Genomic DNA, 57535 nt, shown 5'->3' with positions numbered 1-57535 from the left:
TGTCCGGGCAACGCGAAGGGGCGGTGCGCCCGTTCGCCGGACGCGCCACCCCTGCCGCACGACGCCTGCTGTCAGCTCTTCGTGGCCTGCTGGGTCGGAGCCCCGCTGGGCGCCGCGCCGCCAGCGCCGGGTCCGCCCTGACCGCCGCCGCAACCGCCGCCGCCCTGACCGCCGCCCTGACCGCCGCCGGGGCCGCCCTGGCCGCCGGCGCCCGGACCGCCGCTCGGCATCCCGGTGGGGGTTCCGGTCGGCTTGACGGTGGAGTTGCCCGTGGGCGCGCCGGAGGGAGCACCGCTCGGCATCCCGGAGGCGTTGCCGGTCGGCATGCCGGTCGGCGCCTGACAGGACTGCGACTGGCCGGAGTTGCCGCTGCCGGAGGACGACGACGAGTCGCCCGAGCCGCACGCGGTCAGCAGCAGCGGAGACACGGCGAGCAGGGCGACCGCGGGGACGAGACGTACACGCTTCATGAGAGACAGCTCCATAAAGGATGAGGGAGTCCTGAGGCGTGGCACTCAACCAACGGTGCTTAGGGCGCACTTGGGCCCGCCCTGTGCCCGGCCTGTGACTCGGGTAAAGGGCGGCTCAAGAAATCGCGCTGACCTGCTGGTTTCCGGACGGTCGCGGTCTACTCGCTGGTACGCGTCCGTGACAGAACGGGGTCCCGGCGGATACGTCAGCCGAGCCGGACCCGGGCCAACTGCCGTGACTGGGCGACCAGTCGGTCGGCGCTGTCCCAGACCTCGGCGTCCTCCTCCAGGAAGCCGCCGGCCAGGTTGCGGGTGGTGACGGAGACACGCAACGGGCCCGGGGCGGGGCGGTGGCGGACGTGGACGGTGAGTTCGACCGTGGGGACCCAGCCCTTGAGGCCGATCTCGAAGGCGGTGGGCGGCAGCGCGTCGACCGCCAGGAGCAGGGCGAGGGGGTCGGCGTCACGGCCGTCGGCGAGGCCGAACCAGGAGCGCATCTCGCCCTTGCCCGAGGGGGCGCCGAGGGCCCAGCCCAGGGTCGACGGGTCCAGCTTCAGCATCAGGCGTTCGGTGATGGCGGAGCTGCCGTCGACCGGGGCGGGACCACCCGACGGCAGTCGGATGCTTGATGCAGTCTCGGGCCCGAAGCACTGGTCCATGGGCGGGATGGCCGGCGGGGTCGCCGTGGTGCGGACGTCGTCGGGGAGGGCGGCGAGGTCGCCGTAGGAGGCGAGGACGCGGATGCGTTCGACCTCGTTGCCGTCGTCGTCGTACTGGAAGAGCGAGGCCTGGCCGGTGGAGAGGGTGCGGCCGGTGCGGACGGTGTCCGTGCGGATCACGGCCGGGCCCGGCTGGGACGCGGTCAGGTAGTGCGCGGAGATGGTGAACGGGTCCGGATGCGGCAGCGTGTCCGCGAGGGCCCGGCCGAGGACGGCCAGCAGATAGCCGCCGTTGACGGCGCTGATGATGGTCCAGCCGGCCGAGAGGTCGATGTCGTAGACCCCGGGCGCGCGCCGGGTGACCGCGGTGTCCCGGTCGAACTCGCTGTCGCCGATCACGGCCCGCGTGGAAGCTGCTTCTGACATGACTGAACAGTACAAGAAGTGATTACTAAGCGGTAGCTTTTGTGATCCACGCACCAGCGGGCCAACCGTAAGGGATCCGTCCGCCGGGTGAGGTTCCGGCAATTTCTAGGTAAGTGTCCGGACACGTCCGTAACCCGGAGCCCGGAATTCCCCTCTATGGGGTCATGAGCCTCACCGGGACTCCGTTCCTCTACACGACCATCGTCCTGTCCGTGGTCGCCCTCATACTCCCGCTCGTGCTGTGGTCGAGGATGCGCGGGCCCCAGGCCGTGCGCACCGCGGCCCGGGTCCTGATGCTGCTGTTCGCGCAGGCCACCGCGGTGACGCTGATCTTCGTGCTGGTCAACAACCAGAACGACCTGTACGACAACTGGGCCGACCTGCTCGGCACCGGCAACCACGTCCAGCAGGCCGCCAATCTCGGCCAGGACGGTACCGGCGGCATAGCTCTGAAACGGCTGCCCAAGGTGAGGCAGAGCTTCACGGCGTCCGAGGGGCCGGCCATGCGCGCGGCCGGCGGGGTCCGGGTCACCCAGCTCAAGGGCCGGGTCTCGGGCGTCAACGCCGAGGTCTACGTCTGGCTGCCGCCCCAGTACGACGAACCGGAGTACCGCTACCACCGGTTCCCGGTCGTGGAGCTGCTGCCGGGCTATCCCGGCTCGGCCAAGGCCTGGTTCGGTTCGCTGAAGGTGCACGAGCAGTTGCTGCCGCTGATGCGGAGCGGCAGGGTCGCGCCCTTCATCCTCGTCGCCCCGCGCACCAACCTGCTGGCCGGCGTGGACACCGGCTGCGCCAACATCCCGGGCACCGTGAACGCCGACAGCTGGCTCAGCATCGACGTGCCGAAGATGGTGACCGACAACTTCCGCGCCGCCGCGGCCCCGGCGAACTGGGCGGTCGCCGGGTACTCGGCGGGCGCGCACTGCGCGGTCAAGCTGGCCGTGGCCCACCCGGACCGCTACCGGGCCGCGATCAGCCTGTCGGGCTACAACGACCCGATCGGCGAACGCAATTCACTCGCCGCGCAGAGCGTGACCCTGCGCGAGCGGAACAATCCCTACCTGCTGCTCCGGAAGGCGGCCGCCCCGCCCCGGATCGCCCTCTACGTCTCCGGCGAGTCCGGCGACGGCTACCAGGCCGGAGTGGCGCTCGAACAGATCGCCAAGGCGCCGACCACCGTGCATGTGGTGTTCCTGCCGCGCAGCGCGGGCGGTCACAACATGGCGCTGTGGCGGCCCCAGGTCCCGGCCGTCTTCGAGTGGCTGACGGTCGACATGGGCCAGAGCCACGTCAGGGCCGGTACTACTCCTCGCGAACCGTCGTCCGGCGGTTCCACGCACGCGGCGCTCGCCAGTGGAACCGCATCGCGAGCAGGCGCAGCACGAAAGCGGTGACGACCGCGAGCCCGCTGGTGAACGGGGTCAGCGCGTCGTAACGGATGCACACCGCCACCATGGTCGCCCCGACGATCGCCGGGACGGCGTACAGGTCGCGGTCCCAGCGCAGCAGCGAGGGAACCTCGTTGGCGAGCACGTCCCGGAGCACACCGCCGCCGACCGCGGTGGCGAGCCCCAGGGCGACCGAGGCGGTCAGGTTGAGGCCGTAGGAGTACGCCTTCGTGGTGCCGGTCACGCAGAACAGGCCGAGGCCTGCCGCGTCGAAGACCAGCACCGACGACTGGATGCGCTCGACGTGCGGATGCAGGAAGAACACCACGAGCGCCGTGAGCAGGGGGGTGATGAAGTACCCCAGGTCCGTGAAGGCGGCCGGGGGCACCGCCCCGATGATCACGTCCCGGAAGATCCCTCCGCCCAGCGCGGTGACCTCGGCGAGCACGGCGATGCCGAAGACGTCGAAGTTCTTGCGGACGGCCAGCAGCGCGCCGGAGATCGCGAACACGAAGATGCCGATGACATCGAGCGTGTGCTGGACGGAGGGAGTGAAGAGTTGCTGGAGCTGCACCCTGACATTGTGACCTGTCAGGGTGCATGAACCTTACAAAGCCAGGCTCACAGGGCGGGTTTCCCTGGGGTGAACAGCCAGGTCCGGAAGAGGTCGTCGAGCTGCTGCCCGGAGACCTTCTCCGCGAGCCGGATGAAGTCGGCGGTGTCGGCGTTGCCGTACCGGTGCAGCTTCGTCCAGGCGGGCAGCAGCTTGAAGAACGCGGTGTCCCCGATCCGCTCGCGCAGCATCTGGAGGGTCATCGCGCCGCGCTGGTAGACGGCGGAGGCGAACATGGTGTCGCGCTGCGGGTCGGCGACGACGGTCCCCCAGAAGGGGTTGTCCGCGGCGCGGGAGTTGTAGCCGGCCAGGAAGGAGTCGTGGGCCGAGCGGGTGCCCTGGTGCTCCGCCCACAGCCACTGGGCGTAGGTGGCGAAGCCCTCGTTGAGCCAGATGTCCTTCCACTGCGCCACGCTCACCGAGTCGCCGAACCACTGGTGGGCCAGCTCGTGCACGATCGTCGTCTCGTTGCGCACCGCCGAGTAGGCCGGCTTGCTCTGCACCTCCAGCGAGAACCCGGCCTCCGGCATGTCGTCGACGATGGCGCCGGTCTCCTCGAAGGGGTACGGCCCGAAGAGCTGCGACCAGTAGTCGGTGGCGGCGGCGGTCACGGCGTACACGTCGACGCTGTTGCTGTTCGCGAGGACCGGGTCGATGGCGACGTAGATCGGGATGCCGGAGGGCGTCTTCCCCGTCCGCACGTCGAACTTCCCGATGGTGGCGGTGGCGAGGTAGGTCGCCATGGGCCGGCTCTCGCGCCAGTGCGTGTACGTCGAGGCGCCCTTGTCGTACGTCGAGACCAGCCGGCCGTTGGAGACGCCGGTCAGGCCCTTCGGGGCCTTGATCCGGATGTCGTAGGTGGCCTTGTCGGAGGGGTGGTCGCTGGACGGGAACCAGGTGGAGGCGGCGTTGGGCTCGCAGGCGACGAAGACGCCGTCGGCGGTCTTCATCCAGCCGTAGTCGGAGCCGAAGACGATGGGGCCGCTGAGGGCTTCGGGGACGCCGCCGTAGGTGACGGAGACGGTGAAGTCGCGGCCCTTGGACAGCGGGGTCCTCGGCGTGATGGTGATCTCGTCGCCGGCGCGCGCGAACTGGGCGCGTCTGCCGTTCACTTCGACCCGTGTGACCTCCAGCTTCTGGAGGTCGAGATCGAGGGAGGAGAGGTTCTGGGTGGCGTGCGCGGTGAGCGTCGTACGGCCGTCGAGACGGTCGGTGTCCGGGTTGTACGCCACGTCGAGGTCGTAGTGGCGGGCGTCGAAGCCGCCGTTGCCCAGCTCGGGGAAGTAGGGGTCGCCGATGCCGGGGGCGCCCTGGGTGGGGGCGGGGGAGGCGGCTATGACAAGGAAAGAGGCCGCCGCTGTCGCGAGGGCCCCTAAACGTGCCGAACGGGAGAGTTTCATGAGTCGTCCCTCTCGAGCGTGTGCCGATGATCGGACACGGACGACTCTGCATACTCTCGTACGGTCATGTGCATGACTTTGCCAACTTGTCATGCGTCACCGGCCGGTTGACTCCTGGCGCTCATGAAAGTACCGGCAGGGGTGGCCCCTGCCGGTACTTCCGCGTCGCACTTCGACAAGCGATCAGTTCTGCTTGTCGGTCGGCTCCTCGTTCTCGGCCTCGGCCGACTCCTGGCCCTCGGCCTCCGCGGGCTCCTGACCCTCGGCCTCGGCCTGCGCCGACTCCTGGCCCTCGGCTTCGGCCGGCTCCTGGCCCTCAGCCTCGGCCTCGGCCGACTCCTGGTCCTCAGCCTCGGCCGACTCCGCGCTCTCGGCCTCCGCAGGCTCCTGACCCTCGGCCTCGGCCGGCTCCGCGCTCTCGGCCTCCGCCGGAGCCGCGGCTTCGGCGACCTCCGCCGCCACCGCCGCAGACGTCTCCGCGGACTCCGCGAGCACCTCGGCCGCGACCAGCTCGGCCGCCTCCTTGGCGACCGTCAGCAGAACGGTGTCCTGCGGAGCCTGGTCGGCGAAGCTCTCCGGGTGGTGGCAGGCGACCTGCTGACCCGGCTTCAGCTCGACGAGCTTCGGCTCGGTCGTCTTGCAGATCTCCGTCGCCTTCCAGCACCGGGTGTGGAAGCGGCAGCCGCTCGGCGGCGAGATCGGCGAGGGCACGTCACCCTGGAGCAGGATGCGGTCGCTCTTGGCGTTCTTGCGCCGCGGGTCCGGGATCGGCACCGCCGACATGAGCGCCTTGGTGTACGGGTGCATCGGCGCCTTGTACAGCGACTCGCGGTCGGCCAGCTCCACGATCTTGCCGAGGTACATCACCGCGATCCGGTCCGAGACGTGCCGGACGACCGAGAGGTCGTGCGCGATGATCACGTACGTCAGGCCGAGCTCCTGCTGGAGGTCGTCCAGCAGGTTGACGACCTGCGCCTGGATCGACACGTCCAGCGCCGAGACCGGCTCGTCCGCCACGACCAGCTTCGGCTTCAGGGCGAGCGCGCGGGCGATGCCGATGCGCTGGCGCTGACCGCCGGAGAACTCGTGCGGGTAGCGGTTGTAGTGCTCGGGGTTGAGGCCCACGACCGACAGCAGCCGCTGGACCTCCGCCTTGATGCCGCCCGGGGGCGTGACGCCCTGCAGCTTGAAGGGGGCGCCGACGATCGTGCCGATGGTGTGGCGCGGGTTCAGCGAGGAGTACGGGTCCTGGAAGATCATCTGAACGTCGCGGCGCAGCGGACGCATGCCGCCCACCCCGAGGTGCGTGATGTCCTTGCCCTCGAACTCGACCTTGCCGCCGGTCGGCTCAAGCAGCCGGGTGATCAGCCGGCCCATCGTCGACTTGCCGCAGCCCGACTCGCCCACCACGCCCAGCGTCTCACCGGCCCTGACCTCGAAGTCGAGGCCGTCGACCGCGTGCACGGCGCCGACCTGCCGCTGGAGCAGGCCCTTCTTGATCGGGAAGTGCTTCTGGAGCCCGGTCACCTTCAGCAGGGTCTCGCCGGGGGCGGCGTCCTTGGTGAGGGTGGCACCTTCGCTCTGCGCAGGGATGGTCACCGCTTTGTCCTCGCTCACAGCTTCGGCGCAATCTCTTCGGTCCAGATCCGCTCCCGCTGCTCCTGCGTCATGTGGCAGGCGGCCCAGTGCTGACTGCCGACCTCGGTCAGCTCGGGGCGGACCGTGCGGGTGACGTTGTCCTTCGGGACGTCGGCGTACGGGCAGCGCGGGTTGAAGGCGCAGCCGGACGGGACGTTGATCAGGGAGGGCGGGGAGCCCTTGACCGGGATCAGGCGCTCCTGCTGCTCGCGGTCGAGCCGCGGCATCGAGCCGAGCAGGCCCCAGGTGTAGGGGTGGCGGGGCTCGTAGAACACCTTCTCGGCCGGGCCCCGCTCGATGCAGCGGCCGCCGTACATCACCAGGATGTCGTCGGCGAGCTCGGCGACGACGCCCAGGTCGTGGGTGATGATGATGACCGCGGAACCGAACTCCGTCTGCAGGTCCCGGATCAGGTCGAGGATCTGCGCCTGGACGGTCACGTCCAGGGCCGTCGTCGGCTCGTCCGCGATGAGCAGCTCGGGGTTGTTCACCAGCGACATCGCGATCATCGCGCGCTGGCGCATACCGCCGGAGAACTCGTGCGGGTAGCTGTCGACGCGCTTGTCCGGCTGCGGGATGCCCACCCGGTCGAGCATCTCGACCGCGCGCTTCTTCGCGGCCTTCTTGGTGACGTCGTGGTGGATCCGGTACGCCTCCACGATCTGCTGGCCGATCGTGTAGTACGGGTGCAGCGCGGACAGCGGGTCCTGGAAGATCATCGCCATGTCCCGGCCGCGCAGCTTGCGCACCTGGTCGGGGTCGGCGGAGAGCAGCTCGGTGCCGTCCAGCCAGATCTCGCCGGAGATCTGCGCCTTGCGCTTGCCGTACTGGCCGGCGGTGTGCAGGCCCATGATGCCGAGCGAGGTCACCGACTTGCCGGAGCCGGACTCGCCCACGATGCCGAGGGTCTTGCCCTTCTCCAGCGTGAAGCTGAGCCCGTCCACGGACTTGACCAGACCGTCGTCGGTCGGGAAGTGCACCTTCAGGTCGCGCACTTCCAGGAAGGACGTCGGGGCGGGGGACGTGCTCGTGGGTTCACCCACGGCCGCTCCGCTCTTGCTCAGTTCCGTCATGAGAGCCTCACTCGGGGGTCGATCACGGCGTACAGGATGTCCACCACGAGGTTGGCGATCAGCACCGCGAGAGAAGTGATCAGGGTGACGCCCAGGATGATGGGCAGGTCCTGGTTCTTGATGGCGGTCAGCACCGCCTGGCCGAGGCCGGGCAAGCTGAACGTCGTCTCGGTCAGGATGGCGCCGCCGATGAGAGCACCGAGGTCCATACCGAGCATGGTCAGGATCGGCGTCATCGTGGAGCGCATGGCGTGCTTGCCGATGACGACCTGTTCCGTGAGGCCCTTCGCGCGTGCCGTGCGGATGTAGTCCTCGCCGAGGATCTCCAGCATGGTGGCGCGGGTGATGCGGGCGTACATGGCGGCGTAGAGGAAGGCAAGGGTGACCCAGGGCAGGATCATGCCGCCGAGCCAGCCGGAGAAGCTCTGGTCCAGGGGCACGTACTGGCCGTTGATCCAGTTCAGTCCGTAACTGAAGACCGCCAGCGAGAGCAGACCTGTGAAGTAGATGGGCAGGGACACACCGCCGAGCGCGACCACCATGGCCGTCCGGTCCCAGATGGTGCCCCGCTTGAGCGCGGAGAGCACACCCGCCGCGACGCCGAAGACCAGCCACAGCACGGCGGCACCGAGGGCGAGACCCAGGGTCACCGGGAAGCGGTCGGTCAGCACCGGCCAGACGGCCTGCTCGCTGCGGAAGGAGTAGCCGAAGCAAGGCGCGGCACAGTGGGTGACATCACCGCCGGCCGCGTAGGTGCGGCCCACGAAAATGCCCTTGAAGAAGTGCCAGACCTGCACGAAGATCGGGTCGCTCAGACCCAGCTTCTCCCGCACCGCCGCGACGGCGTGAGGGTCGGCCTGCTTGCCCACGAAGCTCGTGGCGATGTCGACGCCCGCCCACTTGGGGACGAGGAAGAAGATGCAGAAGACCACCAGGATGATGACCACCAGCATCACTGCGGCGGCGAACAGCCGCCTGATGAGGTAAGCGAGCACAGCTAACGGCCCGCCGCGGGACCGCGGGCCGCCGGAGGTCTTCCGGTGGCCCGCGGTCCCGCCGCGCCGGCCTTCACCTGCCTTTCGTGCCGTGCGGCGGGTGTGCCGGGATTACTTCGTGGACTTCAGACCGATGTTGACGAAGTCGTAGTAGCCGCTGTACGCGTTCGTCGTGTAGACGTTGGCGATACGCGAGGAGCGCCAGTTCAGGAGCCGCTCGAAGGTGAAGGGCAGGTAGTACGCACCGTCGCTGACCTTGTGGTTGATCTCGGTGGCGATCTGCGTCTTCTTCGCGTCGTCCAGCGTGGTGGTGTACTTGTCGAACAGCCCGTCGATCGACTTGTCCTTGATCATGCCGAAGTTGTTGTTACCGCTCTGCAGGATGTAGTTGCTGCTCCACAGCGGGATGCCGTAGCCCTGGACGGTCGGGAAGTCCGGACCCCAGCCCATGATGATGATGCCGAGCTTCTTCTTCGCGACATTCGAGGGGGAGCCGATGATGCCGGAGCTCTGCGCACCGTCGTACTGGTAGATGTCGGCCTGGATGCCGACCTTCTTCAGCGCCTCCTGCAGGGACGTGGCCGTGGCCACCTCCTGCTGCTTGTTGTTGCGGACGGCGATGGTGGTCTTGAAGCCGTTCGGCTGACCGCAGGCCTTCAGCGACTGCTTGGCCAGGTCGTCGTTGCCGTTCTTGTTGGCACCGGCGATCTTGTACGGGTCGTACTTCTGACCCTCGCCACCGGCGATCGACGGCGGGAGCATGTTGGTGCCGATGTCACCACCGGCGATCGGGCCACCGCGCGCGGTCTGCAGCGACACGTGGTCGGCCGCGTAGATGACGGCCTTGCGGCAGTCGATGTTGTCGAACGGCTTGACGTTCTGCGGGAAGACCGCGTAACGGATGAAGCCGGAGACGGGGTTGTCCAGGTTGCCCTTGTGCTGCTTCAGGGCGATGGTGCGGCCCTGCGGGCCCAGGCCCGTCTGGCCGGCGTCGATGTCGTAGTCGCCGTTGATCAGGCGCTGGTCCATGTCGGACTGGTTGGACGAGATCGTCAGCGAGATCTTGTCCGGGTACGCCTTGCGCACCGGGTCCGACGACGCCTTCCAGCTGGTGTTGCGGACCAGCACCAGCTTCTTGCCGGGGCTGTACGACTCGAACTTGTACGGACCCGAGGAGAAGGGGTGCAGCGTGTACTTCGCCTTGGTGTCCTTGTCCTGGCGGACCGGGGACGCCGTGACCATGGCGAGGACCTGCTTGAAGTCCGAGTTCGGCTTGGGCAGGTGGAAGACGATCGTCTTGGCGTCGGGCGTGGAGATCGCCTTCAGGCCGAGCTTGTCCTTCGAGGTGTCCTTGTACGGACCCTTGTAGGTGCCCTTGGGGTCGAGCATCTGCTGGAGGTAGATCGGACCGCCGGACAGCACGTCCTGCGCCCAGACCCGCTCGATGCCGTACTTGATGTCCTGGGAGGTGATGGCCTTGCCATCCTCCCAGGTGCTCCCGTCCCGCAGGTGGAAGGTGTACGTCTTGCCGTCGGCCGAGACCTGGCCCTCGTCGGTGGCGAGGTCGGGCGTGAGCTCGGCGCCCGCGGCGCCCGGCTCGGTCTTGTAGGTGAGCAGCTGACGGCTGTAGTAACGCGAGAAGTCCCACATGAAGCCGTAGTAACCGCGCGTGGTGTCCCAGAAGTCGGCGTCCTGAGCGGAGACGAACTTCAGCTCGCCGCCCTTCTTGACCAGCGAGGCCTGGGCGACCTTGTTGTTCGCCGCGTCGAAGCCGGCGGCGCCGTTCTTCGAACCGCCGTCGTCGCTGCCGCTGCCGCCGCACGCCGCCAAGGCCAGCATGCCGGCGACCGCGGCAGCAGCGGCCAGCGCCTGCTTACGCCGCCCTGTGGTGCGTTGGGTAGTCACGATCTCGGATCCTCCGGATTTGATGAGAGACCCCGTGTAGATGGCACGGGACGCTTAGGTAAGGCGGTTCAGCGGGAGCCCTTCGGGTCCAGCGCGTCCCGCACGCCGTCGCCGAAGAGGTTGAAGGCCAGAACGGTGATGAAGATCGCCACGCCGGGGACGACCATGTACATGGGGTCCGAGTCGTAGTAGTCGATCGCGGTGGAGAGCATCTGCCCCCAGGAGGACGTGGGCGGCTTGACGCCCACACCCAGGAAGCTGAGTGCCGCCTCGGTGAGGATGTTGGTGGGGATCATCATCGTCGTGTAGACGATGATCGGCGCGACCAGGTTGGGCAGCAGTTCTTTGAACAGGATGTAGAAGCGCCCGGCGCCCAGCGATCGGGCGGCCTCGACGTACTCGCGCTCACGCATCGAGAGGGTCTGTCCGCGCACCACGCGTCCGATGTACGGCCAGCCGAAGAAGCCGATGACCAGGATCATCACGAACACACGCACGCTGGACCCGCTCAGGCCCAGCATCTCGTTCGGCATCACGGAGACCAGCGCGATGATGAAGAGCAGCTGCGGGAAGGCCAGCAGACCGTCCATGACGCGGCTGATCGCCGAGTCGACCCAGCCGCCGAAGAAGCCGGCCAGGATGCCGAGGACGGTGCCGAGCACGACGGCGACGATCGCGGACAGGAAGCCGACAAGGAGCGAGATCCGGGAGCCGTAGAGGATCCGCGCGAAGATGTCGCGGCCGTTGACGGGCTCGACGCCCAGCAGGTGGTCGCCGCTGATGCCGCCCAACGACCCCTTGGGGGTGCCGAACAGAGGGTCGATCAGGCCCTCGTGGAAGGTGTCCGGATCCTGCCCGATCAGGTTGGCGATCACTGGGGCGAGAACGGCGACCAGGATGAGGAGGAGCACGACGACGCCGCCCGAGAGGGCGAGTTTGTCGCGCTTGAGGCGCTCCCAGGCGATCCGGCCCAGGGAGCGCCCCTGCACGGCCTTGTCGCCGGCGGTGACAACCGCCGCTTCTTCGGCCGCGCTCGGGGCCGCTTCCGCGGTCGGCTCGTGCAATGGTGCCGTCATCTGGCAGGGACCCCTCTCAACCGGCTGTAGCCGGCTTGCACTTGCCGCTGGTAGCGGCATGATCGCTCTCTCCTGGTCAGGGATGAACACCCCTTGGAGCGCGAGTCTTCAATGCTGCGGCGACCGGTTACCAGAGTTGGCGGTGAATGGATGCGCAACCGTGATACGAGCATGAAGTTTCGTTATCCGAACGACGGGTAACACCTGTCGGACAGGGGCAAGCCTGACAAGAGGTCATATCATCGGGTCAAATCCCCTGGTCTACACGCGGAGACCCGGCCGCGGGCGCACTTCCGCGCCCAGGATCGCCGAGTGTCGCGTGACCCAGATCACAGCATGCGGCGAGCCTGCTCCCGTCCCAAAAAAAGACAACAGAGGCATTCGACACGGCCGCGGCCTGCGGAAGTTCCCCAGGAGCGGTGCTCTCAGTAGCCGCCGGGGGCCGGCGGATAGCCGTACCCCGCGGCCGGTGCCGGTGGCAGGGCCGCGTGGGCCTCGCGGTTGTAGAACGGCTGGGCGGTCGCCCGCATCCACAGCACCACCGGGTCGTACTCGTCGGTCATGGCGACCGTCGACACCGGCAGCCCGTCCGGCACCGCCCCGATGGACTGCTGCATCATCGCCCGCACCGAGTCCACGGCCGGCGGCGACGTGTCGTACACGTCGAGCCCGATCGCGAGATACGGCGCCCCGAGCGCCGGCTGCACCCAGGCGCGCCGCAGTGAGCGGACCGCGGCCGTACGGTGGGCGTTCTGCGACAGGAGCGCATAGAACTGCGGGATCTCGATGGCCGGTTCGGCGAGCCGCAGCGGTCCCGCGGGCTGGCGGTCCAGGCCGGTGGCGATCCGGCGCAGATCCAGCCAGGGGATGCCTACACCACCGCCCGGGGCGTGCGGGTTGAGCCACAGCCCGAAGTGGTCGGGATAGAGCGTGCGGGCCACGTCGAGGCCGTCGACCACCTCGTACGAACGGTTCCAGCCGCTCGCCGACAGTTCCTGGGCCGAGGTCACGCAGGGGGCGTAACCGTGGCCGTCGACCTCCATGTTCCCGTACTGGGCGTCGGGGGAGCCGCCCTGGCCGTGCCAGAGCAGCATCCAGATCTGGCCTGAGGAGGGCGTGGCGAGGGCGCGGAGGAGTGCCTCGTAGGCGTCGTAGCGCCCGGGGGTTACCTGGCGCAGCATGTGCTCGACCTGTCCGGTCGCCGCGGTGCCGCTGGCGCTCACGTGTTACCGCCCCTTCATTGAGTTGCCCCGCGTTGGAGGTCGCCCCGCGTTTGGAGACAGCTTAAGCGCCGAGGGGGTGGAGGCCGATGGTCCGTCGGCGGCTGGGCCCGGCCGGTGGCCGGTCGCGCCGCGCGGCGGAGCCGCAGCTCGGCACCGCCCCGCGCCCCTGGTCGGCTGCCCTCAGGGCGTCCCTAGTGGCCGTACTGGTAGAAGGGCCGGACGTTCTCCCGCATCCAGTGGCCCACCGGGTCGTCCGCCACGTCGAGCAGGACCAGGTTCACCGGCCACTTCACCGGGACCCGGCCGAGGGCCCTGCCCAGCGCCTCCAGGGGCAGCGCCCTGATGTCCCCCTCCCACTGGGAGAGTTCGACGCCCACGAACATGACGGGGTCCGCCGTCTCGACCACGGCCAGGCAGCGGCGGGCCGTGGCGACCACGCCGGTCTCCGCGAACTCGGCGGAGGCCGCGGCCAGGAAGTCCATCGGGTCGTCCTGCCAGTCGGGTTCGAAGAGCCGGACCCGGCCGCCCGAGGCGGGGCCGTCCAGTTCGCTGCGGCCGGAACGGCACAGCTCGGCGACCGCCTCCGGCGGCAGCGGGACACCCACCACTCCCCCGGGGTTCACGGCGATGCCGACCTGCGGGGGCAGACCGCGGGCGAACTCGACGGCCGGGGCGATCGTGTACGACAGATGGGAGCCGACCACCTGGCGGAACTGCTCCTCGGAGCTGAAGACCGGGACGTACACCCGGCCCTCGATCTCCGTGGTGGGCAGATCCAGCGGGCCGCTGTGCGGGCCGCCGCCCTCCGGCAACGGGATCCACAGGAAACTGCGGCCCAGTACCTCGATGAGCCGGCCCGCGGCCGCGGGGACGCCGAGGGAGGCCGACAGGACCTCCTCCAGCTCGTTGCCGGGCCAACCGCCGTGCGGGTGGGGGTGCGCCTGTGCCGGGAAGTCCGCGGGGACGTCCGCCGGATAGTCCATCTGCCTACCGCCTGCTGGAAACCGCTGCTGCTGAGTCCGAAAAGGCTAGCGGGTGGCTGTGACAATGCCTCACCCCGTGACCCGCCCGGCTTCCCGGAAGGCCTCACCCGGCGAGCTTCTCCGCCTCCCGGAAGGCGATCCGGCACAGCACGTCCGCCGCGTCCCGGTCGAGGAGCACCGCCGAGCCGACGCCCTGGGGCAGGCCGCCCTTCTCCACCGCGCGCACCAGGCGGGCGGCGGCGTGACGGTGGCGCAGGAACGCGTACCGGGAGACGCCCCGGCCGCGCTCGCGCTGCCCGTCCAGTGCCGTGCCGGGGGTGACGTCCAGGAGCAGCAGGTGCAGGGTGCCGCCGCGGCGGCGGGCCGCGCGGGCCAGCCAGTCGCGCACCCAGGCCTGGGTGCCGCAGTCGTGCACCACCACGGCCTCGCCGGTGCGCAGCGCGCGGCGCAGTCCGGCGTAGTGCGCGAGGCGGACCAGCGGGCGGTAGAGGGCGTACGGCAGGAGGCGGGCCAGGCGGCCGTCCCAGCGGTCGCGGGTGTCCTGGGAGTCGATCCGGATGCCCTGGACGGTGCGGTGCATCAGGGTGGACTTGCCGCTGCCCGGCAGCCCGGTGACCACGACCAGGTCACGGGGGCCGAAGAGCAGGCCGTGCGGGCTGCGGCCGGCACGCTCGCGCAGGTCACGGACGACCGGTGCCACGGGCGTCCCCCCGCGCGAGCGCAGCCGAGCGTGGGGGAGCTCCCCGCACCGCTCGCGGGCCGGGGCCGCCGGCTGCCCGGGCAGGGCGATACCCGTCGTCGTCGCGTATGCCGTGGTCCTTGTCACCGTGATCGTCCTCCCTGGGGGTTCAGGAAAGGTTCTCCCCACTTAACGTAAAGAGAAGGTAATGCACGGTGTCTCGCGGTTCCGTCCCCTTCCGGCCACAGGCCTGTTACAAAGCTCCGCCCGGCATGCAATGATGTGCCCGCCAACTGCATACCGGCCGTTTGAATCCGCGCGGGAGAGTCCCCAGCAGCCTTCGCTGGGGCGCCGAAGGAGCAAGTCCCTCCCTTGAATCTCTCAGGCCCCGTTACCGCGCGGGCGAGGCACATCTGAAAAGCGGGCCGCCGTGTCGGTGGCCCCACCCAAGGTGCAAGCCGTGACCACCGATGTGGTCAGGGCGAACCTCTCAGGTTCCGATGACAGATGGGGAGGACAGACCTCGCCTGTCATGCCCTGGGATCTTTGGGAGACGACCGACCGATGAGCAGTTCCGATTCCGCTGGACTCCGCCGTACCGCGCTCGATGCCCTGCATCGCTCGCTCGGCGCCACCATGACCGACTTCGCCGGCTGGGACATGCCGCTGCGCTACGGATCCGAGCGCGACGAGCACGTCGCCGTGCGGACCAGGGCCGGGCTCTTCGACCTCTCCCACATGGGCGAGATCGCCGTGACCGGCCCCCAGGCGGCCGCTCTGCTGAACCACGCCCTGGTCGGCAACATCGCCTCCGTCGGCGTCGGGCGCGCCCGCTACACCATGATCTGCCGGGCCGACGGCGGCATCCTCGACGACCTGATCGTCTACCGGCTGGCCGAGACCGAGTACCTCGTCGTGGCCAACGCCTCGAACGCCCAGGTGGTCCTCGACGCGCTGACGGAGCGTGCCGCCGGCTTCGACGCCGAGGTACGGGACGACCGGGACGCGTACGCGCTGATCGCCGTCCAGGGACCGGAGTCGCCCGGGATCCTGAAGTCGCTGACCGACGCCGACCTGGACGGCCTGAAGTACTACGCCGGGCTGCCCGGCACCGTCGCCGGGGTTCCGGCACTGATCGCCCGCACCGGCTACACCGGCGAGGACGGCTTCGAGCTGTTCGTGAAGCCCGAGCACGCGGTGCAGGTGTGGCAGGCGCTGACCGAGGCGGGCTCCCCGGTGGGCCTGGTGCCCTGCGGGCTGTCCTGCCGGGACACCCTGCGCCTGGAGGCCGGCATGCCGCTCTACGGGCACGAGCTGACCACCTCGCTGACCCCCTTCGACGCCGGCCTCGGCCGGGTGGTGAAGTTCGAGAAGGACGGCGACTTCGTGGGGCGCGAGGCGCTCCGGGAGGCCGCCGACCGTGCCGCGGCCGAGCCGCCGCGGGTGCTGGTCGGCCTGGTCGCCGAGGGCCGCCGGGTGCCGCGCGCCGGATACCCGGTGGTCGCGGACGGCGCGGTGATCGGCGAGGTCACCTCCGGTGCCCCCTCCCCCACGCTGGGCAGGCCGATCGCCATGGCGTACGTCGACGCGGCGCACGCGGCGCCGGGCACCGCGGGTGTCGGCGTGGACATCCGGGGCAGCCACGAACCGTACGAGGTCGTGGCCCTGCCGTTCTACAAGCGCCAGAAGTAGACCCCGAAGCAGACCCAGAAGGAGACACTGAGCCGGGCGGCGCGTGACCCTGCGCACATTTCCGCTGCTCACGCGTGTTTCCAGCAGTCCTCTTTCACCACCACTCCCCCGCGTACAGGAGAATTCAGGCCATGAGCAACCCCCAGCAGCTGCGTTACAGCAAGGAGCACGAGTGGCTGTCGGCCGCCGCGGACGGCGTGGCGACGGTCGGCATCACGGAGCACGCGGCCAACGCGCTCGGTGACGTCGTCTTCGTCCAGCTCCCGGCCGTCGGCGACACCGTGACCGCGGGCGAGTCCTGCGGCGAGCTGGAGTCGACCAAGTCGGTCTCCGACCTCTACTCGCCGGTCACCGGCGAGATCACCGAGGTCAACGAGGACGTCGTGGACGACCCGTCCCTGGTGAACTCGGCCCCCTTCGAGGGCGGCTGGCTGTTCAAGGTGCGTTTCGCGGACGAGCCGGCCGACCTGCTCTCCGCCGACGAGTACACCGCCTTCACCGCCGGCTGAGGAGTCGTAGAAACAGATGTCCGTTCTGAACACGCCCCTGCACGAGCTCGACCCCGAGGTCGCGGCGGCGGTCGACGCCGAGCTGGCGCGCCAGCAGTCCACCCTGGAGATGATCGCCTCGGAGAACTTCGCTCCGGTCGCGGTCATGGAGGCGCAGGGCTCGGTACTCACCAACAAGTACGCCGAGGGCTACCCGGGCCGCCGCTACTACGGCGGCTGCGAGCACGTCGACGTCACCGAGCAGATCGCCATCGACCGGGTGAAGGAGCTGTTCGGCGCCGAGTACGCCAACGTGCAGCCGCACTCCGGTGCCTCCGCCAACCAGGCGGCCCTGTTCGCGCTGGCCCAGCCCGGCGACACCATCCTGGGTCTGGACCTGGCGCACGGCGGCCACCTGACCCACGGCATGCGGCTGAACTTCTCCGGCAAGCAGTTCGATGTCGTCGCCTACCACGTCGACGACGCCGGTCTCGTCGACATGGCCGAGGTGGAGCGGCTCGCCAAGGAGCACCGGCCGAAGGTGATCATCGCCGGCTGGTCGGCGTACCCGCGCCAGCTGGACTTCGCCGAGTTCCGGCGGATCGCCGACGAGGTCGAGGCGTACCTGTGGGTCGACATGGCCCACTTCGCCGGCCTGGTCGCGGCGGGCCTGCACGAGAACCCGGTGCCGTACGCCGACGTGGTCACCTCCACCACCCACAAGACCCTCGGCGGTCCCCGCGGCGGGATCATCCTCGCCCGCCAGGCCTTCGCGAAGAAGCTGAACTCGTCCGTCTTCCCGGGCTTCCAGGGCGGTCCCCTGGAGCACGTGATCGCGGCGAAGGCGGTCTCCTTCAAGGTCGCCGCCTCGGAGGACTTCAAGGAGCGCCAGCGTCGTACGGTGGAGGGTGCGCGCATCCTCGCCGAGCGGCTGACGGCGGCGGACGCCCGCGAGGCCGGGGTGAACGTCCTGTCCGGAGGTACGGACGTCCACCTGATCCTGGTCGACCTGCGCGCGTCCGAGCTGGACGGGCAGCAGGCCGAGGACCGTCTCCACGAGGTCGGCATCACGGTCAACCGCAACGCCGTCCCGAACGACCCGCGGCCGCCGATGGTGACCTCGGGTCTGCGGATCGGCACGCCGGCGCTGGCCACCCGGGGCTTCACGGCCGAGGACTTCGCCGAGGTCGCGGACGTGATCGCCGAGACGCTGAAGCCGTCCTACGACGCGGCGGCCCTCAAGGCCCGGGTCCGGGCCCTGACCGACAAGCACCCGCTGTACCCCGGTCTCGACAAGTAGTTCCCTGGTGGGGGCACCCGATGGCGTGTGCCCCCACCCTGTTCGGAGGAGTTCCCGTGGCCATCTCGGTCTTCGACCTGTTCTCGATCGGCATCGGCCCGTCGAGCTCCCACACCGTCGGTCCGATGCGCGCGGCCCGTATGTTCGCACGACGCCTGCGCAACGAAGGGCTGCTGGACTCCGTCACCTCCATACGCGCCGAGCTGTACGGGTCGCTCGGTGCGACCGGCCACGGCCACGGCACCCCGAAGGCGGTGCTGCTCGGTCTGGAGGGCGCCTCGCCGCGCACGGTCGACGTGGAGGGCGCGGACGACCGGGTCGAGGCGATCAAGGCCACGAAGCGCCTGTCGCTCCTCGGCGAGCACGAGATCGCGTTCTCCTTCGACGCCGACCTGAAGCTGCACCGCCGGAAGACCCTCCCGTACCACGCGAACGGCATGACCCTCTGGGCGCACGACGCGTCCGGGGCGGAGCTGCTGTCCAAGACGTACTACTCGGTCGGCGGCGGGTTCGTCGTCGACGAGGAGGCGGTCGGCGCGGACCGCATCAAGCTGGACGACACGGTCCTGAAGTACCCCTTCCGCACGGGCGACGAACTGCTGCGCCTGACGAAGGAGACGGGTCTGTCGATCTCCGCGCTGATGCTGGAGAACGAGCGGGCCTGGCGGACCGAGGAGGAGATCCGCGAGGGTCTGCTGGACATCTGGCGGGTGATGCAGGCGTGCGTCGCGCGCGGGATGTCGCGGGAGGGGATCCTGCCGGGCGGTCTGCGGGTCCGCCGCCGTGCCGCCGTCACCGCGCGCCAACTGCGTGCCGAGGGCGACCCGTTGGCGCACGCGATGGAGTGGATCACGCTCTACGCGATGGCCGTGAACGAGGAGAACGCGGCGGGCGGCCGGGTGGTCACCGCCCCCACGAACGGTGCGGCGGGCATCATCCCGGCCGTCCTGCACTACTACATCAACTTCGTCCCGGGCGCCGACGAGGACGGCGTGGTCCGCTTCCTCCTCGCCGCCGGCGCGATCGGCATGCTCTTCAAGGAGAACGCCTCCATCTCCGGCGCCGAGGTCGGCTGCCAGGGCGAGGTCGGCTCCGCCTGCTCGATGGCCGCGGGCGCCCTCGCCGAGGTGCTGGGCGGATCCCCCGAGCAGGTCGAGAACGCGGCCGAGATCGGCATGGAACACAACCTCGGCCTCACCTGCGACCCGGTCGGCGGCCTGGTCCAGATCCCCTGCATCGAGCGCAACGGCATGGCCGCGGTCAAGGCGGTCACCGCGGCCCGCATGGCCATGCGCGGCGACGGCTCCCACAAGGTGTCCCTGGACAAGGTCATCAAGACCATGAAGGACACGGGCGCCGACATGAGCGTCAAGTACAAGGAGACGGCCCGGGGCGGGCTGGCGGTGAACATCATCGAGTGCTGAGGGGACGGCCCCGGTGGCCGGGTGATCTCCCTGCCGGTCGGTCCTACTGCCCGGCCGAGCCGGGTTCTCCGCCGAGGGACTCCTGGTAGACGTCCGCGTGGGTGGGCGAGTCCTTGATCAGGTCGTCGCAGAAGGCGGCGACGTCGTCGCCGACGAGTTCCAGGACTCCCTGCCCGGACGCGACGCCCTCTTCGAAGAAGTCGACGATCCCTGGGAGCAGGGTCCCGCCGGACAAGGCGACCGGTCCGACCTTGAAGAGGTACTTCTGCATCTCCCGGTAGACGATCTGATAGTCCGCCGGGAGCGCCTTGACCCGCGCCGTGTGCGCTCGCCACTGCTTCTTGCCTTCGATGATGTCCTGGATGCTCACGTCAGCCTCCCAGCCGGCCCAGTTTCCTGGCGACGTTCCTGTTCAACTGCTCGCGCCACCGGTCGCGATAGCTCCGAGCCCCTTCTCCGCCGGCCAGCGCCGCGCAGAAGCCCGCGACGTCGTCGCCCAGCACCTCGTGAACGCCCTGTCCGTCCGCCGCCGTCTCCTCGAGCAGCCCCAGGGCACCGTCGAGGATCGGCATCAGGTTGCGGCCCGTGAAGTTCCCGTAGGGGAAGAGGTGGGCCTTGATCTGTTCCCACGCCGCCCGGTGGCCGGCCGGCAATGCCCCGGCCCGGGCTTCGAACGCCTTCCATTCCCGGGTGAGGTCGCTGCCGGTCATGGTCTCCCAGAAGTTCATCGCCCGCCCTCCTTGAGCTGGTCGATCCGCGCGGAGAGGTACTCCCATTTCAGCCAGAACCTCGCGAGTTCTTCGCGCCCCGCGTCGTTGAGCGCATAGAACTTGCGTGGCGGCCCCAACCCGGACGGCCGTTTCGTGACCCGCACGAGCCCGTTCTTCTCCAGTCGCAGCAGGATGGTGTAGACCGTGCCCTCGACGACGTCGGCGAAGCCGAGTTCATTGAGCCGGCGCGTGATGGCGTACCCGTAGGTCTCCTCCCTGCCGACGATCTCCAGCACGCAGCCCTCGAGCGTGCCCTTCAACATCTCCGTCAGATCGTCCACCACGGGGCCCCTCTGCGCTCCTCCCGGTACTGCGTAGTACCGAGTTCCGCTACACGGTATCACCGAGTAGCTCAGCGAGCAGCGCGTGGAGGACACCGGCCCATCCACGTTCCCCCTGGGGCTACCGCACAGTAACCGCCTGCTTCTACGCTGCCGCCAACTCACCATCAAATCGAGGGAGTTGGGTCATGCGGGTTCTCAGACGGCTGGCGGCGGTCGCCGCCGCCGGGGCGCTGTTCCTGGTGGTTCCCGGCACCGCGCACGCGGACACGGGTTCGACGAAGTTCTCCGGAACCACCGCCATCGGCACGCACAACGCGTACGAGAAGGACAAGTACACCTACTGGGCGCAGGCGCTGGACTCCGGGGCCTCGCTGCTGGAGCTGGACGTGTACGCGGACAGCATCACCAAGCGGTGGCGGGTCAGCCACAGCAACCCGTTCGGCAACGACAACAACTGCGAACACGCCGACACGCCGAGCGAGTTGTACAGCCAGAGCCGGAACCAGGACCTGGGCAGCTGCCTCGACAACATGGCCGCCTGGGAGCAACTGCACCCGGACCACGCACCCATCGTGGTCAAGGTCGAGCTGAAGGTCGGGTTCAACAACAACGTGGGCCTCGGACCCGACGAGTTCGACACGCTCGTCTCCCAGAAGCTCGGCAGCAGCGTGTACAAGCCCGCCGACCTGCTCGGCTCCTCCTACCCCACGCTCGACGCCGCCGCCAAGGCCGACGCGTGGCCCAGCCGGGACGCGCTCAAGGGCAAGTTCATCTTCGAGCTGATCCCGGGCACGGTGGAGCAGGCCAACCCGTTCGACCACTACTGGACGGACGAGGAGTACGGCGACCATCTCCGGGACCTGTACGCCGCCGGGCAGATCTCCGCGGCCCAGGCCTTCCCGGCCGTGCTGGGCGCCGCGAACGGGGACCCGCGCACCAGCCGGTACGACGCCGGCATCCGGCCCTGGTTCGTGTTCTTCGACGGCGACGCCGCGACCTACGTCAACAACGGCTACAACACGTCGTTCTACTCCACGAACCACTACATCCTGATCATGACGGACGCCTCCAACGTCTCACCGGCGATCTCCTCGACCAGCCCGACCGACGCGGAGGTCGCCGCACGGCTCGCGCTGCTCGCGGCCGACCACGCCGGCATCATCACCTCGGACTGGTCGACGAAGTCGGCGGCCGTGCTCGGCCAGGTGGCCACCCGGAGCTGACAAATCACGCGCCCACGCGGATCGCGGGTGCCGATCCGGGGAATGGGGAATACGGAATGCACACTTGCAATTCCTGCCCCCCTCCGGTCTCTCCCCGCTCCCCCCTCTCCCCCATCGGCACCCAGGGAGTCCCCCCACATGCTGCACGGAATCGACGTGAGCGCGTACCAGTCCTCCGCCTACGACACGGACGGCCTCTCCTTCGTCTTCATCAAGGCGACGGAGGGGCGTTCGTACGTCAATCCCAAGCTCGCCGCCCAGACCAAGACCGGCCGCGACGCCGGACTGGTCGTCGGCTACTACCACTTCCTCTGGCCGGGCAACATCACCGCCCAGGCCGAGTACTTCGTCAAGCACGCCCCCGAGAAGGCGGGCGAGATCCTCGCCGTCGACTGGGAGACCACCGGCGACGGCACCCACGCGAGCAACGCCGAGAAGGATCGTTTCATCCGATCAGTACAGGAACTGCGGCCGAGCCACCGGGTGGTGCTGTACACCAACCGCAACTTCTGGCTGACCGTCGACACCACCTCGTTCGCCGGCGACGGCCTCTGGATCGCCGACTACGTCAGCGCCGGCCACCCGCGCATCGAGGCCAAGTGGCGTTTCCACCAGTACACCAGCGACCCGCACGACAAGAACGTGGCGGACTTCGCCAGCAAGGCGGCCCTCACCTCCTGGGCGAAGAAGGGCGATTGAGCGCGACCCGAGGACTGGTCCCGACCGTCGCCCGACGCGGCGCGGGCGACGGGACCGGGCTCCCCGGATCGGTCCCGCCGGCGGCCGTCCCCGTGGCCCCGCCCGTGCCGGGAGCGTCCCCCGGTCTCGCTCGCGCACGTGACGGTTCCCCCGAGCCCACGGGGAGTACGGGTGGCACCGGGCCGCCGGTTACCGCGCCCCGGCCGCCGGGCGCGGCCTGCCGTGTCCTGGACAGAACCTGCCGGCGCCCACGTCTACGCCATATGGCGCACAGCGCGCCGCTCCCGGCCCGGGTGCGGGAAACCCCGGGCCCCACTCCGCTGGCCTAGCCCCGGAAGTTGTCCGGCCGCTCCGGGGACGCCTCCGCCAGGGCCTTCCGTACGCCCTCGACGCCGTCCCGGAGGCCGTACACCGGGGTGCCCGGCTGCTGGCGCCACGACTCGTCGATGCCGCCGTTGTCGACCGTGTCGAAGCCGAGTTCGTCGATCAGGGCGCGCACGACCCGCTTGGCCGCCTCGTCGTCGCCGGAGACCGGGACGGCCTGGCGGTCGGGGTCGCCGGCGGGGCGGTGGCGGTCCAGGATGTCCTGGGCGAAGGTGCCGTTGAAGGCCTTGACCACGGGGTGCCCGATCTGCCGCTCGGTCCAGCGGCTCTCCGTGAGGCCCCGGTCCTCGATCTCGTCGATTCGGCCGTCCCGCTCCCGCGGGTAGTAGTTGCCGGTGTCGATCACGGCGACGTTCGACGCCGCGCCGTCCAGCAGGCCCGCCGGCAGGTTCGGGACCGCCTTCACCGGGACCGTGACGACCACGACCTCGGCGCCGCGCGCGGCCTCCTCGGCCGGTACGGCGGTCGCTCCCGTCTCCTCGGCGAGTTCGCGGAGTGTCTCGGGACCGCGCGAGTTCGCCACGGACACGTCGTGACCGAGGGCGGTGAGCCGCCGGGTGAGGTTGCCGCCGATGTTGCCCGCGCCGATGATGCCGATCTTCATGACACGCCTTTCGAGATTCGATGCACACGCATGCATGCACTGCCGTCGAGCGACAACCTCGGTCACGCGTGACCTATTCCACAGCTGCGCCGACCGGGTGAGGCGCCGGCTCGGGCCCTCAGAGCCGTACGACGATCTTGCCCAGGTGGGTGTTGGACTCCATCAGGCGGTGCGCGTCCCGGATGCGGTCCAGGCCGTCCAGCACCTCACCGACGACCGGTCGGAAGCCGCCGTCGGCCAGGCCCGCGTTGAGGAAGGCGGTGGAGCGTCGACGGCCCTCCGGGGTGGAGGTGAGGGTCTGGTTGGCGTACGTGTGGATCGTGAAGGGCCAGTTCCAGGGGATCTCGGCGGGCCGCCGGTCCAGCCAGCCGTAGACCACCATGGAGCCGCCCGGCGCCAGTCCCTCCGCCAGCGGACGGAAGCCGGGCCCGCCGATCGCGTCGAACATCACCTCCGCTCCCCTGCCGCCGGTGAGCCGCCTGACCTCATCGGCCACGGCCTCCGCCGTCGACTCCGCCGTGACGATCACCTCCGCCGCTCCCAGTTCCAGCAACCGCTTCCGCTTGGCCTCGGTGCGGGTGGTGGCGATCGGAGTCGCGCCGATGCGCCGGGCGACCTGGATCGCGGCGGTGCCGACCCCGCTGGACGCCCCGGTGATCAGTACGTGGTCGCCGGGCCGCAGCCCCCCGGTCTCCAGCAGTCCGCCGTACGCCGTCGTGTACGTCAGCCAGGCCGCGGCGCCGGTGACCGGGTCCACGGCGGCGGGACGCGGTACGACCGAGGCCGCGGGCAGCACCACCCGTTCCGCGTAGACGCCCTGCGTGCTCATCTCGATGCCGGGACCGGTCGTCACCGGGTCGCCGACGGCGAGTTCGGTGACGCCCTCGCCGACCGCTTCGACGACCCCGGCGGCCTCGTAACCGAGCCGGGAGGCGGGCAGGGACGGCTGGTAGTAGTAAGTCCCCGCCCGGAACAGGGCTTCCGCGCGGTTGAGGCCCAACGCCTCGACGCGTACGGCGACCTGGCCGGGGCCGGGGTCCGGGACGGGTACGTCCTCGACGGTCAGGACGTCGGGTCCGCCGAGTTCGTGGAAGAGCACGGTACGTGCGGTGTTCGCCATGTGATCGACGCTAGGCGGCTCCCATGAGACGAACCATGTCCCGCCGACTCGCTTTCCTGTCCGTCCGTCTCGTCCGGTGCCCGTACGGCTACCGTTCGGACATGGACGTACTGAGCGACGCGGTCGCCGCGATGCGCACCGGACGGCCGCACTCCTCCCGCCGGGACAAACACGCGCCCTGGGGGATGCGGTTCGCGGCCTCGGAGGGCGCCGGGTTCCATGTGGTGCTGCGCGGGTCGGCCTGGCTCCTCCCGGCGACGGGCCGGCCGGTGGCGATGGGACCGGGGGACGTGGTGTTCCTGGCCCACGGCCACGGACACGCGCTGGCCAGCGGACCGGACGCCCCGCTGGAGGACGTGCGGCCCGGCCCGGACGGCCGCTGGCCCGAACCACCGGTCCCCGCGCGGGAATCGGAACCGGACACGGTCCTGCTGTGCGGTGCCTACCTGCTGGACCGCTCCCGCCCCCACCGGCTGCTGTCCGAGCTGCCGGAGGTGATCCACCTGCCCGCCCGGGTGGGCACCCACCGCTCGCTGCGGGCCGCGGTGGAACTGCTCGGTATGGAACTGGAGGACCGGCAGCCGGGCGCGGACGCGATCGTCACCTCGCTGCTCGACACCCTGCTGCTCTACATCCTGCGGGCCTGGTGGCTGCGGGAGCGCGGCGCCGGCCACGACCGGGGCTGGTCCGCCGCGCTGGCCGACCCCGCGGTCTCGGCGGCGCTGCGCGCCATCCACAGCGAGCCGGCGCGCTCCTGGACGGTCGCGGAGCTGGGCGCGCGGGGCGGCCTCTCCCGCGCGGCCTTCGCGCGCCGCTTCACCTCTCTGGTGGGTGAGCCGCCGTCGGCCTATCTGACCTGGTGGCGGATGACCATGGCGGGCCGCCTGCTGCGCGAGGACTCTCTCCCGCTCCGGCAGGTGGCCGAGCGCACCGGCTACACCTCGGAGTTCGCCTTCGCCAAGGCCTTCAAGCGGGAGTACGGCGTGGCACCGGGCCAGTACCGCAGGTCCGCCGGCCGACCCGCGAACGGATCCACCGCGTCCGCCGACTCCGCCCGGCCCACCGCCTAGCCCGCGAACGGATCCGTCGGCCCCGACCGCAGTGTCAGGGCCCGGCACCCGCCGGACCGCCCGCGTCGAGTCCCAAGGCGGGGAACGGCCCCCGGGTATGAGAAAAGGGGGCCCGGGTTCCGGGCCCCCCGCACTCTTCGCTCCCGGCGCCTACTTGCTCAGGTGGGCCCAGAACTCGTCGAACGACAGCACCTTGTCGCCGTTCAGATCGCGGCTGTTGATGATCGCCTGGGCGACCGTCTCGGTGACGTTCCAGTCGCCCCCCTGCGCGAGGGCGGACTTGAACTCGACGGCGGTGATGAAACCGTCACCGTCCGCATCGATCCGCTGGAAGTGAATGCGCGCCTCTTCGATGTCCGCCACCGATCCGCCCCTTTTGTTCGTATTGCCTGTGCCGTGTCGGCGTACTGTCGCAGGTCAGATTAACGGTCCAGGCGAGCCCGCAGAGCCGCGGCCGTCCAGGCGAACTCCTCCGCGTAGACGGTGAGGGGCTGTCCCTTCAGCACACAGAGCAGTTCGCGGTAGCGGGCGAGCCGGTCGTCGAAGACGGTGTCCAGCCGTTTCAGCACGGCGGCCGGGTCGGCGTCGCCGAGCAGCCCGCGCAGCACCTCGTCGGCCTCCGGCGCCTCGGGCGCGACGCCCCGCCGACGCGCCTCACCCACCAGGTCGATGAGCCGTTTCACGAACCACAGGGAGGTCCCGGCGGGCACACTGGGCCCCCGGTCGGCCGCGTTGAACTCGGTCGCCCTGCGCATCTGGGCCCGGAAGTCCGGGTCCTGGACCATCTCGGCCAGTTCCACCCAGGCGTCGACCTGCTCGGGCGTCGGGTCCTCCGGCAGCTCCGCCACGGTGGCGAGCATCCGCTTGCGGATCTCCGGATCGACGGTGTCCAGCCCGTGCGGCGTCTCCTCGACGAACTCCTCCAGGATTCGCCGCCGCTCGGCCGCCGAAAGCCGTGCCAGTTCGGGGGGTCTGGGGGGTGTCCCCCCAGAGCGCACAGCATCAGGGTCGTCTCCTCCGCACTCGAACCGCGTCGCGCCACCGTCGACAGCACCGCCCGGGTCACCTTCAGCGACCGGATCTGCGCGTCCAGCGCCGCCACGTGCGCCGCCGCGACCTCCGCCACGGTCTGCTCACCGGAGAGCACCGCACGCACATGCGCCAGGCCGAGACCCAGTTCGCGCAGGGTGCGGATCAGCTCCAGCCGGGCGAAGGACTCGGTGTCGTACAGCCGGTAGCCGCCGGACGAGCGGCCCACCGGGGTGAGCACGCCCTCGTCCGACCAGTAGCGGATGGTGCGTACGGTCAGCCCGGTGGCGCGCGCCAGTTCGCCGATGGTGAAAAGTCCGGTGCCGTTGTCGATCACGTCTGCGAGTGTGGGCCTTCCAGTGGGTGGAGACTCAAGGAGCGGGCACGGCCATGGAGACCTTGCGGGACATTCTCGACGCGGCGGCCCGTGGTGTCTTCCCGCCGCCCGACGGCCGTACGACCGTCGTCCCGCAGCCGTCCGACCGGGACGCGGGGGTCCTCTCCTTCACCGCGCACTCGGTGGTCTTCACCGACGAGGACCCGGAGTGGGTGTACGACACCCTGCGCGCGATCCCGAGCGACCCGCTGTGCGCGACCATGAACGCGCGCTTCCTCACCGCCCTGATGGACCGCACGGGCCGCGAGCAGGAGACCATCGACGCGCTGCTGGTCGCCGCCCCGCTGCCGGGCCGGCCGGACCTCCCGCTGACCGAGCTCACCGGCCCCGACCACTCCCGGGTCGCCTACGCCCGCGCCCGCCGCGAAGAGGTCCGCGCCTGGGCGGCCGAGGGCGGGGTGGTCGTCCTGGGCCGGGGGGTCGCCGGACGCCTGGAGGTCTCGGTGGAGGTGGACGAGGGGATACGGCGCCGGGGGCTGGGCCGGGCCCTGGTGACCGCGGCCCGGCAGCTGGCCGGGGAGCCCCTGTGGGCGCAGGTCGCCCCGGGGAACGCCCGCAGCGTACGGGCGTTCCAGGCGGCCGGCTATCTGCCGGTCGGCGCCGAGGCACTGCTGCTCAGGGCGTGAGCCCCCGCCGGCCCGGGGCGGTCAGCGGAAGATGCCGGTGTGGCCGAGGGAGTAGCGGCCCGGCTGCGGATAGACGGCGAGGCCGTGCGGGCCGCTGCCGACGTGGATGCGGGCCAGTTCGGTGCCGGTGCTGGTGTCGATGGCGTACACCTCGGAGTTGTAGCGGCCGGACAGCCAAAGGATCTTGCCGTCCGCCGACACGCCGCCCATGTCCGGGCTGCCGCCGCCCGGCAGCCGCCACTTCTTCGTCAGCCGGTTCTGGGTGAAGTCGAAGACGGAGATGGTGCCCTCGCCTCGGTTGGAGACGTACATCTCGCGGGAGTCCCGGCTGACGTAGAGCCCGTGGGCGCCCTTGCCGGTGGCCAGGAAGGTGGGCTTGGTGAAGCGGTCGCCGTCCAGGATCCAGAGCCCGTCGGCCATCATGTCGGCGATGTAGAACAGCTTGCCGTCGGGCGAGACCTTGACGTCCTGCGGCATGGCGCCGTGGAACGGGAGTTTCTCCTGGCGGAGCACCTCCATCCGCTCGGTGTCCACCTTGAGCACCTCGCCGCTGAACTCGCAGGAGACGATGAAGTAGCGGCCGTCCAGGGAGAAGTCGGCGTGGTTGACGCCGTAGCAGCTGACCGGGACGGTCTTGACGGTCTTCATGGTGTGCGCGTCCCGGAACACCAGCTGCCGGTCCGCGGAGGCCATCACGATCGCGTACCTGCCGTTGGGCGTGAAGTACAGGTTGTACGGGTCGTGCACGGCGACCGGCTGCCCGGCCCGGCCGGTTTTCGGGTCGATGGGGGTGAGGCTGTTGCCCAGGTCGTTGTTGACCCACAGGGTCTTCAGGTCCCAGGACGGCACGACGTGCTGGGGCTGGCGCCCCACCCGGATGGTCTCGGTCACCCGGTAGGTCTTCGGGTCGATGACGGAGACCGTGTCGGAGTTGGTGTTGGGGACGTAGATCCGGGACGGGAAGTCCCTGACGACGGGCGAGAGGTTGCCGGGGCGGTCGGCGGCGTACACGTCGTTCGGGTCGAGGACCGGGGGCATGCCCGGCAGCACGTCGACGACCGGCTCCGCCTTCTTCGCCTGCGGCTGCGCGGGAGCGGTGGTGCGGGCGGCCGGTGCATCGGCGTCGGATCCGCCGCCGCACGCGGACAGCAGCGCGAGGGCGGCGAGGGCGGCCAGGGCGGCGGGCAGCCGGGCGGCTTTCGTGGTTCGCATCAGCTCAGCAGCTCCGTGGTGGTGACCGCGTGCAGTCCGCGGCGGTCGAGTTCTTGGAGTACGGCGGGGAGGGCGGTGACCGTGTCCTGATAACCGAAGTGCATGCTCACCACCGAGCCGCCCGTGACCTCCGCGAGCACCTTGCGGGTGACGGCGGCCGCGCCCGGCCGGGTGTAGTCGAGCGAGTCGACGTCGTACGACAGCACGTGCGGGTAGCCGGCCTCGGTGGCGAGCCGGGCGACGAGCGGCGAGGCGGTGGGCGCCCTGGACGGACGGAACCAGCTGCCGATCGACCCGGTGAGCCGTCGGAGGCGGTCCGCGCAGTCGGTGATCTCCGCGCGGGCGCCGGCCTCGGCCATGGCGTTGACGGAGATGTGCCGCTGGGTGTGGTTGCCGAGGTCGTGGCCGCCGTCGAGGATGCGACGGGCCATGGCGGGATACGCGTCGAGCCAGCTGCCCACGGCCAGGACCGTGAGACGGGCGCCGTGTTGCTCGGCGGTGGTGAGGAGCCGGGTGGCGAGGGCGGGGTCGCCCTGACCGTGGAAGGTGAGCGCGACGGAGGTGCTCGCGCGGGGGCCGTGGGTGATCTGGAGCGGCTGTCCGGGGAAGGCGCGGGGGGCGGGGGCGGCGGGGGCGGCCGAGGTGGGCGTGGCCGAGGCGAGGTTGGCGGCAGGGTGCGGGGGTGGTGCGTCTGCAGCGGTGTCGCCGCAACCGGTGGCGAGCGTGCCTCCGGCGATGAGGCCGGCGCCCGCACGGAGGACGTCGCGTCGGTTGGAGGTGGTCACCCGCCCCATTTAAGGGGGACTGGGTAAGAAAATGGGTGATTGACCTGATAGGGGGCTAGTCAGGCGAGCCTCTCAGCGATCGGCCACCCGCATCTCGAACCACGTCGTCTTTCCTCGCGGCAGCAGATCGACGCCCCACCGGTCCGCCAGCTTGTCCACCAGGAACAGGCCCCGCCCGCTGATGTCCATGTCCTGAACCGGCATCAGGCACGGCAGACCCCGCGAGGGATCCCGTACCTCGACCCGGATCCATCCCGGGCGGCGGCGCATCCGCAGGCCGAACACGCGGGCACCGGTGTGCCGTACGGCGTTGCCCACGAGTTCGGAGACGAGTAAGACCGCATCCTCCGTCATCTTCGGACTGAGCCGCCACTGACGCAGGACGACGACCTGGGCGAGCCGGCGGGCGGTCGCCGCGGACTCGGGGCGGGACGGGAGCGGAACCTCGGCTTCCGTAGGATTGCCGAAGATTTCGATCGCCTTGAGTGCCCGCTCGTCCTCGACCGCAGGCGACCACCGCGCCGCGGCCGCACGGCTGTGTCCCCGCGGCTGTTCGATGCCCTCCAGCCCCGCCATGCCCCCATCATGGCCGCCCGGCGCGCCCTCCGGGGCCGTTCCGGAGGAATACGCCCCCGCGAAGCTCCCGCCCGACACCGGTCGAGCGGCATATGCCATCGGCATTTTGGAGCCTCTGACAGCCTGCCCGACCTGCGGCGACGGCTCATCTCCGGGCAATCGACAGACTCCCTCGACAAGGCAGACTTAAGGGTGCCTTAAGGCTCCCATAAACCGCCCCATCGAGGGACCCCGGAATCAGACACCACGTCAATTGCAAGTGGTTCGGGGCTTTTACCACCGGGCGAAGATCACAGGAACTTCGCCTTGCCCGGCCCCTCCTCCACGAAGCTGCGCATACCGCGCTCCCGGTCCTCGGTCGCGAACAGGCCTGCGAACCAGTTCCGTTCGACGGCGAGGCCCGTCTCCAGGTCGGTCTCGACACCGGTGTCGATCGCCTCCTTGGCCGCCCGGAGCGCGATCGCGGGCCCCTGGGCGAGCCGGGCCGCCCAGGCATGCGCCTCGGTGTAGACGTCGGCGGCGGGTACGACCCGGTCGACCAGGCCGATGGCGAGGGCCTCGTCCGCCTTGACCATGCGGCCCGTGAAGATCAGGTCCTTGGCCTTGGAGGGCCCGACCAGGCGGGGCAGCCGCTGGGTGCCGCCGGCCCCCGGGATCAGCCCGAGCAGGATCTCCGGCTGCCCGAGCTTGGCGTTGTCGGCGGCGATCCGGTAGTCGGCGCAGAGGGCGAGCTCGCAACCACCGCCGAGGGCGTACCCGGTGACGGCGGCGACGACCGGCTTGGGAATCCGGGCGACGGCGGTGAAGGAGTCCTGCAGATCCCGGGAGCGCAGAATCATGGCCGCGTGGTCCATGTTCTGCATTTCCTTGATGTCGGCCCCGGCCGCGAAGACCTTCTCGCCGCCGTAGATCACGACGGCGCGAACGTCCTCGCGGCGGGTGGCCTCCTCCGCCAGTTCCTTGAGCCGGTCCTGGACGGCGACGTCCAGGGCGTTCATCGGGGGCCGGTCCAGACGCAGAGTGCCGACACCTTCGGCGACTTCGAGGGTTACAGTCATGCCCCGCAGGTTAGCGGGCGTTCACGCGTACCTGCGGGCCGGTGGGGGCTGGTCGCGCAGTTCCCCGCGCCCCTTCAGGGGCGTTCGACTCACGCGGTCCATTCCTTCCACGACATGTTCCAGCCGTTGAGGCCGTTGTCGGGAGACACGGTCTCGTCGTGCGAGTTCTTCACCGTCACCACGTCGCCGATGATCGAGTGGTCGAAGAACCAGGCGGCCGGCACCCCCCGGTCACCCCCGCCCCGGATGTCGCGCAGCCCCACGCACCCGTGGCTGGCGTTGTAGTTGCCGAAGGCGTCCCCGCCCCAGTAGTTGCCGTGGATGAACGTGCCGGACGTGGTCAGCCGCATCGCGTCCGGCACGTCCTTGATGTCGTACTCGCCGCCGTAGCCGACCGTCTCGCCGTTCATCCGGGTCACCCGCAGCTTCTCGCTGATGACCATCTGGCCGTTCCACGTGTCGTAGCCGGGCTTGCCGGTCGTGACGGCGAGCGTCTTCACGACCTTGCCGTCCTGCATGACCTTCATCGTGTGCTTCTTGGCGTCGACGACGGACACCTGGTTGCGGCCGATCGTGAACTTCACGGTCTTGGCCTGCTGCCCGTAGACCCCGTCGCGGCCCTCGACGCCGTTGAGGTCGAGGGTGACGGAGACCTTCGTGCCGGACTTCCAGTAGTTCTCGGGACGGAAGTCGAGGCGGTCGTTGCCGAACCAGTGGCCCTGGACGTCGACCGCCGGCTCGGTCTTGACGGTGATCGCCTTCTCGACGGCGGCCGGATCGGTGATGCCCCGGGTGAACCGTATGGAGAACGGCATCCCGACGCCGACCGTCGAGCCGTCCTCCGGTGTGAAGTAACCGGTGAACGTGTTCTTCGGGGTGAGCGTGGTGAACGTGGAGTCCTCGGCCGACTCACGCCCCTCGGTGTCCTCGGCGACCGCGTGCACCGTGTACTTGGTGGAGTTGGCGAGGTGGCCGGCCGGCGTCCAGCTGGCACCGCCCGCCGCGATCGTGCCGTCGATCTTGTTGCCCTTGGAGTCCTTGACCTCCACGTCGGTCAGCTTGCCCTTGGCCGCGCTGACCTTGAGCTGCCCGCTGGTGTCCACGTCGGTCGCCCCGGACTTGGGGCTGATGCTGACGGTGGCGACGGACTGCTTGCTCGCCTGCGTCGTGGAGTCCTTCGCCTTGCCGTCCCCGCTGCCCTTGTCGGCGGAACCGCCGCCCCCGCACGCGGTGACTGCCATGAGCAGAACACCGGCCGCGACGGCCAGACCCTTCCTCCGGGCCTGGACCGCCGCCCCCGATATCGGCCGTACGTTCAAAGTCGTTCTCCCCTCCCAGGGCCTGGTCAGGCCCACCCCAGCGCGTTCCGCCCGCGCATTGGCGCATATTAACCGGACGGTTTTGAGCTTGGTGTTGGGCGAATGTCACCGTTGCGTCGCAACTTCTTTCCCCTCGCACGGCGGCTTCCGCCCGCACCGAACCGCTCCCCCCACCCGGTCACTTGACCGCGCCGCCCGCCTTCCACTCCTTCCAGCCCATGTTCCACCCTCCGAGGCCATTGTCGGGAGTGACCATTTTGTCGTTGCTGTGGACGACTTCGACCACGTCCCCGATCAGGGTGCGGTCGTAGAACCAGCCGGCGGGCGTGTCCGAGCTGCCGCCCTTCACGTCGCGCAGGCCCACGCAGCCGTGGCTGACGTTGACGTGTCCGGGGGCGTCCGGCGCCCAGTAGTTGCCGTGCAGGAAGGTGCCGGAGTCGGTGAGTTTGAGGGCGTGCGGGACGTCGGGGATGTCGTACTCGCCGCCGAAGCCGACCGTGCGGCTGTTCATGCGGGTCACCTCGTGCATCTCCATCACCACCATCTTCCCGTTGTAGGTGGTGTGGTCGGGTGCGCCCGCGGTGATCGGGACGGTGGCGAGCAGGTCGCCGTCGCGGCGGACCTCCATCGTGTGTTTGGCCGCGTCGACGAGGGAGACCTGGCTGCGGCCGACCGTGAAGGTGAACGTCTTGTACTGGAGGCCGTAGACCCCACGGGCCCCTTCGACGTCGCGGAGTTCGAGGCCGACGGTGACGACCGTGCCCGGCTGCCAGTAGTGCGCGGGGCGGAAGTCGAGACGGTTCTTGCCGAACCAGTGCGGGCGGATCTCGACCGCGGGCCTGGCGCTGACCCGGACGGCGCGCTCGACGGCGGCCCGGTTCTCGATGTCGCGGCTGAAGGCGAGGGAGACGATCATGCCGGTGCCGACGGTGGCTCGGTTCTCGGGGGTGACGTATCCGATGAAGCGTTCGTCGGGGACCAGCGTGGTGAAGGTGGTGTGGCGGGCCGAGCGGCGGCCGTGGCCGTCCAGGGCGACCGCGTCGACCGTGTACTTGGCGGCGAGCGCGAGTTTCGGGTCGTCGGGCCGCCAGGTCGTGCCGTCCGCGGCGATGTGCCCGGGGACCGGGGAGTCCTGGGCGTCCTGGGACTTGACGACGCTGACGGATTCCAGGCGGCCGCCGGGCACCCGTACCGTCAGCCGTTCGCCGGGGCGTACGGCCTTGGTGCCGTCGTCCGGGGAGATGCGGATGACGTCCTCGGGGGCCGGGGGTGCGCCGCCGAGGACGTGGTCGATGCCGAGCCCCTCCGTGTCGTCCGAGGAGCAGCCGGCGGCTCCCGCCAGCAGCCCCGCCCATGTCAGTACCGCGGCCAACGCGGCCCCCGCGCGCCGTGCGCGCCGTTGTGGATGCCTCACGTGGGACTCAACGACCGGGCCCGCCCCGGGGAAACGTGAGTGCGACGCCGGCACTGGGCAGAACAGAGGGAAGGACGACGAGCTGGGGAGCCGCCGCGCCCGCGGGAGAGCCGCCGCGGGCGTGTCCGTAGCGAGCCGCCGACCGTGCCCGGGACCGGGAGTCCGGGCACGGTCGGCTGCCCGGACGCGGGTGGGGTGCGCCCCGGGGGTCGGCGAGCCGCGGGACGACAAAGGGGCCGACAGGTGACGAGCGCAGCCGAGCAGCAGGGGGCACGGGCGCGGGCCCCGAAGGCGGAGGCCCCCGTGGTGAACGGGACGGCCCTGCCCGTCCCGGCCGCCTGGCCGGGGTCGTCGACTCCGCTGGGCGCCCGGTTCCGGGTCGGCCCGGACGGGGTGGCCGGCACCAACTTCGCCCTGTGGGCCGCCGGGGCCGAGGCGGTCCGGCTCTGCCTCTTCGACGAGCAGGGCCGGGAGACGAGGATCCCGCTGACCGAACTGACGCACGAGATCTGGCACGGGTTCGTGCCGGGCGTGCTGCCGGGGCAGCGGTACGGCTACCGGGTCGACGGCCGCTGGGACCCGTGGACCGGCGCCCGCTGGAACCCGGCGAAGCTGCTGCTCGACCCGTACGCGCGCGCGGTGGACGGCGAGTTCGGCCTGCCGCCCGAGGTGTACGGGCATGTCCGGGACTGGCCCGACCAGCAGGTCGCCGACACCGTCCGGGACGACCGGGACTCGGCGCCGTACGTCCCGAAGGGCGTGGTCGTCCACGATGACGACGACTGGTCCGACGACCACCGCCCGAAGACCCCGTGGGCGGACTCCGTCATCTACGAGCTGCATGTGCGCGGCTTCACCAGACTGCACCCCGGGATACCCGAGGAGCTCCGCGGCACCTACGCGGGGCTGGCCCACCCGGCCGCCGTCGAGCACCTCGTGAACCTCGGTGTGACGGCCGTGGAGCTGCTCCCCGTGCACCAGTTCGCGCACGAGGACCACCTGTTGAAGCGGGGCCTGAAGAACTACTGGGGCTACAACTCCATCGGGTACTTCGCCCCGCACGCCGCCTATGCCGCCTCCGGCAGGACGGGACAGCAGGTCGGCGAGTTCAAGCGGATGGTGCGCGCGCTGCACGCGGCCGGGATCGAGGTCATCCTCGACGTCGTCTACAACCACACGGCCGAGGCCGGGGAGCTGGGCCCGACGCTGTCCCTGAAGGGCATCGACAACCGGGGCTACTACCGGCTCCAGGACGACGCCCGGCACTTCGCCGACTACACCGGCTGCGGCAACACCCTGCACGTGGTCCGGCCGCATGTGCTGCGGCTGATCACGGACTCGCTGCGGTACTGGGTGACCGAGATGGGGGTGGACGGCTTCCGTTTCGACCTCGCCGCCGCGCTGGCCCGCTCGATGCACGACGTCGACATGCTCTCCCCCTTTCTCGCGGTGATCGCCCAGGATCCGGTGCTGCGCCGGGTGAAGCTGATCGCCGAGCCGTGGGACGTGGGCTCCGGCGGCTACCAGGTGGGCGCCTTCCCGCCGCTGTGGACGGAGTGGAACGACCGCTACCGGGACGCCGTCCGGGACTTCTGGCGCGGTGCCCTCCCGGACGTCCGCGACCTCGGCTACCGCCTCTCCGGCTCCAGCGACCTCTACGCCTGGGGCGGCCGGCGCCCCTACGCCTCGGTCAACTTCATCACCGCGCACGACGGGTACACCCTGCGCGACCTGGTGTCGTACCAGGCGAAGCACAACGAGGCCAACGGTGAGAACAACCGCGACGGCACCGGCGACAACCGCTCCTGGAACTGCGGGGCGGAGGGCGAGACGGCCGACGAGGGGGTACGGGCGCTGCGCGGGCGGCAGTTGCGGAACCTGCTGACGACGCTGCTGCTGTCGACGGGGGTTCCGATGCTGGTCGCCGGCGACGAACTGGGCCGCACCCAGCGCGGCAACAACAACGCCTACTGCCAGGACAACGAAATCAGCTGGCTGGACTGGGGGTTGCTGGACGACCCGGCCTGGCGGCCGCTGTTCGACCTCACCTCCCGGCTGATCCGGCTGCGCCACCGTCACCCGGTGCTGCGCCGGCGCGCCTTCTTCTCGGGCCGCGCCCACTCGGCGGACGGGCTGCGCGACCTGGCGTGGTTCACGGCGCACGGCGAGGAGATGACCGAGGGCGACTGGTACGCGCCCGCCGCCACCCTCGGCATGTATCTCTCCGGGCGGGACATCCCCGGCCGCGACGAGCGCGGGGCGCCGGTCCTGGACGACAGCTTCCTGACCGTCCTGCACGCCGGCGACCGGCCGGCGGAGTTCCTGCTGCCGGGTCCGCCGTGGGCGGAACGCTACGAGGTGCTCGTCGACACCTCGCGGGAGGAGCAGAGTGCGGCACCGGGCACGGTGCACGAGGCCGGCACGGTCATCACGGTGCCCGCGCGCACGGTGCTGCTGCTGAGGGTGGTGGGCTGACGCGGGCCGGCGACCGGCCCGGCTGCGGCACCTCCGGGACCTGGCTAGCCGAGGATCCCCCGCTGGTAGGCCGTCGCGACCGCCGCCGCGCGGTCGTTGACGCCCAGCTTGGCGTAGAGGTGGGTGAGATGGGTCTTCACCGTGGCCTCGCTGATGAAGAGTTCGCGGGCTATCTCACGGTTCGAGGTGCCCCTGGCGACCAGGGCCAGGACCTCGCGCTCGCGGGCGGAGAGCGGTTCGTTGCCGGGGGCGCCCGGAGTGCGGACGGCGGAGACCAGGCGGGAGGCGACGGCCGGGGAGAGCACGGTACGGCCCTGGGCGGCGGCGCGGACGGCGGTGAAGAGCTCCTCGCGCGGGGCGTCCTTCAGCAGATAGCCGGTGGCGCCGGCCTCGATCGCGGGGAGGGTGTCGGAGTCGGTGTCGTAGGTGGTGAGGACCAGGACCTTGGCGCGGGCGCCCCGCCGGGTCAGTTCGCGGATGGCGTCCACGCCGGAGCCGCCGGGCATCCGCAGGTCCATGAGGATCACGTCCGGGTCCAGGGCGGCGGCCCGGTCGACCGCCTCCGCTCCGTTCCCGGCCTCGCCGAGCACGGTGAAGCCGGGGGCGGACTCGAACATGCCGCGCAGGCCGTCGCGGACCACGGGGTGGTCGTCGACGACGAGGAGCGAGATCGGGGGCTCAGTTGTCATGGCGGACCAACGGTACGCGCGCCGACAGCGCGGTGCCGAGCCCCGGTTCGGACTCCACGGTCAGGGAGCCGGCGATGCGTTCGGCGCGGGCGCGCATGCCGTCGAGGCCGAAGCCGCCGGCCCGGCTACGGGCGGGCACGGCGAGCAGGTCGAAGCCGGTGCCGTCGTCGCGGATGTCGAGGATGACCTCCTCGCCCAGGTAGGAGAGGGTGACGCCGACCCGGGAGGCGTGCGCGTGCCGGGCGGCGTTGGACAGGGCCTCCTGGACGATGCGCAGCAGGGTGGCCGCGACCTCCTCGTGCAGTTGCTCGGCGGTGCCGGTGAGGGTGAACTCGGCGCGTATGGACGTGCGTTCCCCCCATTCGGCGACCGTCTTCTTCAGCGCCTCGGGCAGTCCGTCGTTCTCCAGGGCCACCGGGGCCAGGTTGTGCACGGAGCGGCGGGCCTCGCCCAGGCTGTGCCGGGCCAGCGCGAGGGCGCGGCTCACGTGCTCCTCGGCCACCTTCGGATCGGGGGTGTTGGTGACGACCTGGAGCTGGGCGATGATCCCGGTCAGACCCTGGGCGATGGTGTCGTGGATCTCTGCGGCGAGCCGGCGCCGCTCGTCGGCGACCCCGGCCTCCCGTGCCTGGACGAGGAGCTGGGCGTGCAGGGCCGCGTTCTCGTCCAGGGCCTGGCGCAGGGCGGCGATGGTCTCGGTGCGCTCACGGGATCGCTCGGCCTCTTGCTCGGTGAGGTGCGCGATCGCCATCTGGAGGCCGGAGTTGACGGGCACCAGCACGGCGAAGAGGACCCACTGGAGCACGCTCCGGAACGGCATGCCGCCCGCCTGCGCACCCGCCACGGTGACCGCGCTCGCCAGCAGCCCGAGCCGCCGCCACCGGCGCGGCAGCAGTTCGTCGGCGTCCATGTAGCCGGTGGCGGCGTAGAACGCGAAGAACGGGTTGAGCCAGGCGAGCGCGAAGGCGAGGGCCCAGCGGGCGACGTAGTACAGGGTCCCGGCCGGGGAGGGCGTACGACCGCGGTCGGGGCGGCGGAACCGGACGCCGTGCCACCACAGTTGGAGCACGAGCGCGGCGCCGACCAGCGACCAGGCGGTGAGCCACCTGGCCGCGGCGGTGTGCGGGTCGGCGGAGGCGACGCCGAGGACGACACTGATGCCGAGCAGTCCGTAGGGCCCCCAGGTGTGCAGTTGCTCCCAGCGCCGGTCGATCTGGCTGTCCTCCGCGGTCATGTCCCCAGTCTGCACGGCCGGCCACCTACTCCCAGCGGAACCAGCGCGCCGCCACGGCCGTCAGCAGCACCGCCCAGACGGCGAGCACGCCGAGGTGGTCCCAGCCCGGCCAGTGTCCGGCGGCGGCCTGGTCCAGGGCGCGGGCCGCCGCACCGAACGGGGTCAGCTGGACCACCCGGGCCAGTGTGTGCGGCATCTCCCGCACCGGGAGCCACACGCCCGCGCAGAACATCATCGGGAAGAACACCGCCGAGCCGATCGCGCCCGCGATCTTCGTGGTGCGGGACAGCGCGGAGACGACGGAGCCGAGGGCGAGGGCGGCCACGGTCGTGAGCAGCAGCGCCAGCAGGTACCCGCCCGGCTGCTTCGGCAGCTCTACGTCGAAGGCGAGCCGGCCGACGACGAGCGCGAGCAGTGCCGAACCCAGCGCTACGGTGCCCTGCACGACCATCTGCGCGGACAGCAGCGCGGAGGGCTGTACGGGGGTGAGCCGCATCCGGCGCAGGATGCCCCGCTCCCGGTGGCCGGTCAGGACCTGGGGCAGCGACTGCACCCCGGACATGATCAGGGCGATCAGTACGGCGATGGGTACGTAGGCGTCGACCGGCCGCAGCCCGCCCAGGGACTTGTCGGCGTCCCGGAACGAGGGGATCGAGCCGAGGATCACCAGGAGCAGGGTCGGGAACAGGAAGATCCAGAAGACGGCGCCGGGTTCGCGGCGGAACAACCGGAACTCGGTGCGCAGGACGGCGGTGTTCATACCGCTTCCTCCTTCGTCAGGTCCAGGAACGCGTCGTCGAGGGTCGCGTCCACGACCCGGAGCTGGTGGGCGGTGACGCGGTGCCGGGCGAGCAGGGTGATGACCGCGTTCACGGTCTCGTCGGTGCCGGAGAGGGTGACCCGGCCGTCCTTGTGGGCGATCGAGGCGAGGGCCGGGAGCGCGGCCAGGTCGTGGTCGTCCAGCGGAGCGGACGGGGTGAAGCTGATGACGGTGGCCCCGGCGGACCGGCGGATCAGCCCGGCGGGGGTGTCCAGGGCGGCCACCCGCCCCTTGTCGATCACCGCGATCCGGTCGCACAGCCGCTGTGCCTCCTCCATGAAATGCGTGACGAGGAGGACGGTGACGCCACGGTCCCGCACGTCCTCGATCAGCTCCCAGGTGTCCCGCCGGGCCCGCGGATCGAGCCCGGTGGTCAGTTCGTCGAGGACCACGACCCGGGGGTTCCCGATCAACGCCAGCGCGATGAAGAGGCGTTGCCGCTGCCCGCCGGAGAGCTTGCCGAACCGGGTGGTGAGCTTGTCGGTGAGCGCGAGCCGCTCGGCGAGCGGGGCCCAGTCGAGCGGGTCCGGATAGAAGGAGGCGTACAGCTCCAGGGCCTCGCGGACGGTGAGCTTGGGCTGCAGCTCGCTCTGCTGGAGCTGGGCGCCGAGGACGCGGGCGACCTTCTCGTGCTCGGCGACGGGGTCGAGCCCGGTGACCCGGACGCGCCCGCCGTCGGGCACCCGCAGTCCCTCCACGCACTCCACGGTGGTGGTCTTGCCGGCGCCGTTCGGACCGAGGATCCCGAAGATCTCCCCTTCCTCGACGGCGAGACTCACCCCGTCCACGACGGCCCGGCCGCCGTACGACTTGCGTAGGTCTGTCACTTCGATGACGGATGGCATGCTCCGAGGGTCCCGTCCGGGCCCGGTCCGCCGCATCGCCCGCCCCGCTGGAAGCGGCATCAACCGATCGGCTGATGCGGCGGATCCGGTCGTACGACCCCCGGATCCTCCGACGCTCCCCCCGGCTCTCGGCCTGGCTCGGACCGGGGACCCCCAGGTCGTAGGACCAGCGGCGGATTCCGGTCCGGCCAAAACTCGGTAGGCGTTGTCAGTGCCGATCCGTAGGCTCGCTCCTGATGCCTCCGACACGTGCAACCACCAAGGACCGGTCCGCCGTCCGTACCCTGCTGCGGCTGTGGCCGTACGTACGGCCGGTGCGGGCGCGGCTGTCCGTCGCCGCCTTCGTGGCCGTGATCGCCTCCTGTACGGGACTCGTCATCCCGCTCGTCCTCAAGTGGATGGTGGACGGCCCGGTGGCCGAGCGGGACCCCGGCGGGGTCTGGCTCGGCGCGTTGTACCTCCTGCTGCTCGGGATCGCCGAAGCGCTGCTCTTCGGGCTGCGGCGCTGGCTGGTGGCCAGACCTCTCTCGCGCGTCGAGGCGGGCATGCGGGCGGACCTCTACGGCCATCTGCAGCGCCTGCCGGTCGCCTTCCACGACCGCTGGGCCTCCGGTCAGCTGCTCTCCCGGGCCACCACCGACCTGATGCTGCTGCGCATGTTCCTCGCCTTTCCGCTGACCTTCCTGCTGGTCAACGGGGTCACCATCCTCGTCGGCGTGGTCATCATGCTGCTCCAGGACTGGACGCTGGGCCTGGTCATCCTCGTCCCCACCATCCCCGTGATGGTGACGTGCGCGGTCTTCGAGAAGCGGTACGCGGCGGTGGCACGGCTCGCCCAGGACCAGGTGGGCGACCTGACGACGGTGGTCGAGGAGAGCGTGCTCGGCGTCCGCATCATCAAGGGGTTCGGCCGCCACCGCAGCCAGGCGCGGGCGTTCCGCGACCTGGTGTGGACGCTGCGGGGCACGGAGCTGCGCAAGGCGCGGATGCTGGCGGCGATCTGGGGCGTCATCGTGACCCTCCCGGAGCTGGCCATCGGGGCGGCCCTGCTGTGGGGGTCGGTCCAGGTCGCGGAGGGCGAGCTGAGCGCGGGCACGCTGGTGGCGTTCCTGTCGACGGCCCTGGCGCTGCGCTGGCCGGTGGAGTCGATCGGCTTCCTGCTGGCGATGAGCCAGGAAGCGGCCACGGCCACGGAACGGTACTTCGAGGTGCGGGACGCGGTGCGGGAGGACGCCGACTCGTCGTCGGCCGCGGGTGCGTGGGGGCCGAGCGCGCAGTTCCCCGCGCCCCTGACGGGGCGCCTCGGCGCAGCGCCCCAAAGGGGCGCAGGGAACGGCGCGACAAGCCCCCACCGGCCCGCGGCCGACGACGGCCCCCTCCCCTCGGCCCCCGAACCCGACGGCATCCGGTTCGAGAACGTGCGGTTCCGTTACCCGGACGCCTCCCCCGACTCACCCCCCACCCTCGCCCACATCGACCTCCACATCCGCCCCGGCGAGTCCATGGCCCTCGTCGGTGCCACCGGCAGCGGGAAGACCACCCTCACCGCTCTGGTCCCCCGCCTGCACGAGACGACCTCCGGACGGATCACCCTCGACGGCCGGGACATCACCACCATGCCCCGCGAGGAACTCCGCGCCCTGGTCGCCGTGGCCTTCGAGGAGCCCACCCTCTTCTCCGCCTCGGTCGGCGAGAACGTGCTGATGGGAGCCGAGGACGGCGCCGGCGAACCGGAGCTGGACCGGGCCCTGGCCGTCGCCCAGGCGGACTTCGCGCACGCCCTCCCGCACGGCACCGCGACCCAGGTCGGCGAGCAGGGCCTCAGCCTCTCCGGCGGCCAGCGCCAGCGCCTCGCGCTGGCGCGCGCGGTCGTCGGCCGGCCCCGCTTCCTGGTACTGGACGACCCGCTCTCCGCCCTGGACGTGCACACGGAGGCCGCCGTGGAGGCCGCGCTGCGCGACGTACTCGCCGACACCACCGCCCTGATCGTCGCCCACCGCCCCTCCACCGTCCTGCTCGCCGACCGCGTCGCCCTGCTCTCCGAGGGCCGTGTCACCGCCGTCGGCACCCACCACGAACTGCTCCGCAGCAACGCCGAGTACGCCCGCCTGATGTCCGGGGAGGATCACCGCCGATGACCGCCGCCACCTCCCTGCCCGTCCCCGACGAGGACGACGAACTCCCCCGCCCGAAACCGGCCGACGCCTCAGACGCCGCCGACGCCACAGGCACCGGCTCCGGCACCGGCACCGGCTCCGGCTCCGGGGACCCCTTCGACCGGGACGTCCTGCCCGTCCCGCCCGGCGCCACGGCCACCCTGCTGCGCTCGCTGCTCGCACCGATGAGGGCGCGGGTCGCCGTGACCACGCTCCTGCTGCTGTTCCAGCAGGCGGCCGCGCAGGCGGGCCCGCTGCTGGTGGCCTACGCCATCGACCGTGCCGTACCGGCGTTCCGCCACCACGACCACGGCCCGCTGATCGCGGTGGCGGTCGGCTACGGCCTGAGCGCCCTGCTCTCCGGCGGCCTCCAGTACGCCTTCATCGAGGTCTCCGCGCGCGTGAACCAGGACGTCCTCCTCGACCTGCGCGGCCGTATCTTCCGCCACGCGCAGGCCCTGAGCATCGACTTCCACGAGCGGTACACGTCGGGCCGGCTGATCTCCCGCTCCACCACGGACGTCGAGTCGCTGCGCGAGCTGCTCAGCGAGGGCCTCCAGGAGCTGGTCACGGTCATCCTCTCCTTCGTCTACATCTCGGCCATGCTGCTCTGGCTGGACCTGGGCCTGGGCGCGGTGGCCGTGGCCTCGTTCGTGCCGCTGTACCTGCTGGTGCGGCTGTACCAGCGGCGGGCGGTACGGGTGTACAAGGCGCGGTCCACGGCCATCGCGACGGTGATCGTGAAGTTCGTGGAGACGATGAACGGCATCCGCCCGGTGCGCGCGTTCCGCCGGGAGGCCGCCAACGACGCCGAGTTCGCCGTGCTCAACCGCCGCCACGAACGCACCAACGGCGACGCGCTCCTCGAAATGGCGCGGTACGTGGTCGGCTCCCGGCTGGTCGCCAACACCTCGGTCGCGGTGATCGTGCTGTGGGGCGCCTACCGGGTGGCGTCCGGCTCCCTGGAGCTGGGCGTCCTGGCCGCGGCCGTCCTGTACCTGCGCCGGCTGTACGACCCGATCGACCGGCTCGGCATGTTCCTCAACTCCTACCAGTCGGCGGCCGCCTCGCTGGAGAAGATCGCGGGGCTGCTGGCCCAGACCCCGTCCGTGCCGGAGCCCTCGGTGCCCAGGGAGCTGCCTCCGCCGGCGAGTGAACTGCCCGGCCGCGAGGTCGTCTTCGACGGCGTCCGCTTCGCCTACCGCACCGGCGGCGAGGTGCTGCCCCGTTTCGGCCTCACCCTTCCGGCCGGCCAGACGGTCGCGGTGGTCGGCTCCACCGGCGCCGGCAAGTCGACCCTCGCCAAGCTGCTCGCCCGCTTCTACGACCCGACCGACGGACGGGTCCTCCTGGACGGCGTGGACCTGCGCGAACTGACCGTGCCCGAACTGCGGCGCGGGGTCGTGATGGTCACCCAGGAGGCGTTCCTGTTCTCCGGCACGGTCGCCGAGAACATCGCCATCGGCCGGCCGGACGCCACCCGGGAGGAGATCGAGCAGGCGGCCAAGGCGATCGGCGCGCACGAGTTCATCGCGGCCCTGCCCGACGGTTACGACACGGACGTCCGCAAGCGCGGCGGGCGCATCTCGGCGGGGCAGCGCCAACTGGTGGCCTTCGCACGCGCCTTGCTCGCCGACCCGGCGGTGCTGATCCTCGACGAAGCGACCAGTTCCCTGGACATCCCCGGCGAACGGGCCGTGCAACGGGCCATGTCGACGGTGCTGAAGGGCCGTACGGCGGTGGTGATCGCGCACCGGCTGTCCACCGTGGAGATCGCCGACCGGGTACTGGTGATGGAGCACGGCCGGATCGTCGAGGACGGCCGACCGGCCGAACTCATCGCGGGCACCGGCCGGTTCGCGGACCTGCACCGGGCGTGGCGGGAGAGTCTGGCCTAGCGAGGAGAACGGGGGTCGCGGGGTGATCGACGCGTACGAGGATCCGGGCACGCCCGACACACGCGGTGGCTGGTACTACCTGTGGTGGCTGGTGCACCGCCAGCCGGGCCGCTCGCTGGCCGGGGCGCTGCTGGGCAGTGCCTGGCTGACGCTGATGGCCGGAACGCCGTACCTGATGGCCCGGGCCGTGGACGACGGCCTGGTGCCGGGGCACCTGTGGGTGCTGGCCGGGTGGACGGCCGCGATCTTCGTCCTCGGGGCGGTCAACGCGTGGATCAGCATCATGCGCCACCGCACGATGACCCGGGTGCGCATGGACGCGTACTTCCGGACGATCAAGGTGGTCGTCGGCCACGCGGTACGGCTCGGTGCCGCACTGCCCCGGCGGACGGGAGCCGGTGAGGTCGTCACGATCGGCGTCGGTGACGTGCACACCATCGCCCAGGCGCTGACCGTCGTCGGTCCCGGGGTGGGCGCGGTCGTGGTGTACGCGGTGGTGGCCGGCCTGCTGGTGCCCATCTCGCCCCTGCTGACGGGCGTGGTCCTGCTCGGAGTGCCGGTGGTGGCGCTGCTCGCGGGCCCGCTGACCCGGCGGCTCCAGGGCCGGGAGACCGAGTACCGGGAACGCCAGGGCGTCCTCACGGCCCGCATCGGGGACCTCGCGGGCGGCCTCCGCGTCCTCAACGGCCTCGGCGGCAAGGGCCTGTTCGCGGACGCCTTCCGCAAGGACTCACAGCACCTGCGCGTGCAGGGCTACCGGGTGGGCGCGGTCGCCAGCTGGGTCCAGGCGCTGGGCGTCGGCCTGCCCACGGTGTACCTGGCGGTGGTGACCTGGATCGCGGCCCGGATGGCCGCCCGCGGGGAGATCACGGTGGGCCAGCTGGTGTCGGTGTACGGCTATGTCGCGGTCCTGGTGGGCCCGGTGGCGTTCTTCCTGGACATGGGCTACCAGCTCAGCCGGGGCGTGGTGGCCGCCCGCCGGGTGGTGGGCCTGCTGCACCTGGCCCCGGAGCCGGATGAGGGCACGGAGCAGGCCCCGCCCGGCCCGACGGTCCTGCACGACCCGGAGTCGGGGGTACGGGTGCGCCCGGGCCGGCTGACGGCACTGGTGGGCGCGAGCGCTGCGGAGACGGGCGCGGTGGTGGACCGTCTGGGCCGGTACATCCCGTCGGACGTGACGTGGGGAGGGGTACGTCTGGACGCCGTGCCCCTGCCGGAGGTACGGACGCGCATCCTGGTGGCCGACAACGATGCCCACTTCTTCGCCGACAGCCTGCGCAACGCCCTGCAGGACACGCCCGGAAGGGGCGCGGGGAACTGCGCGACAGGCCCCCACTCACCCGCACCCGCCGCTGAACCCTCGGACACATCCCCTGACGCGCGAACCGCCGAAGCCCTCCACGCGGCCGCGGCGAACGACATCGTCCAGGCCCTCCCGAACGGCCTCGACTCGGAGATCCACGCCCAGGCCCGCAACCTCTCCGGCGGCCAACGCCAACGCATCCGCCTGGCCCGCGCCCTCCTCACCGATCCCGAGATCCTCCTCGCCGTGGAACCCACCTCCGCCCTGGACGCGCACACCGAGGCCCTCGTGGCGGAGCGCCTGCGCACCGCCCGCGCCGGCCGCACCACCCTCCTCACCACCACCTCCCCCCTGATGCTGGCCCGCGCCGACGAGGTGGTCTTCCTGGTCGACGGCGAGGTCGCGGCGACCGGCACCCACGAGGGCCTGCTGGAGTACGAGCCCGGCTACCGCGCCCTGGTGGCGCGGGACGCGAAGGAGGAAGAGGAGGCCGTGCGGTGACGACGAGCCAACTGCCCGTCGCCGCACGGGCGGACGTGCGGCGGGCCGTGCTCCGCCTGGTGCGGGCCGACCGCGGGGCCTTCTCGGCCGCCCTGCTGCTGAACGCGCTCGCCGCCGGCACCGGCCTGGCCGGCCCATGGCTGGTCGGCCGGATCGTGGACGCGGTCCGGGCCGGCCGCGGTGTCGGCGCCGTGGACCGCCTCGCCCTGTGGATCCTGCTCTGCTCGCTCGCCCAGCTGCTGCTCGCCCGCTCCGCCCGTTACCTCGGCCACCGGTTCGGGGAGCGGACCCTGGCCCGGGTCCGCGAGGAGTTCGTGGACCGGGCGCTGGCCCTGCCCGCGTCGGTCGTGGAGCGGGCCGGCACCGGGGACCTGACCGCGCGCGGCACCTCCGACGTGAGCACCGTCGGCACCACGCTGCGCGACGTCGGGCCCGAACTGCTGGTCTGCTCGGTGCAGGCGCTGTTCGTGATGGCCGCGGTCTTCGCGCTGGATCCGATGCTGGGCGCGTTCGGGGTGCTCGGGCTGACCCCGATCTGGTTCGCCCTGCGCTGGTATCTGCGCCGGGCCCGGGACGGCTATCTCGGGGAGGGCGCGACGACCTCCGGGGTCGCGGAGATCGTCACGGCGACGGTGGCGGGCGCGCGCACGGTGGAGGCGTTCCGGCTCCAGGAACGCCGGATCGCGGCGAGCCGGGACGCCCTGGAGGCCAACCGGAAGACCCGCTTCTACACACTGCGTCTGCGGACCGTGTTCTTCCCCGCGGTCGAGGTGTCGTACACCCTGCCGGTGGCCGGGGTGCTGCTGGTGGGCGGACTGCTCCATGCCGGGGTCGGCGTGGTGGTGTCGGCGGCGCTGTATCTGAGGCAGTTCACGGAGCCGCTGGACCAGATCCTGATGCGGGTGGAGCAACTCCAGTCCAGCAGCGCCTCGTTCGCCCGGGTGGAGGGGCTGGCGCAGGCTCCACGGACCGAGGCGGCCGGCGGGTCGCCGGCTCCGGCGGACGACCGGATCGATGTGCGCGGGGTGCGGTACGCCTATGAGCGCGGCGGCGAGGTGCTGCGCGGGGTGGATCTCACGGTGCGGCCCGGGGAGCGGCTGGCGGTGGTCGGACCGTCCGGCGCCGGGAAGACGACGCTGAGCCGGCTGCTGGCGGGCGTCGACGCGCCCGGGTCGGGCACCGTGACCGTGGGCGGGGTGCCGATCGCCGGGCTGGCACCGGAGCTGCTGCGCCGCCAGGTCGTCCTGGTCACCCAGGAACACCATGTCTTCCTCGGCACGGTCCGGGACAACCTGCTGATCGCCGAACCGTCCGCGGGCGACACGGATTTGTGGACGGCGCTGACGGCCGTCGGCGCCGACGGCTGGGTCCGCGGCCTCCCCGGCGGCCTCGACACCGTGCTCGGCGCGGGCGGTCGGGCCACGGACGGCTCCCAGGCGCAGCAACTCGCGCTCGCCCGCGTGGTGCTGGCGGACCCGCACACGCTGATCCTGGACGAGGCGACGGCGCTGCTGGACCCGGCGACCGCCCGGCACGCCGAGCGCGCCCTGGCCGCCGTCCTCGAGGGCCGGACGGTCATCGCCATCGCCCACCGGCTGCACACCGCGCACGACGCCGACCGGGTGGCCGTGATGGAGGACGGCCTGCTCACCGAACTCGGCACCCACGAGGAGCTGGTGGCCGCGGGCGGGGCGTACGCGGCGCTCTGGGCGACCTGGCACGGCGACAAGGTGCCCTGACGCCGGCCCGCCCGCCGAACGATCCGCATACCGAACATGAACATCCGGTCAACGAACGATTTCCGGCCAAATTCCTGACGCGGTCCTGACAGATCGCGTTTTCTGGTGCCACTCTTCCCACGGCCGACTCACAGCAACCCCACAGAATCACCCTGTCGCTGCCGGGTCCGGCACTGCACGCGTACGTGGTTCCGCGTTCCGCCTGTTCCGCATGTTCTGCCCGGACGGCCCACCCGCCCTCCGGATCTCCCCTGGCCGTGTGACCCGCGGCCACGCAGAAGGAGTCAGTGTTGAGAAGCAGTTCCTCTCGCAGACGCACCCCCCACCGCACCGCAGTAGTGGCCCTCGCGGGCGTCACCGCCCTGATCGCCGCCGCCGTCCAGTCGGGCGCCGCCAGCGCCACCCCGGCCGCACCGCAGGCCGGCGGGATCAACCCCGCGCACGCCGCCGTCAAGCTCTCGCCCTCGCAGCGCGCGGAGCTGCTGCGTGACGCGACCGCCGAGAAGGCCGCCACCGCCAGGTCGATAGGCCTCGGCGCGCAGGAGAAGCTGGTCGTCAAGGACGTCGTGAAGGACGCCGACGGCACCGTCCACACCCGCTACGAGCGCACCTACGCGGGCCTCCCGGTCCTCGGCGGCGACCTGGTCGTCGACACCGCCAAGTCGGGCGCCACCGAGCGTGTCATCAAGGCGAACAACCACACGCTCAAGGTCGCCGACCTCACCCCGGCGGTCAGCGCGGCGAGCGCCGAGAAGCAGGCCGTCTCCCGCGCCAGGACCCTCGGTTCCACCAAGTCGGCGGCGGACGGCGCCCGCAAGGTCATCTGGGCCGGCTCCGGCACCCCCGTCCTCGCCTACGAGACGGTCGTCGGCGGCTTCCAGGACGACGGCACCCCCAACCAGCTGCACGTCATCACCGACGCCGCCACCGGCAAGAAGCTCTTCGAGTACCAGGGCATCGAGAACGTCACCGGCACCGGCAACACCCAGTACAGCGGGACGGTGTCGCTGTCGACGACCCAGTCGGGCTCGACGTACAACCTGACCGACGGCGACCGCGGCGGCCACAAGACGTACAACCTGAACCACGGCACCTCGGGCACCGGCACGCTGTTCTCGCAGTCGAGCAACACCTGGGGCAACGGCACCACGTCGAACGCCGCCACCGCGGGCGCCGACGCGCACTACGGGGCCGCCGAGACGTGGGACTTCTACAAGAACACCTTCGGCCGCAGCGGCATCAAGAACAACGGTGTCGGCGCCTACTCCCGCGTCCACTACGGCAACTCGTACGTGAACGCGTTCTGGGACGACGGCTGCTTCTGCATGACCTACGGCGACGGCTCCGGCAACGCGGACCCGCTGACCGCCCTCGACGTGGCCGGCCACGAGATGAGCCACGGTGTCACCTCCAACACCGCGGGCCTCAACTACAGCGGCGAGTCCGGCGGCCTGAACGAGGCCACCTCGGACATCTTCGGCACCGGCGTGGAGTTCTACGCGGCCAACTCCTCCGACGTCGGCGACTACCTCATCGGCGAGAAGATCGACATCAACGGTGACGGCACCCCGCTGCGCTACATGGACAAGCCGAGCAAGGACGGCGGTTCGGCCGACTACTGGTCCTCGTCGGTCGGCGGACTCGACGTGCACTACTCGTCCGGCGTGGCGAACCACTTCTTCTACCTGCTGAGCGAGGGCAGCGGCGCCAAGGTCATCAACGGCGTCAGCTACAACTCGCCCACGAAGGACGGCCTTCCGGTCACCGGCATCGGCCGGGACAAGGCGCTCCAGATCTGGTACCGGGCGCTCACCACCAAGTTCACCTCGACCACCAACTACGCGGCCGCCCGCACCGGCACGCTCGCGGCGGCCGGTGAGCTGTACGGCACCACGAGCACCGAGTACAAGGCGGTGCAGGACGCCTGGGCGGCCGTGGCGGTCGGCTCGCGCTCCGGCGGCGGTGGCGGTACGGGCACCTCGTACGAGAGCACCACACCCGTGTCGATTCCGGACAACGGGCCGGCGGTCACCTCGTCGATCACGGTCTCCGGCCGGACCGGGAACGCGCCGACCAACCTCCAGGTGACGCCGAATATCAGCCACACCTGGCGCGGCGACCTGGTGATCGACCTCGTCGGTCCGTCCGGGACGTCGTACCGCCTGAAGGCCTTCAGCTCGTCCGACTCCGCGGACAACGTGACGGACACCTACACGGTGAACGCCTCGTCGGAATCGGCCAATGGGACCTGGAAGCTGAAGGTCCAGGACCAGGCCGCACAGGACGTCGGCACGATCAACAGCTGGAAGCTGACCTTCCCGTAAACCGCAGGACACGGGCGTGAGCGACGGGCGCCGTCCGGGGGTTCGACTCCCCTCGGGCGGCGCCCGTTTTACATGTTCGCAATGTTCACCCAACACCTGCTTTTCGGCCAACATCACTTCAGGGTCCTGACATGTACGCGACCTTGATGTCACTCTTCCTTCACCCGTCGCACAGCACAGCAACTTCACAACCCCACAGCCGGGCCGGTAACCCCACATCGCCCCGGACTCCCCACATTCTGAAGGAGCTTGAGTGAGCCCCCTCTACGCGCGTCACAAGCGCACCACTCTGGCCATCGCCACCGCTGTCGCCGCCGGCGCCCTGCTCACCACGGGTATGACCGCGAACGCCACAGCCGCCGACAAGCAGCCGCTGGCCGCCGCCCCCACCCTGCTCTCCAACTCCGCCCGCACCGCCCTCATCCAGAAGGCACAGGCGGACGTCACCGAGACCGCGCAGCAGATAGGCCTCGGCGCCAAGGAGAAGCTGGTCGTCAAGGACGTCGTGAAGGACGCCGACGGCACCGTCCACACGCGCTACGAGCGCACCTACGCGGGCCTCCCGGTCCTCGGCGGCGACCTGGTCGTGCACACCTCCAAGGCCGGCACGACCGAGGGCGTCACCAAGGCGACGAAGACGGCCATCAAGGTGGCCTCCCTCAAGCCGCAGATCAGCACCGCCAAGGCGGAGAAGTCGGCGCTCACCGTCGCCAAGTCGCTGGGCTCCAGCAAGTCGGCGGCGGACGGCGCCCGCAAGGTCATCTGGGCCGGCTCCGGCACCCCCGTCCTCGCCTACGAGACGGTCGTCGGCGGCTTCCAGGACGACGGCACCCCCAACCAGCTGCACGTCATCACCGACGCCGCCACCGGCAAGAAGCTCTTCGAGTACCAGGGCATCGAGAACGCCACCGGCACCGGCAAGACGCTGTACTCGGGCACCGTCAGCCTCGACACCACCCTGTCGGGCTCGACGTACAACCTGACCGACGCCACGCGCGGCAGCCACAAGACGTACAACCTGAAGCACGGCACGTCCGGCACCGGCACGCTGTTCACCGACGCGGACAACGTCTGGGGCACCGGCACCGCCTCCAGCTCCACCACCGACCAGACCGCCGCCGCGGACGCCGCCTACGGCGCCCAGGAGACGTGGGACTTCTACAAGAACACCTTCGGCCGCAGCGGCATCAAGAACAACGGCGTCGGCGCCTACTCCCGCGTGCACTACGGCAGCTCGTACGTCAACGCGTTCTGGGACGACAGCTGCTTCTGCATGACCTACGGCGACGGCTCGGGCAACACCCACCCGCTGACCTCGCTGGACGTGGCCGGCCACGAGATGAGCCACGGCGTCACCGCCAACACCGCGGGCCTGAACTACTCGGGCGAGTCCGGCGGCCTGAACGAGGCGACCTCGGACATCTTCGGCACGGGTGTGGAGTTCTACGCCAACAACTCGTCCGACGTGGGTGACTACCTCATCGGCGAGAAGATCAACATCAACGGCGACGGCACCCCGCTGCGCTACATGGACCAGCCCAGCAAGGACGGCGGCTCTGCCAACTACTGGTCCTCCTCGGTCGGCAACCTCGACGTGCACTACTCGTCGGGTGTCGCCAACCACTTCTTCTACCTGCTGTCCGAGGGCAGCGGCGCGAAGACGATCAACGGCGTCAGCTACAACTCGCCGACGTACAACGGCTCCACGGTCACCGGCATCGGCCGGGCCAAGGCGCTGCAGATCTGGTACAAGGCGCTGACCACGTACTTCACGTCGACCACCAACTACAAGTCGGCGCGCACCGGGACCCTCTCGGCGGCGGCCGCCCTGTACGGCTCCGGCTCCACCGAGTACAACGCGGTGGCGGCGGCCTGGACGGCCGTCAACGTGACCTGACAGCAGCGGTACGGGCGGACCCCGGGACGAAGGCGTCCCCGGGGTCCGCCCTACGCTCTCTCCCATGTCCTTCACGTACGAGGCGGTCGGCGCGACCCGCGAGGACCTCGCCGCCTGCCCGCCCGGCTTCCGCCCCCTCCATGTGCGCTCGCGCATAGGCGAGGGCGCGGAGGTCTTCCACAAGGCCGCCGAGACGGTCCTCACCTGGGAACTCCACCGCGCCCTGGGCGTCGGCATCGAGGCCTCCGCCGACCGCGCCGCCCCCGGCGTCGACGTCACCGTCAGCCTGGCCGGCCTGATCAAGGCCCCCTGCCGCATAGTGTGGACGCTCGAGGAGTCCCGCCGGGCCGGCTGGGCCTACGGCACCCTCCCCGGCCACCCCGAATGCGGCGAGGAGGCCTTCCTGGTCACCCGCACCGGCGACGGCACGGTCTGGCTGACCGTCGCGGCCTTCAGCAAGGCGGCCAAGTGGTACGCCCGCGCGGGCGGCCCGGCGACCCGGGGCTTGCAGCACGCCTATGCGCGCAGGTGCGGGGCGGTGCTGAGGAATCTGTGCGCGGACGCGGAGCCCGATTTCTGACGGTCAGACAGGCATGGCCCGGGTACCGGAGGGTCCGGCGGCCGGTTGTCCCGCCCGGGCCGCCGGTCCGCCTGCCTCACCGCATCAGCACCCCGGCCCCCTCCACCGCCCCCTCCGAAGGTGCCGTCATCAGGCCCAGTTCCGCGCCGGAGGCCAGCAGTCGGTGCGAGGGGAGGATGCGGACCGTGTAGCCGTAGGGGCCCGTGCGGTCCAGGGAGAGGGGGCCCTCGTAGGTCCAGTGGCCCTCCAGGTCCGGGCCTCCCGTCGGCTTCAGGGGGACCGTCGTCGCGTCCGTGATGCGGTCCTCCGGGTCGACCCGGCCGGAGACCGCCTGGACCTCCACGTCGTCGGGTGTGAGGTCGCCGAGGCGGACCCGGACGCGCAGCGCGAGGGTGGTGCCCAGTTCGGCGGTGGCCGTGGCCGCGGTGGTCTCCACATGGTCGACCGACACCCCGTGCCAGGCGCCCCGCACCCTGCTCTTCCAGGCGGACAGTTCACGGGCCGTGTCGGTGGTCATCGAGCGGTGGGCGTGCGCCGCGGGGGTGTAGAGGCGCTCCACGTACTCCCGGACCATCCGGCCCGCCAGCACCTTCGGGCCCAGCAGGGTCAGCGTCTGGCGGACCATCTCGATCCAGCGGTCCGGGAAGCCGCTCTGCCCGCGCTCGTAGAAGCGCGGGGTGACCCGCTCTTCGAGGAGGTCGTAGAGGGCGGCCGCCTCGATGTCGTCCCGGCGCTCGGGATCGGTGCCGGCGCCGTCCGCGGTCGGGATCGCCCAGCCGAAGTCCGGCTGGAACCATTCGTCCCACCAGCCGTCCAGGACGGAGAGGTTGAGGCCGCCGTTGAGCGCCGACTTCATCCCGCTGGTCCCGCACGCCTCCAGCGGGCGCAGCGGGTTGTTCAGCCAGATGTCGCAGCCGGTCAGCAGCTTCTGCGCCATCGCCATGCCGTAGTCGGGCAGGAAGACGATCCGGTGCCGGACCCGCGGGTCGTCGGCGAACCGGACCAGTTCCTGGACCAGCCGCTTGCCGCCGTCGTCCGCCGGGTGCGCCTTTCCGGCCACCACGACCTGGATCGGCCGCTCGGCGTGCAGCAGCAGGTCCATCAGCCGGTCGCGGTCGCGCAGCATGAGCGTGAGCCGCTTGTACGAGGGGACGCGCCGGGCGAACCCGATGGTCAGCACGTCAGGGTCGAGGGCGTGGTCGATCCAGCCCAGCTCGGCGGTCCCGGCACCCCGTTGCCGCCAGGAGGCGCGCAGCCGGTCCCGGACCTCGAGCACCAGCTGCTCCCGCAGGTTCCGGCGCAGGTCCCAGATCTCCTGGTCGCCGACGTCGGCGACCGCGTCCCAGCGCTCGGTGCCGCCGACGGTCAGCGCCTCCTCGGTACGGCGGTCGCCCAGCTGCCGGGCCCCCAGCCGGACCACCTCGGGGGCCACCCAGGTAGGCGCGTGCACCCCGTTGGTCACGGAGGTGATCGGCACCTCGTCGGCGTCGAACCCCGGCCACAGTCCGGAGAACATCTCCCGGCTGACGTTGCCGTGCAGCAGCGAGACCCCGTTGGCGCGCTGGGCCAGCCGCAGTCCCATCACGGCCATGTTGAAGAGGTTGGGTTCGCCGCCGGGGTAGGTCTCCATGCCCAGGCGCAGGATGTGCTCCACCCCGATCCCGGGCAGTTCGGCGTCGGCGCCGAAGTGGTGGGCGACCAGCTCCCGGTCGAAGCGGTCGATGCCGGCCGGGACGGGGGTGTGGGTGGTGAAGACGGTACCGGCGCGCACCGCCTCCAGCGCGGAGTCGAAGTCCAGCCCCTGGGCGCAGAGCTCGGCGATCCGCTCCAGGCCCAGGAAGCCGGCGTGTCCCTCGTTGGTGTGGAAGACCTCGGGCTCGGGGTGGCCGGTCAGCCGGCAGTACGTGCGTACGGCGCGCACACCCCCTATCCCGAGCAGCATCTCCTGGAGCAGACGGTGCTCGCTGCCGCCGCCGTAGAGCCGGTCGGTGACCCCGCGTCCGCCGAGGTCGTTCTCCTCCACGTCGGAGTCCAGCATCAGCAGCGGTACCCGGCCCACCTGCGCCAGCCAGATCCGGGCGCGCAGCGGCCGGCCGCCGGGCAGGGCGAGGGAGACGTGCGCCGGGGTGCCGTCGGCGTCCTTCAGCGGCACCACCGGAAGTTCGTTCGGGTCCAGGACGGGATAGTGCTCCTGCTGCCAGCCGTCCCGGGAGAGGGTCTGCCGGAAGTACCCGTGCCGGTACAGGAGGCCGACGCCGATCAGCGGTACGCCGAGGTCGCTGGCCGACTTGAGGTGGTCGCCGGCCAGGATGCCGAGGCCGCCGGAGTACTGCGGCAGGGCGGCGGTGATGCCGAACTCGGGCGAGAAGTAGGCGACGGCCGCCGGGAGCTCGGCGGCCTGCGGCCGGGACTGGTACCAGCGGTCGCCGGTCACGTAGTCGTTGAGGTCGTCCGCGACCGCCGTCAGCCGGCGCAGGAACCGGCGGTCCCCGGCCAGCTCGGCCAGCCGTGCCGTCGGCACACTGCCGAGCAGCCGCACCGGATCGCCCTCCGAGGCGGCCCAGCGCTCGGGGTCGACGGCCTGGAAGAGGTCACGGGTCTCGGTATGCCAGGACCAGCGCAGATTTCGGGCCAGGTCGCTGAGGGGGCGGAGGGGGTCGGGGAGAACAGGACGGACGGTGAACCGACGGATCGCCTTCACATTCCACTCCACGCGTTCGTGGTGAGAGCCGTACGGCGGTGTGCGGCTCGGCGTCCCTACGACGGTACCGGTGTCGAGGGGGCCGTTGTCGGAGCTCCGGCACCAGACCCCGGCTCCGTCCCCCGGTGGACGGACCGAGACGCGTCACGCCTCCTTGTGGGACCCGGCCCCGCACGAGACGCTGCCCCCTTGAGCTGAGGAGGGGGAACTCACAGCCATGTCATGGACGATCAACCGGCGTCCGCGTCTGGTGGGGGGCTTGACCGCGGTCGTCACGGCCGCGGTGCTGTCGGCGGCCACCCTGCCCGCGCACGCCGTACCGGAGGGGACCGTACTGGGCGCCGGCCGACCGGGCTCGGTCGGCGGAAGTTATCTGGTGACCCTGGAGGAGGGGATCGAGGGGGCGTCGGCGGCCGGGAAGGACGTCGCCACCCGCTATGGGGCGAAAATAAGCCATACTTACGGCAGTGTGCTGAACGGATACGCCGTCCGGGCAAGCGCTGTTCAGGCCCGGCGGCTCGCCGCGGACCCGCGGGTCGCGTCCGTCGTCCAGGACACCCGGATACGGCTCGACCGCACCCAGACGAACCCGCCGTCCTGGGGTCTGGACCGCGTCGACCAGGCGGGGCTGCCGCTCGACAGGACGTACACCTGGCCGGGGTCGGGGGGCGCGGGCGTCACCGTCTACGTGATCGACACCGGCATCAGGATCAGCAACCGCGACTTCGGCGGCCGGGCGGGCTACGGCTGGGACTTCGTCGGGAACGACGGATCCGCCGGCGACGGCAACGGACACGGCACACATGTCGCCGGCACCATCGCCGGAACCCGCTACGGCATCGCCAAGAAGGCGCGGGTCGTCTCCGTACGGGTCATGGACAACGCGGGGACGGGCACCACCGCCCAGGTCATCGCCGGTATCGACTGGGTCACCGCACACGCCCGCAAGCCGGCGGTGGCCAACCTCAGCCTGGGCGGTGCGCACAACGCCCAACTCGACGCCGCGGTGCGGAACTCGATCAGGTCCGGGGTGACCTACACCGTCGCGGCCGGCAACGACGGCGTCCCGGCGGACCGTTCCTCGCCGGCCGACGTACCGCAGGCCCTCACCGTCGGTGCCACCGACCGCAGCGACGCCCGCGCGCGCTTCTCCGACTTCGGTGGAGCCGTCGACCTGTTCGCCCCGGGCGTGGCGATCACCTCGGACTCGTACGCGAGCGACACCGGCAGGGCGACCTACTCGGGTACCTCGATGGCGTCACCGCATGTGGCGGGCGCCGCCGCGCTGTATCTCGCCGGTCATCCGAAGGCCACCCCGGCCCAGGTCGCCAGGGCCCTGATTGCGGGGGCCGCGAGCGGGAAGGTGACCGGTGCGGGACCGGGGTCACCGAACCGGCTCCTCCGGGTGCCGAGAACGTAAGGCGTTTTCCCCACGCGAACACGCCACCGGCCCCGTTCGTACAGAACGGGGCCGGTCTTGTGCGTAGACATACGGCTGAGTAGTTAACAAAGTGCCGGATTGCCCACCCGAATAGGGTGGGAAGGCTCCTCCGGTACACCCCATGGACACAGCGCTGATACCCCGCACAGGTAGACCCTCAAGTACAGCCTCGGAAACAGCCGCAGGACCCGTCCCGCCACCATCCATCCGCCCACACCCTCGTTGCCGCGGACAGGAGCGGTCATGCCCGCCACGCACCAGTCGTCAGCACCTCCGACCCAGCGCACGTCATCCCGTGCCGCACCCCCCGCACCCCCCGCGGACGAGGCCACCGCCGTCGGCCGCATACCCGTCCTCGACGTCCGCCCCCTGGTCCAACAGGGGCGCCGGCCCGCCAAAGCGGTGACCGGGGAGTCGTTCGAGGTCACCGCCACCGTCTTCCGCGAGGGCCATGACGCGGTCGCCGCCAATGTCGTACTGAAGGACCCCAAGGGCCGCCGGGGTCCCTGGACCCCGATGCGGGAGCTGGCCCCCGGCACCGACCGCTGGGGCGCCGAGGTCACCGTCGGCGGGAAACCGGGCCGCTGGACCTACCAGGTCGAGGCCTGGGGAGATCCGGTCACCACCTGGCGCCACCACGCCCAGATCAAGATCCCGGCGGGCATCGACACCGGTCTGGTCCTGGAGGAGGGCGCACGGCTCTACGAACGGGCCGCCGCCGGGGTGCCGAAGAGCAAGAAGCGGGAGGTCGTCCTGGCCGCCGCTGAGGCCCTGCGCGACGAGGACCGTCCCGCCCCCTGGCGCCTCGCCGCCGCGCTCAGCCCCGAGGTCGGCAAGATCCTGACCCGGTATCCGCTGCGGGAACTGGTCACCTGCTCCGAGCCGTTGCCGCTGCTCGTCGAGCGCGAGCGGGCCCTGTACGGCTCCTGG

48 protein-coding genes, 1 pseudogene and 2 riboswitches are annotated in these 57535 nt (G+C 70.9%); of the genes and pseudogenes, 19 read left to right on the top strand and 30 right to left on the bottom strand.

What is annotated here, in order from left to right:
* Positions 1 to 71: 71 nt before the first annotated feature.
* Both ACWDGI_RS34335 and ACWDGI_RS34330 read right to left on the bottom strand, forming a co-directional pair.
* Positions 72 to 470, bottom strand: a complete 399-nt coding sequence (locus ACWDGI_RS34335; RefSeq protein ID WP_450765844.1) for a hypothetical protein — start codon at positions 468 to 470, stop codon at positions 72 to 74.
* 206 nt (positions 471 to 676) lie between these two features.
* Positions 677 to 1555, bottom strand: coding sequence for a thioesterase family protein (locus ACWDGI_RS34330; RefSeq protein WP_450765842.1), 879 nt, complete (start codon positions 1553 to 1555; stop codon positions 677 to 679).
* Positions 1556 to 1719: 164 nt separating this feature from the next.
* Between ACWDGI_RS34330 and ACWDGI_RS34325 the strand changes: the two genes are divergently transcribed.
* On the top strand, positions 1720 to 2949 hold the full coding sequence (locus ACWDGI_RS34325) for an alpha/beta hydrolase (RefSeq protein ID WP_450765841.1): 1230 nt from the start codon (positions 1720 to 1722) through the stop codon (positions 2947 to 2949).
* Here the strand turns inward: ACWDGI_RS34325 and ACWDGI_RS34320 are convergent.
* The 10 genes from ACWDGI_RS34320 to ACWDGI_RS34275 form a co-directional block, all read right to left on the bottom strand.
* Positions 2858 to 3517 carry a trimeric intracellular cation channel family protein gene (locus ACWDGI_RS34320; protein ID WP_450765839.1) on the bottom strand — a complete coding sequence of 220 codons (660 nt, stop codon included), beginning with the start codon at positions 3515 to 3517 and terminating at the stop codon, positions 2858 to 2860. The two genes, ACWDGI_RS34325 and ACWDGI_RS34320, sit on opposite strands and share 92 nt — an antisense overlap.
* Positions 3518 to 3564: 47 nt before the next feature.
* Entirely contained in the window at positions 3565 to 4956 is a 1392-nt protein-coding gene (locus tag ACWDGI_RS34315; RefSeq protein WP_450765837.1) for a M1 family metallopeptidase, read from the bottom strand.
* 183 nt (positions 4957 to 5139) lie between these two features.
* Positions 5140 to 6555, bottom strand: coding sequence for a dipeptide ABC transporter ATP-binding protein (locus ACWDGI_RS34310; protein ID WP_450765835.1), 1416 nt, complete (start codon positions 6553 to 6555; stop codon positions 5140 to 5142).
* 14 nt (positions 6556 to 6569) lie between these two features.
* Positions 6570 to 7667: an ABC transporter ATP-binding protein gene (locus ACWDGI_RS34305; protein WP_450765833.1), complete on the bottom strand. Its 1098-nt coding sequence runs from the start codon at positions 7665 to 7667 to the stop codon at positions 6570 to 6572.
* Positions 7664 to 8662 carry an ABC transporter permease gene (locus ACWDGI_RS34300; protein WP_450765831.1) on the bottom strand — a complete coding sequence of 333 codons (999 nt, stop codon included), beginning with the start codon at positions 8660 to 8662 and terminating at the stop codon, positions 7664 to 7666. Before ACWDGI_RS34300 ends, ACWDGI_RS34305 begins: the two co-directional genes overlap by 4 nt.
* Before the next feature lie 111 nt (positions 8663 to 8773).
* On the bottom strand, positions 8774 to 10567 hold the full coding sequence (locus ACWDGI_RS34295; RefSeq protein ID WP_450765829.1) for an ABC transporter substrate-binding protein: 1794 nt from the start codon (positions 10565 to 10567) through the stop codon (positions 8774 to 8776).
* A 68-nt stretch (positions 10568 to 10635) separates the two neighbouring features.
* Positions 10636 to 11643 carry an ABC transporter permease gene (locus ACWDGI_RS34290; RefSeq protein WP_450765827.1) on the bottom strand — a complete coding sequence of 336 codons (1008 nt, stop codon included), beginning with the start codon at positions 11641 to 11643 and terminating at the stop codon, positions 10636 to 10638.
* 425 nt (positions 11644 to 12068) lie between these two features.
* Positions 12069 to 12866, bottom strand: a complete 798-nt coding sequence (locus ACWDGI_RS34285; protein WP_450765825.1) for an enhanced serine sensitivity protein SseB C-terminal domain-containing protein — start codon at positions 12864 to 12866, stop codon at positions 12069 to 12071.
* Positions 12867 to 13057: 191 nt separating this feature from the next.
* The gene (locus ACWDGI_RS34280; RefSeq protein WP_450765824.1) at positions 13058 to 13849 is read right to left on the bottom strand and encodes an enhanced serine sensitivity protein SseB; all 792 of its coding nucleotides are present in this window, start codon (positions 13847 to 13849) and stop codon (positions 13058 to 13060) included.
* Positions 13850 to 13952: 103 nt separating this feature from the next.
* Positions 13953 to 14681 (bottom strand): AAA family ATPase, encoded by a 729-nt coding sequence (locus tag ACWDGI_RS34275; RefSeq protein ID WP_450766078.1) that lies wholly within the window; start codon positions 14679 to 14681, stop codon positions 13953 to 13955.
* A gap of 156 nt (positions 14682 to 14837) precedes the next feature.
* A riboswitch (glycine riboswitch) is annotated at positions 14838 to 14935 on the top strand.
* Positions 14936 to 15045, top strand: a riboswitch (glycine riboswitch). It begins immediately after the preceding riboswitch.
* Positions 15046 to 15092: 47 nt separating this feature from the next.
* Here ACWDGI_RS34275 and gcvT point away from each other — a divergent pair.
* The 4 genes from gcvT (at position 15093) to ACWDGI_RS34255 (ending at position 19432) form a co-directional block, all read left to right on the top strand.
* Positions 15093 to 16220, top strand: coding sequence for a glycine cleavage system aminomethyltransferase GcvT (gcvT, locus tag ACWDGI_RS34270; protein ID WP_450765822.1), 1128 nt, complete (start codon positions 15093 to 15095; stop codon positions 16218 to 16220).
* Positions 16221 to 16351: 131 nt separating this feature from the next.
* On the top strand, positions 16352 to 16729 hold the full coding sequence (gene gcvH, locus ACWDGI_RS34265) for a glycine cleavage system protein GcvH (RefSeq protein WP_450765820.1): 378 nt from the start codon (positions 16352 to 16354) through the stop codon (positions 16727 to 16729).
* A gap of 16 nt (positions 16730 to 16745) precedes the next feature.
* A complete protein-coding gene (gene glyA, locus ACWDGI_RS34260) occupies positions 16746 to 18008 on the top strand; it encodes a serine hydroxymethyltransferase (RefSeq protein WP_450765818.1) in 1263 nt (420 codons plus the stop codon).
* Between the two features lie 56 nt (positions 18009 to 18064).
* Positions 18065 to 19432, top strand: a complete 1368-nt coding sequence (locus tag ACWDGI_RS34255) for an L-serine ammonia-lyase (protein WP_450765816.1) — start codon at positions 18065 to 18067, stop codon at positions 19430 to 19432.
* A 43-nt stretch (positions 19433 to 19475) separates the two neighbouring features.
* Here the strand turns inward: ACWDGI_RS34255 and ACWDGI_RS34250 are convergent, their stop codons facing one another.
* Genes ACWDGI_RS34250 through ACWDGI_RS34240 form a run of 3 tightly spaced genes read right to left on the bottom strand, consistent with a single transcriptional unit; the run spans position 19476 to position 20483 of the window.
* The gene (locus ACWDGI_RS34250) at positions 19476 to 19802 is read right to left on the bottom strand and encodes a DUF1048 domain-containing protein (protein ID WP_450765814.1); all 327 of its coding nucleotides are present in this window, start codon (positions 19800 to 19802) and stop codon (positions 19476 to 19478) included.
* Between the two features lies 1 nt (position 19803).
* Positions 19804 to 20160: a DUF1048 domain-containing protein gene (locus ACWDGI_RS34245; RefSeq protein WP_450765812.1), complete on the bottom strand. Its 357-nt coding sequence runs from the start codon at positions 20158 to 20160 to the stop codon at positions 19804 to 19806.
* Positions 20157 to 20483: a PadR family transcriptional regulator gene (locus ACWDGI_RS34240; RefSeq protein WP_450765810.1), complete on the bottom strand. Its 327-nt coding sequence runs from the start codon at positions 20481 to 20483 to the stop codon at positions 20157 to 20159. Before ACWDGI_RS34240 ends, ACWDGI_RS34245 begins: the two co-directional genes overlap by 4 nt.
* Before the next feature lie 188 nt (positions 20484 to 20671).
* Here ACWDGI_RS34240 and ACWDGI_RS34235 point away from each other — a divergent pair, with 188 nt between their 5' ends.
* Entirely contained in the window at positions 20672 to 21709 is a 1038-nt protein-coding gene (locus tag ACWDGI_RS34235; RefSeq protein ID WP_450765808.1) for a phosphatidylinositol-specific phospholipase C domain-containing protein, read from the top strand.
* Between the two features lie 138 nt (positions 21710 to 21847).
* On the top strand, positions 21848 to 22408 hold the full coding sequence (locus ACWDGI_RS34230) for a glycoside hydrolase family 25 protein (protein ID WP_450765806.1): 561 nt from the start codon (positions 21848 to 21850) through the stop codon (positions 22406 to 22408).
* Positions 22409 to 22733: 325 nt separating this feature from the next.
* On the opposite strand, the gene ACWDGI_RS34225 is transcribed toward ACWDGI_RS34230, so the two are convergent.
* Together ACWDGI_RS34225 and ACWDGI_RS34220 are read right to left on the bottom strand one after the other, a co-directional pair.
* The gene (locus ACWDGI_RS34225; RefSeq protein ID WP_450766076.1) at positions 22734 to 23432 is read right to left on the bottom strand and encodes an NADPH-dependent F420 reductase; all 699 of its coding nucleotides are present in this window, start codon (positions 23430 to 23432) and stop codon (positions 22734 to 22736) included.
* Positions 23433 to 23514: 82 nt separating this feature from the next.
* Complete coding sequence (locus tag ACWDGI_RS34220) at positions 23515 to 24516, bottom strand: zinc-dependent alcohol dehydrogenase family protein (protein ID WP_450765804.1); 1002 nt, start codon at positions 24514 to 24516, stop codon at positions 23515 to 23517.
* Positions 24517 to 24617: 101 nt separating this feature from the next.
* Here ACWDGI_RS34220 and ACWDGI_RS34215 point away from each other — a divergent pair, with 101 nt between their 5' ends.
* Positions 24618 to 25586: an AraC family transcriptional regulator gene (locus ACWDGI_RS34215; RefSeq protein WP_450765802.1), complete on the top strand. Its 969-nt coding sequence runs from the start codon at positions 24618 to 24620 to the stop codon at positions 25584 to 25586.
* A 150-nt stretch (positions 25587 to 25736) separates the two neighbouring features.
* Here the strand turns inward: ACWDGI_RS34215 and ACWDGI_RS34210 are convergent, their stop codons facing one another.
* Both ACWDGI_RS34210 and ACWDGI_RS34205 read right to left on the bottom strand, forming a co-directional pair.
* A complete protein-coding gene (locus tag ACWDGI_RS34210; protein WP_351713106.1) occupies positions 25737 to 25949 on the bottom strand; it encodes an EF-hand domain-containing protein in 213 nt (70 codons plus the stop codon).
* A 59-nt stretch (positions 25950 to 26008) separates the two neighbouring features.
* Positions 26009 to 26952, bottom strand: a pseudogene (locus ACWDGI_RS34205) (helix-turn-helix domain-containing protein).
* A gap of 53 nt (positions 26953 to 27005) precedes the next feature.
* On the opposite strand from ACWDGI_RS34205, the gene ACWDGI_RS34200 reads away from it, so the two are divergent.
* Complete coding sequence (locus ACWDGI_RS34200) at positions 27006 to 27638, top strand: GNAT family N-acetyltransferase (RefSeq protein WP_450765800.1); 633 nt, start codon at positions 27006 to 27008, stop codon at positions 27636 to 27638.
* Between the two features lie 21 nt (positions 27639 to 27659).
* Here ACWDGI_RS34200 and ACWDGI_RS34195 read toward each other — a convergent pair whose 3' ends face one another.
* The 6 genes from ACWDGI_RS34195 to ACWDGI_RS34170 all read right to left on the bottom strand — a co-directional run bounded on the left by ACWDGI_RS34195 (position 27660) and on the right by ACWDGI_RS34170 (position 34002).
* A complete protein-coding gene (locus ACWDGI_RS34195; protein WP_450765798.1) occupies positions 27660 to 28850 on the bottom strand; it encodes a YncE family protein in 1191 nt (396 codons plus the stop codon).
* Positions 28850 to 29644 (bottom strand): polysaccharide deacetylase family protein, encoded by a 795-nt coding sequence (locus ACWDGI_RS34190; protein WP_450765796.1) that lies wholly within the window; start codon positions 29642 to 29644, stop codon positions 28850 to 28852. The genes ACWDGI_RS34195 and ACWDGI_RS34190 overlap by 1 nt, the downstream gene beginning before the upstream one ends.
* Positions 29645 to 29707: 63 nt before the next feature.
* Complete coding sequence (locus ACWDGI_RS34185) at positions 29708 to 30211, bottom strand: ATP-binding protein (RefSeq protein ID WP_450765794.1); 504 nt, start codon at positions 30209 to 30211, stop codon at positions 29708 to 29710.
* 290 nt (positions 30212 to 30501) lie between these two features.
* Positions 30502 to 31269 carry an enoyl-CoA hydratase/isomerase family protein gene (locus ACWDGI_RS34180; protein ID WP_450765793.1) on the bottom strand — a complete coding sequence of 256 codons (768 nt, stop codon included), beginning with the start codon at positions 31267 to 31269 and terminating at the stop codon, positions 30502 to 30504.
* Between the two features lie 89 nt (positions 31270 to 31358).
* Positions 31359 to 32588: a L,D-transpeptidase gene (locus ACWDGI_RS34175; protein WP_450765791.1), complete on the bottom strand. Its 1230-nt coding sequence runs from the start codon at positions 32586 to 32588 to the stop codon at positions 31359 to 31361.
* A gap of 178 nt (positions 32589 to 32766) precedes the next feature.
* Positions 32767 to 34002 (bottom strand): Ig-like domain-containing protein, encoded by a 1236-nt coding sequence (locus ACWDGI_RS34170; RefSeq protein ID WP_450765789.1) that lies wholly within the window; start codon positions 34000 to 34002, stop codon positions 32767 to 32769.
* Between the two features lie 243 nt (positions 34003 to 34245).
* Between ACWDGI_RS34170 and glgX the strand changes: the two genes are divergently transcribed.
* The gene (glgX, locus tag ACWDGI_RS34165) at positions 34246 to 36477 is read left to right on the top strand and encodes a glycogen debranching protein GlgX (RefSeq protein WP_450765787.1); all 2232 of its coding nucleotides are present in this window, start codon (positions 34246 to 34248) and stop codon (positions 36475 to 36477) included.
* Positions 36478 to 36521: 44 nt separating this feature from the next.
* Here glgX and ACWDGI_RS34160 read toward each other — a convergent pair whose 3' ends face one another.
* Genes ACWDGI_RS34160 through ACWDGI_RS34145 form a run of 4 tightly spaced genes read right to left on the bottom strand, consistent with a single transcriptional unit; the run spans position 36522 to position 40065 of the window.
* Positions 36522 to 37166 (bottom strand): response regulator transcription factor, encoded by a 645-nt coding sequence (locus ACWDGI_RS34160; RefSeq protein ID WP_360484448.1) that lies wholly within the window; start codon positions 37164 to 37166, stop codon positions 36522 to 36524.
* Positions 37156 to 38400, bottom strand: a complete 1245-nt coding sequence (locus tag ACWDGI_RS34155) for a sensor histidine kinase (protein WP_450765785.1) — start codon at positions 38398 to 38400, stop codon at positions 37156 to 37158. The genes ACWDGI_RS34160 and ACWDGI_RS34155 overlap by 11 nt, the downstream gene beginning before the upstream one ends.
* Before the next feature lie 25 nt (positions 38401 to 38425).
* Complete coding sequence (locus tag ACWDGI_RS34150; protein WP_450765783.1) at positions 38426 to 39160, bottom strand: ABC transporter permease; 735 nt, start codon at positions 39158 to 39160, stop codon at positions 38426 to 38428.
* The gene (locus ACWDGI_RS34145; RefSeq protein ID WP_450765781.1) at positions 39157 to 40065 is read right to left on the bottom strand and encodes an ABC transporter ATP-binding protein; all 909 of its coding nucleotides are present in this window, start codon (positions 40063 to 40065) and stop codon (positions 39157 to 39159) included. Before ACWDGI_RS34145 ends, ACWDGI_RS34150 begins: the two co-directional genes overlap by 4 nt.
* Before the next feature lie 236 nt (positions 40066 to 40301).
* On the opposite strand from ACWDGI_RS34145, the gene ACWDGI_RS34140 reads away from it, so the two are divergent.
* The 7 genes from ACWDGI_RS34140 (at position 40302) to ACWDGI_RS34110 (ending at position 52463) form a co-directional block, all read left to right on the top strand.
* On the top strand, positions 40302 to 42203 hold the full coding sequence (locus ACWDGI_RS34140; RefSeq protein WP_450765779.1) for an ABC transporter ATP-binding protein: 1902 nt from the start codon (positions 40302 to 40304) through the stop codon (positions 42201 to 42203).
* Positions 42200 to 44119, top strand: coding sequence for an ABC transporter ATP-binding protein (locus ACWDGI_RS34135; protein WP_450765777.1), 1920 nt, complete (start codon positions 42200 to 42202; stop codon positions 44117 to 44119). The genes ACWDGI_RS34140 and ACWDGI_RS34135 overlap by 4 nt, the downstream gene beginning before the upstream one ends.
* Before the next feature lie 22 nt (positions 44120 to 44141).
* Entirely contained in the window at positions 44142 to 45923 is a 1782-nt protein-coding gene (locus ACWDGI_RS34130; RefSeq protein ID WP_450765775.1) for an ABC transporter transmembrane domain-containing protein, read from the top strand.
* Complete coding sequence (locus tag ACWDGI_RS34125) at positions 45920 to 47662, top strand: ABC transporter ATP-binding protein (protein ID WP_450765773.1); 1743 nt, start codon at positions 45920 to 45922, stop codon at positions 47660 to 47662. The genes ACWDGI_RS34130 and ACWDGI_RS34125 overlap by 4 nt, the downstream gene beginning before the upstream one ends.
* A 290-nt stretch (positions 47663 to 47952) precedes the next feature.
* A complete protein-coding gene (locus ACWDGI_RS34120) occupies positions 47953 to 49986 on the top strand; it encodes a M4 family metallopeptidase (protein WP_450765771.1) in 2034 nt (677 codons plus the stop codon).
* A 253-nt stretch (positions 49987 to 50239) separates the two neighbouring features.
* Positions 50240 to 51883 carry a M4 family metallopeptidase gene (locus ACWDGI_RS34115; protein ID WP_450765769.1) on the top strand — a complete coding sequence of 548 codons (1644 nt, stop codon included), beginning with the start codon at positions 50240 to 50242 and terminating at the stop codon, positions 51881 to 51883.
* Positions 51884 to 51947: 64 nt separating this feature from the next.
* Positions 51948 to 52463: a DUF1990 domain-containing protein gene (locus tag ACWDGI_RS34110; protein ID WP_450765767.1), complete on the top strand. Its 516-nt coding sequence runs from the start codon at positions 51948 to 51950 to the stop codon at positions 52461 to 52463.
* Between the two features lie 76 nt (positions 52464 to 52539).
* Here the strand turns inward: ACWDGI_RS34110 and ACWDGI_RS34105 are convergent, their stop codons facing one another.
* Positions 52540 to 55164 carry a glycosyltransferase family 1 protein gene (locus ACWDGI_RS34105; protein ID WP_450765765.1) on the bottom strand — a complete coding sequence of 875 codons (2625 nt, stop codon included), beginning with the start codon at positions 55162 to 55164 and terminating at the stop codon, positions 52540 to 52542.
* 217 nt (positions 55165 to 55381) lie between these two features.
* On the opposite strand from ACWDGI_RS34105, the gene ACWDGI_RS34100 reads away from it, so the two are divergent.
* On the top strand, positions 55382 to 56584 hold the full coding sequence (locus ACWDGI_RS34100) for a S8 family peptidase (RefSeq protein ID WP_450765763.1): 1203 nt from the start codon (positions 55382 to 55384) through the stop codon (positions 56582 to 56584).
* A gap of 264 nt (positions 56585 to 56848) precedes the next feature.
* On the top strand, positions 56849 to 57535 hold a 687-nt coding region (locus ACWDGI_RS34095), incomplete at its 3' end, for a maltotransferase domain-containing protein (protein WP_450765761.1).

This window comes from Streptomyces sp. NPDC001220 (assembly GCF_053597895.1).
The sequence above is the reverse complement of the archived record's forward strand: the minus strand, read 5'-3'. Positions and strand labels throughout refer to the sequence as shown.

What these genes read in the sequence shown, in the direction of transcription:
- ACWDGI_RS34335 (WP_450765844.1), bottom strand. Translation starts at nt 470, where the DNA reads ATGAAGCGTGTACGTCTCGTCCCCGCGGTCGCCCTGCTCGCCGTGTCT.
- ACWDGI_RS34330 (WP_450765842.1), bottom strand. Translation starts at nt 1,555, where the DNA reads ATGTCAGAAGCAGCTTCCACGCGGGCCGTGATCGGCGACAGCGAGTTC.
- ACWDGI_RS34325 (WP_450765841.1), top strand. Translation starts at nt 1,720, where the DNA reads ATGAGCCTCACCGGGACTCCGTTCCTCTACACGACCATCGTCCTGTCC.
- ACWDGI_RS34315 (WP_450765837.1), bottom strand. Translation starts at nt 4,956, where the DNA reads ATGAAACTCTCCCGTTCGGCACGTTTAGGGGCCCTCGCGACAGCGGCG.
- ACWDGI_RS34305 (WP_450765833.1), bottom strand. Translation starts at nt 7,667, where the DNA reads ATGACGGAACTGAGCAAGAGCGGAGCGGCCGTGGGTGAACCCACGAGC.
- ACWDGI_RS34290 (WP_450765827.1), bottom strand. Translation starts at nt 11,643, where the DNA reads ATGACGGCACCATTGCACGAGCCGACCGCGGAAGCGGCCCCGAGCGCG.
- ACWDGI_RS34280 (WP_450765824.1), bottom strand. Translation starts at nt 13,849, where the DNA reads ATGGACTATCCGGCGGACGTCCCCGCGGACTTCCCGGCACAGGCGCAC.
- gcvT (WP_450765822.1), top strand. Translation starts at nt 15,093, where the DNA reads ATGAGCAGTTCCGATTCCGCTGGACTCCGCCGTACCGCGCTCGATGCC.
- gcvH (WP_450765820.1), top strand. Translation starts at nt 16,352, where the DNA reads ATGAGCAACCCCCAGCAGCTGCGTTACAGCAAGGAGCACGAGTGGCTG.
- glyA (WP_450765818.1), top strand. Translation starts at nt 16,746, where the DNA reads ATGTCCGTTCTGAACACGCCCCTGCACGAGCTCGACCCCGAGGTCGCG.
- ACWDGI_RS34245 (WP_450765812.1), bottom strand. Translation starts at nt 20,160, where the DNA reads ATGAACTTCTGGGAGACCATGACCGGCAGCGACCTCACCCGGGAATGG.
- ACWDGI_RS34235 (WP_450765808.1), top strand. Translation starts at nt 20,672, where the DNA reads ATGCGGGTTCTCAGACGGCTGGCGGCGGTCGCCGCCGCCGGGGCGCTG.
- ACWDGI_RS34230 (WP_450765806.1), top strand. Translation starts at nt 21,848, where the DNA reads ATGCTGCACGGAATCGACGTGAGCGCGTACCAGTCCTCCGCCTACGAC.
- ACWDGI_RS34225 (WP_450766076.1), bottom strand. Translation starts at nt 23,432, where the DNA reads ATGCATGCGTGTGCATCGAATCTCGAAAGGCGTGTCATGAAGATCGGC.
- ACWDGI_RS34220 (WP_450765804.1), bottom strand. Translation starts at nt 24,516, where the DNA reads ATGGCGAACACCGCACGTACCGTGCTCTTCCACGAACTCGGCGGACCC.
- ACWDGI_RS34215 (WP_450765802.1), top strand. Translation starts at nt 24,618, where the DNA reads ATGGACGTACTGAGCGACGCGGTCGCCGCGATGCGCACCGGACGGCCG.
- ACWDGI_RS34200 (WP_450765800.1), top strand. Translation starts at nt 27,006, where the DNA reads ATGGAGACCTTGCGGGACATTCTCGACGCGGCGGCCCGTGGTGTCTTC.
- ACWDGI_RS34195 (WP_450765798.1), bottom strand. Translation starts at nt 28,850, where the DNA reads ATGCGAACCACGAAAGCCGCCCGGCTGCCCGCCGCCCTGGCCGCCCTC.
- ACWDGI_RS34190 (WP_450765796.1), bottom strand. Translation starts at nt 29,644, where the DNA reads ATGGGGCGGGTGACCACCTCCAACCGACGCGACGTCCTCCGTGCGGGC.
- ACWDGI_RS34185 (WP_450765794.1), bottom strand. Translation starts at nt 30,211, where the DNA reads ATGGCGGGGCTGGAGGGCATCGAACAGCCGCGGGGACACAGCCGTGCG.
- ACWDGI_RS34180 (WP_450765793.1), bottom strand. Translation starts at nt 31,269, where the DNA reads ATGACTGTAACCCTCGAAGTCGCCGAAGGTGTCGGCACTCTGCGTCTG.
- ACWDGI_RS34160 (WP_360484448.1), bottom strand. Translation starts at nt 37,166, where the DNA reads ATGACAACTGAGCCCCCGATCTCGCTCCTCGTCGTCGACGACCACCCC.
- ACWDGI_RS34155 (WP_450765785.1), bottom strand. Translation starts at nt 38,400, where the DNA reads ATGACCGCGGAGGACAGCCAGATCGACCGGCGCTGGGAGCAACTGCAC.
- ACWDGI_RS34150 (WP_450765783.1), bottom strand. Translation starts at nt 39,160, where the DNA reads ATGAACACCGCCGTCCTGCGCACCGAGTTCCGGTTGTTCCGCCGCGAA.
- ACWDGI_RS34145 (WP_450765781.1), bottom strand. Translation starts at nt 40,065, where the DNA reads ATGCCATCCGTCATCGAAGTGACAGACCTACGCAAGTCGTACGGCGGC.
- ACWDGI_RS34140 (WP_450765779.1), top strand. Translation starts at nt 40,302, where the DNA reads ATGCCTCCGACACGTGCAACCACCAAGGACCGGTCCGCCGTCCGTACC.
- ACWDGI_RS34135 (WP_450765777.1), top strand. Translation starts at nt 42,200, where the DNA reads ATGACCGCCGCCACCTCCCTGCCCGTCCCCGACGAGGACGACGAACTC.
- ACWDGI_RS34110 (WP_450765767.1), top strand. Translation starts at nt 51,948, where the DNA reads ATGTCCTTCACGTACGAGGCGGTCGGCGCGACCCGCGAGGACCTCGCC.
- ACWDGI_RS34100 (WP_450765763.1), top strand. Translation starts at nt 55,382, where the DNA reads ATGTCATGGACGATCAACCGGCGTCCGCGTCTGGTGGGGGGCTTGACC.